The following is a 53,554-nucleotide window of genomic DNA, read 5'->3' as shown; positions in this document are numbered from 1 at the left end:
GTGTCCCAGATCGGGGCGAAGTGCACGAAGTGCAGACGCTGGCGCGGGTCTGCACTTTGCCTGAGGCGGGGTTGGAATGGGGATGTCGGACTGGGGTTGGCGCAGTTGGCGGTCATGGTGTGCGCTATGGCATGATCGGTCGGATGTAGGACAGGGGTGCTGGACATACGCCTGCATCCACCCCGGCGGAGGCCGGGGCCCAATTGGGAGACGTTGCTAACCGCGGACTGCGATCTGTTACCTGGACCTTTCCAACTGGGCCCCGGCCTCCGCCGGGGTGGTAGGAGGGGTTGGGGTGGCAACAAGGAGCGAGGTCGCGCTTACCCAACCGGCGCCTAGTGCCGCCGCGCGCCCGCCGGCTTTTGCGGTGGCGCCTCGCCCAGCCTTGTCGGCCGATCGAGCAATTCGCCGCCGCAGTTCGGGCAGCGCTCGTCGAGTGCGTCCGCGCATTCTGCGCAGAAGGTGCATTCGAACGAGCAGATGAACGCGCCAGGTGCATCGGCGGGCAAGTCGGTGGTGCAGCGTTCGCAGGCGGGGCGCATCTCGAGCATCAGGCGGCCGCCTTCCGGACGGCGTCGCAGATGCGGTCGACGACGCGCTCGACCTGGGCCGGGTCGTCGCCTTCCGCCATCACGCGGATCACCGGTTCGGTGCCCGATGGACGGATGACCAGACGTCCGTTGCCGGCCAGTTCTGCCTCGGCCTGCGCGATCACCGCCTTTACGGCATCGTCATCGAGCGGCTTGCCACCGGCGAAACGGACGTTCTTGAGTAATTGCGGCAAGGGTTCGAAGCGGTGCAGCACTTCGCTCGCCAGTGCGCCCGAACGCTTGACCTCCGCCAGGATCTGCAGCGCCGCGACCAATCCGTCGCCGGTGGTCGCATAGTCGGACAGGATGATGTGGCCCGACTGCTCGCCGCCGACATTGTAGCCGCTCGAGCGCATCTTCTCGAGCACGTGGCGGTCGCCGACCTTGGTCCGGACGAGGCCGAGGCCCTGCGCCGCAAGGTGGCGCTCCAGGCCCAGGTTCGACATCACCGTCGCGACGAGGCCACCGCCCGCAAGCCGCCCCTGCCGCGCCCAGCTTGCCGCGATCGTCGCCATCAACTGGTCGCCGTCGACGATCGTGCCGGTCTCGTCGACGACGATCAGCCGGTCCGCGTCGCCGTCGAGCGCGATGCCGATGTCCGCGCCGCTGGCAACCACCGTCTCGGCGAGCGTCTGCGGCGCGGTCGAGCCGACGCCGTCGTTGATATTGGTACCGTTGGGGGTGACGCCGATCGCGACGACGTCCGCGCCGAGTTCCCACAGCGCCGACGGTGCGACCTTGTAGGCGGCGCCGTTCGCGCAATCGATCACGACCCGCATGCCGTCGAGGCGAAGATTCTCGGGGAAGGTCGACTTGGCGAAGTGGATGTAGCGACCCTGCGCATCGTCGATGCGGCGCGCGCGACCGATCTGGCTGGACGGCACGAGCGGGATGTCGCCGTCGATCAGCGCCTCGATCGCTTCCTCCGCTTCGTCCGACAGCTTGTAGCCGTCGGGGCCGAACAGCTTGATGCCGTTGTCCGCATAGGCGTTATGGCTAGCAGAGATCATGACACCGATATCGGCGCGCATCGAATGGGTGAGCATCGCGACCGCGGGTGTCGGCATTGGCCCGACCATGACGACGTCCATGCCGACACTGGTGAACCCTGCAACCAGTGCGGATTCGAGCATATAGCCAGACAGCCGCGTGTCCTTGCCGATCACGACGCGGTGGCGGTGATCGCCGCGCAGGAAGTAGGCGCCGGCGGCCATGCCGACCTTCATCGCCATCTCCGCCGTCATCGGCGAGACATTGGTGGCGCCACGAATGCCATCGGTGCCGAAGTATTTTCTTGCCATCGCGTCCGCTTTCCGTCCCGTATCGGTGTCCGAAGCCGTTGATAGCGCGGTCGAACACGAAGGGCGAGCATGTCGCAGACTACACGGATTCTGGCTGCCCTGATCGGTGGCATCGCGATGGGCATCGCTGCGGCGGCCTGGTCGCCGGCGAACGCGATCGCTGCGACGGCGGTGACGCAACCGATCGGCTCGGCGTGGCTGCACGGGTTGCAGATGGTGATCGTGCCGCTGGTCGTCGGGCTGCTCGTGACCGGTATCGGCGCGACGACCGAGGCCGCGCGCGCCGGGCGAATCACCGTGCGCGCGATGGTGATGATCGTCGTCATCCTGTGGAGCACGACGATCATGTCCGCGCTGGTCATGCCGTTGATCCTCGATGCCTTCCCATTGCCGCACGCGCTCGGCTCCGCACTACGCGCTGCGCTGACGGGCGCCGCGCCGGTCGGGCCGGTGCCGGGGATCGGTGCGTTCTTCGACACGATCGTGCCGACCAACATCGTCGCGGCCGCCTCCAGCGACTCGTTCCTGCCGCTGACCGTCTTCGCGCTGACCTTCGCGTTTGCGGTGACGAAGCTGCCCGACGATCGTAGTCGCATACTGACCGGTTTCTTCCAGGCGGTCGTCGACGCGCTGCTGATCATCATCAAGTGGGTGCTGAAGCTGGCACCGATCGGCATCTTCGCGCTCGCCTACGGGGTCGGCGCGCGCACCGGTACGGCGGCGTTCGGCGCGCTGCTGCACTATATCGTCTGCGTCTCGACAATCGGCTTCATCGTCCTGCTCGCCGCCTATCCGATCGGGATGATCGGCGGGCGGGTCGGCTTCGGCCGGTTCGCGCGCGCGGTCGCGCCGGCGCAGGCGGTGGCGATCAGCACGCAATCGTCGCTCGCCTCGCTGCCGGCAATGCTGAAGGCCTCGACCGATCTCGGCGCGTCGCCCGCCACCGCAGGGATCGTCCTGCCGCTGTCGGTCGCGGTGTTCCGCGCGACCAGCCCGGCGATGAACCTCGCAGTTGCGCTCTACGTCGCGCACTGGCTGGGGCTGCCGATCGGACCTGGGCAGATGGCGGCGGGCGTGGCGACCGCGGCGATCACCACGATGGGGTCGATCTCGCTGCCCGGCACGATCAGCTTCGTCGCCTCGGTCGCGCCGGTGGCGCTGGCGATGGGCATCCCGCTCGAGGTGCTGGGTCTGCTCATCGCAGTCGAGACCATACCCGACCTGTTTAGGACCGTCGGGAACGTGACGATGGACACCGCCGTTACCATCTCGGTCGCGGCGCGGTCCGATCACGGGAACGGCGCTCAGGAGATTCCGCATGAAGTATCGCACGCTCGGCCCTGATTTCGAGGTTTCCGCGCTGGGTCTCGGCTGCATGCCGATGGCCGGCATCGGCAAGGGCATGTACGGCGAGGCGAACGCCGACGAGAGTATCGCCACCATCCACCGCGCGATCGAGCTGGGCGTGACGCTGTTCGACACCGCCGAGATCTATGGCCCGCTGGTCAATGAGGAACTGGTCGGCAAGGCGATCCGGGGCAAGCGCGACGGCGTCGTGATCGCGACGAAGTTCGGGTTTCGGTATGACGAGAACGGGATGACGGGGGTGGACTCGACGCCGGCCAATGTGCGGCGGGCGTGCGAGGGATCGCTGAAGCGGCTTGGGGTCGAGACGATCGATCTGCTCTACCAGCACCGCGTTGATCCGGGCGTGCCGATCGAGGATACGGTCGGCGCGATGGGCGACCTCGTACGCGAGGGCAAGGTGCGGCATCTCGGGCTGTCGGAGGCTGGGCTCGATACGATCCGGCGGGCGGCGGCGACGCATCCGATCGCGGCTTTGCAGAGTGAGTATTCGCTTTGGGAGCGCGATGTGGAGGACGAGATCCTGCCGCTGTGTCGCGAGCTGGGGATCGGGTTCGTGCCGTATTCGCCGCTGGGACGCGGGTTTTTGACGGGGCAGATTACCGCTCGGTCGGATCTGCCGGAGGGTGACTATCGTCGCAACGATCCGCGGTACTCGGAGGAAAACTTTGCCAAGAACATGGAAATGGTCGCGGTGGTGAAGTCTATCGCCGACGCACATGACGCTTCGCCTGCGCAGGTGGCGCTCGCGTGGCTGTTGGCGCAGGGCGACGACATCGTGCCGATCCCGGGGTCGAAGCGCCGGGTTACGCTGGAGGACAGCATGAAGGCGGCGGATATTGCGCTGAGCGCGGACGATCTGGCGAAGCTGGATGCGGCGGCGCCGAGGGGTGGGACTGCCGGGCCGCGTTACGGCGAGAAGGCGATGTCGATGACGCGGATCTGACACCTAACTCCCCTCCCGCTTGCGGGAGGGGTCGGGGGAGGGGCCAACCGGTAGACCGGACGCCAGTACGTACGTCGCGCCCTCCCCTAACCCCTCCCGCAAGCGGGAGGGGGATTTCCTGTTACTGAACGCCGTGCATCCACTTCTTGATCAACGGCGAGATCAGCAGCAGCACGACGCCGATCCCTGCCGAGACCAGGCCGATGGTCCAGAACACGCCGGCGTAGGTGTCCAGGCTGACCTTCAGGTTCGTCACCTGCCCGCCGACCGTCTCGACGCTCGCCACCTGCGCGACGACGCCGGCGACATACTGCGCGACCGAGATCGACAGGAACCAGACGCCCATCATCAGCCCGACGACGCGCGCGATCGACAGCTTGGTGATCATGCTGAGACCGACCGGCGAGATGCAGAGCTCGGCGAACGAGTGGATGAAATACAGCCCGGCCAGCCACCAGATCGCGACCTTGAACGAAGGTCCGACCATGCTTGCGCCCCAGACGAGGAACAGGAAACCGACGCCGACGCCGATCAGCGCGATGCCGAACTTGACCGGGATCGACGGCTCCAGGCCCTTGGCGGCGAGCTTGGTCCACAGGATCGACATCACCGGTGCCAGCGCGACGATGAAGAACGCGTTGAAGAACTGCGTCTGGCCGGCCGAGATGCTGAAAAGGCCGAACACGCTGAGATCGGTGTTGCGATCCGCGAACAGCGTCAGCGAGGAGCCGGCCTGCTCGAACAGCGTCCAGAACACGACGTTGAACACGATCAGCACCATCGCGGCGAGCATCATTTGGAACTCGCGACGCTCGCCGTTGATGAACGACCAGATCAGGATGCCCGGCACCGCGATCAGGAACGTGCCGAACAGCAATTTGCCCATCAGCGACAGCGAGGCGATGTAGCCGACGATCCCGGAGCCCGGCACCGGCGGCACCGCGTTCATGAGGTTGACGAACAGCAGGTAGAAGATCGGGATACCGAGCAGCGCGAGCGCGTAGATGCCGAGCGCACGATCGGGACCGGTGCGAACCGGGGGCTCGCCATAGCCGTTTAGCTTGCCGCCATCGAACTGGATCAGCGTCCACGAAGCGAGCATGCCGATCGCGGCGAGCCCGAAGCCGGCCCACCAGCCGACCGCGACCGCGAGGAACGGGCAGAGCAGCTGCGAGAACAGCGAGCCCAAGTTGATCCCCATGTAGAAGATCGTGAACCCGGCATCGCGGCGCTTGTCGCCTTGTGCGTAGAGCTCGCCGACCATCGTCGAGATGTTGGGCTTGAAGAAGCCGTTGCCGACCGAGATCATGCAGAGCGCGAGCAGCATGATCGTGACGTAGAAGCTGCTGCGTTCGGCGCCCGATTCGAAGCCCCCCTTCTCCACCGTACGTGCGGTCGAGCCGTCGGGGGCGAGCAGCGAGACGGTGCCGTCGTCGTTGCCCTTGATCTTCAGCTTGTTCGCGCCGTCCACCAGATAGCGGACTTCGCTGTCCGCCTGATCGACGACTTCGATCGCGTAACGCTGGTTGGCGATCGTCGCGTACGGCTTGGCGGTCTCGCCGCCGAAGCAGAGCAGCAGATAGCCGAGCGCCATGATGATCGCGCCGAACTTAACCGCGCGCTTGGAGCCGAGATACTGGTCCGCGAGGTAGCCGCCGACCAGCGGGGTCAGATACACCAGCGCGGTATAGCCGCCGTAGAGCCCGGTCGCCTCGCGGTCGCCGAACACGAAATGCTTGGTGAGGTACAGCGTGAGCAGCGCGCGCATGCCGTAATAGCCGAACCGCTCCCACGCTTCGGTGGTGAACAGCCGCGCGAGCTGGCGGGGATGCCCGAACCAGGTTTCGCCGGACGCCGGGTTGATATGGGTGATATCCGGCTCTCGCGGGGTATCCGCGGTCGGGGTGTCCACCATTCTTACGCTCCCTGATACTCGTCTTGGCCGCCGTCGAACGCGGGGCCGTTATGGCGCGCAACCTAGCGGCAAAGCTCGGCCTGTAAATATCGCACATCATGGCTTATCTGCCGGGGCATGCTCAACGATCGCTCCACGCCGCTCTCGCTGCTCGCCACCCGCCGCTCGGGAAAGCCGCGCGACCTGGTCGCACCCGGCCCCGATTCCTACCAGCTGGCGACGATCCTCGAGATCGCGGCACGGACGCCCGATCACGGCAAGCTCGCGCCGTGGCGGTTCGTCGTCGTGGGTGACGACCACCGCGCGGCGCTGTCGTCGCTGATTACGGATGCGTATCTCGCGGAACGGCCCTCGGCTTCGCGGACAGAACTCGAGTCGCTCGACCAGTTCGCGCATCAGGCGCCGACGCTGGTGGTCGTGCTGTCGTCGCCGAAGGAGAGCAAGATTCCGCTTTGGGAACAGGAGCTTTCGGCGGGGGCGGCGTGCATGAACCTGCTCCATGCGGTGCATGCGGAGGGGTTTGCCGGCGGCTGGCTGACGGGGTGGCCGGCCTATTCTGATTTGGTGCGCGACGCGTTCGGGACGGCGGCGGAGCGGATCGCCGGGTTCATGTTCATCGGCACGCCGTCGCGCGCGCTCGACGAACGGCCTCGCCCGGATATGGCACGGCTCGTAAGCCATTGGGAATCCTGAGCCTCGACTTTCCGCCAGATTGCTGTATTAGAACAGCATGACAGCGCTCAGCAGCGACGACAGCCCCGTATATATCCGCCTTCGCAGCACGATCGCTGCGGGGATTTTGCGCGGCGACTATCGTGCGGGTGATCAGCTGCCGTCGGTGCGCGCGTTTGCCGCCGAGCAGGGTGCCAATCCGCTGACGGTCGCCAAGGCGTATCAGAGCTTTCAAGACGACGGCTATGTCGAGGTGCGGCGCGGGGTCGGGATGTTCGTGATGCCGGGTGCGGCGGAGGCTTTGCGGGTGGCGGAGCGCGAGAACTTCGTGACGACGCAGTGGCCGCGGATCCTGGGGCATATCGATCTGCTGGGCTTGGATGCGCATGATCTTCTGGAGCGGGAGCGGGCTTAGGCCCTCACCTGCCGTTCGTCGTACTTTCCCAGCTCGTCCTACGTCCTGCCCCCTTCCGTTCGTCCTGAGTAGTCGTCGAGTAGTGGCGAAGCCGCGTATCGAGAGGACGTATCGAAGGACAGGTTGGCGCGTGGAACCCATGCTTCGATACGCACCGTCGATACGCTCCTGACGGAGCTACTCGGTCGCTACTCAGCACGAACGGAACTGGGGTTGAACTTCAGAACAATCCCAGCGCGGCGACGTCCTCGACGCTCAGGTCGATCCCGAACAACAGGCTCATGCGGATGCGGTACACGCGCGGGTCTGTGATCTCGCCGACCGTCGTGTCCGTCCCCGAGCGCCGGCGGTAGTTGCGCCCGATCAGCGATGCGAAGCCGTTCGGGAGGACGATGCTGGCGATCGGGGTGTGGGTGAAACGGCTCGACGTGGCGGTCGAGGTCCAGTGGTTCGACATTGCCAGGTCCGCATCGAACACTTGCGCAAGCGTGAAGCTGTATTGCGGCTGGAATCCTCCCGTCTCGCCGCGACCGTCAGTGGTCATCGGATCACCGTCGCGGAGCAGCATCCAGCCTTGCTCGGTCGCTTCGAGGCGGAAACGGGCGCCGTCGGGGGCGGTTGCCTCGGCGCCGTCGGCGAGCGGGAGGACGGGCGTGTAGCTGCCGCCGAAGCCGGTGTCGGCGATCCAGTCCTGACCGTCGATCGTCACCAGCGCGAAGGTGTGCGTGAGCGGCGGTACGTCGGTCGTGGCGATCCACACGCGGGCTAGCAACGGGCGTGCGGTGAAGCCGAGTTCCGCGAGCGCGTCGAGGAAGAGGCGGTTGTGTTCGAAGCAATAGCCGCCGCGGCGTGCGGTGACGAGCTTGGCGAAGACTGAATCGGTGTCGATTGCGATGCCGCGGCCGAGGACGACGTCGAGGTCTTCGAACGGGATCGAGAGGCGGTGCGCGTGCTGGAGGCGGCCGAGGCCGATCGAGTCGAGCGTGGGCCGCGCGGGCATGGCAACACGGAGGAGATAGGCTTCGAGGTCGAACATCGGTCGGGCTTTCAGAGATTTTGTGTTTCCCCATACCGTCCGTTGGGCGGGGGCGTCGAGTGCTGGGCACCGGATGTTGCCTGTGACGCAGTGCCCCTCCCCCGTTCGTGCTGAGTGCAGTCGAAGCACCTTCGCGTGGGCGCATGCCCTTCGACTACGCTCACGGCGAACGGAATGAGGGACGCCATCCCTGCTTGCTCCGTCGCTCCGGGCTTGTTCCAAGGACCACCGTTCCACGTTCTCATTTCCCCCGGATCTGCGGAACGATGCCGGAACGAGCCCGGCATGACGGTGTTGTTTGGCGCTGTCGCGAACAGAGGCGCGCCTCGCGATCCCCCCCGCAAGGGGGAGGTGGCTGGCGCTTGCCAGACGGAGGGGGCGGAAGGGCCACTTTCGTTGCGTGTTCCTCCCCCTCCGTCACCTTCGGTGCCACCTCCCCCTTGCGGGGGAGGATCGCGGCGGCCGTCGTGTCGACACAGACGGGAAGGAGAACGTCGCCATCGTCATCCCGTCATCCTGGGCTCGACCCAGGATCCAGAGCAAAGAGCGTTGCGGTGCTTGGCTCTGGATCCTGACTTTCGTCAGGATGACGGGGGGTGCTCAGGCCGCGAACAGGTCCGCTTCGATCGAGTAGAGCACCGCCGCGCTCGCATTGGCGGCCGCGTTGAGGCCCATCGCTTCGGGGACGATCTGGTCGAGGTAGAAGCGCACCGCTGCGGTCTTCATCCGGCCGAAATCGTCGCTGCCGGCGACCCCGCCCTGGCGCTCCATCAGCCAGCCGCAGGTCGCGACCGACAGCATCGTGAGGAAGGGGTAGCTCGCGGCGAGCTTGTCGTCTGCGTCCGCGGTTGCGAGTTTACGCCCGATCGCTTCGCAGGCGTCGACTAGGGCTAGCAACCGCTCGTCCTTCGCTTCAGCGCGGATGTCGGCGATCAGCGTGGCGAACGCGCCGCCGTTGTCGAGACCAAGTTTGCGCCCGACCAGATCCGCCGCCTGGATGCCGTTGGTGCCCTCGTAGATCGGCGTGATGCGGGCATCGCGGAAATACTGCGCGGCGCCGGTTTCCTCGACATAGCCCATGCCGCCGTGGACCTGGATGCCGAGCGACGCGACCTCGTTGCCGAGATCGGTGCCGTGCGCCTTCGCCAGCGGCGTGACGAGTTCGAGGCGGTTGCGCGCGGCGTGGTCGCCGAGGTTGGCGCGGTCGACCTGCCCTGCCGCGTAATAGACGAGCGCGCGTGCCGCCTGGGTTTGCGCCTTCATCCGCATCAGCATGCGGCGGACGTCGGGATGCTCGACGATCTTGACCGAGTCCTTGTTGGGCGAACCGGCGCGGGCGGATTGCACGCGGTCGAGCGCATAGGCGACCGCGCCCTGCGTCGCGCCTTCGGCGACCTGGACGCCCTGGAGGCCGACGTTCAACCGTGCGTTGTTCATCATCGTGAACATCGCGCGGATGCCGCCGAGCTCGGCGCCGATCAGCTCACCGATGCAGTCGTCGTTGTCCCCGAAGCTCAGCACGCAGGTGGGCGAGGCGTGGAGGCCTATCTTGTGCTCGATCGAGACGACGCGGACGTCGTTGAACTCGCCCGGCGTGCCGTCTTCCTGGAGGCGGAACTTGGGGACGAGGAACAGCGAGATGCCCTTGGTGCCGGCCGGTGCGCCCGGCGTCCGCGCGAGGACGAGGTGGACGATGTTCGGCGCCATGTCGTGATCGCCGAACGAGATGTAGATCTTGGTGCCCTTGATCGACCACTTGCCGTCGCCGAGCGGCGTGGCGGTCGCGCGCAATGCGCCGACATCGGAGCCCGCCTGCGGCTCGGTAAGGTTCATCGTGCCGGTCCACTCGCCGGTCGCGAGATGGGGGAGGTACAATGCCTGCTGCTCGGGAGAGCCGTGATGCTGGAGCGCCTCGATCGCGCCGACGGTCAACGTCGGGCAGAGCGCGAAGCCCATGTTGGCCGAGCCGAGCGTGTCGAGCACCGCGGTCTGGATCGCGAACGGCAGGCCCTGCCCGCCCCATTCCTCCTCGACGCCGATCGTGCCCCAGCCGCCCTCGACATAATCCTTGTACGCCTGCGCGAAGCCTTCGGGCATGACCACGCCACGGTCAGTCCATTTCGCGCCGACGGTGTCGCCGGTGCGATTGAGCGGGGCCCATTCGCCCGACGCTAGCTGGCCCACGCCTTCGAGGACCGCGTCGACGACGTCGTCGCTGGCGGCGGCATAGCGTTCAGTCGCGGCGATCTCGCCGATCCGCACGACATGGTCGAGCACGAAACGCTGTTCGGTGGTTGCTGGAGTGAAGGCCATCGCATCCTCTTATCGCTACGGTTTGGACCCGCTATACGCTTGTGGAATGACCCGTCCACACCCTCGGATTTTACCCTACGGCACGGCCGCGATCGCCGAAGCCGCCGCGCTGATTCGCGACGGGGGGATCGTCGCGGTGCCGACCGAGACGGTGTACGGGCTCGCTGCGGACGCGACGAATGCGGAGGCGGTGGCGCGGATTTACGCGGCGAAGGGGCGGCCGAGTTTCAATCCGTTGATCGTGCATGTGGCGGATCTGGCGGCGGCGGAGCGGATCGCGGTGTTCGATGCGGATGCGTTGGCGCTGGCGGCGGCATTCTGGCCGGGGCCGCTGACGTTGGTGCTGCCGGTGCGGGGGGATTCGGGGATCGCTTCGCTGGTGACGGCGGGGTTGGATACGATCGCGGTTCGAGTGCCTCGGCATCGGGCGATGCAGGAGTTGATCGCGGCATCGGGGCGGCCATTGGCGGCGCCTTCGGCCAATGCGAGTGGGGGGATTTCTCCGACGACGGCTGCGCATGTGGCGGGGAGTCTGGGAGGGAACGTGCCGTTGATTATCAACGACGGGGCTACCGAGGCTGGGCTTGAGTCGACGATCGTGGCGGGGCGGACTGTGCTGCGGCCGGGGCCGGTTACGGCGGAGGCTATCCAGCAGTACTTAGAGCCCCCCCCCGGCGGAGGCCGGGGCCAAGTTGGAACGTCGGAAGTAGCTACGCGCAACGCCGATCATGACAGTTTCCCAACTGGGCCCCGGCCTTCGCCGGGGGGGCGTGAGGGTGCGGTGACAGCGCCGGGGCAGCTTGAGAGTCACTATGCGCCGAACAAGGCGCTTCGGTTGAATGCAATGGAAGCGGCTCCGGACGAATGGCTTATCGGGTTCGGCGAAGTCGCGGGCGACGTAACCCTCTCCGCATCCGGAGACCTCCTCGAGGCCGCCGCGAAGCTGTTCGACCTGCTTCACGCAGCAGACGCGAACGACCGTCCCAAGATCGCTATCGCGCCGATTCCTCGCGACGGTATCGGCGAAGCGATCAACGACCGCTTGCGCCGCGCCGCTTACCGATAATCCGTTCCCCCTCGGAGGCGGGGGTCCAGGAGCCAAGTTGAAATTCGGTATTTAGCTGGGCCCCCGCCTCCGCGGGGGAACAACTGATCTAGCGTTCCCGGACCTGCCGTTACGCGTTTACCGCCGCCTTCGACCGTGCGGCAAAGCTCTTGCGGAGCTTCTGCAGCTTGGGTGGAATCACCGCCATGCAATACGGGTTCGAGCGGCCCGACGTTTCCCAGTAATCCTGGTGATAGCCTTCGGCCTCGTACCAAGTATCCATCGGCTCGATCGTGGTGACGATAGGCTTCGGCGAATCCGCCTGCGCCCGCTCGAGCGCCGCCTCCATCTCCGCCTTCTGCGCGTCGTCCGCGGGGAACATCGCCGAGCGATACTGCGTGCCGACGTCGTTGCCCTGCCGGTTCAGCGTCGTCGCGTCGTGCGTCGCGAAGAAGATGTCGAGCAGGTCGCTAAGCTTCAGCTGCTCCGGGTCGAAGCCGATGCGGATCGCCTCGGCATGGCCGGTGTCGCCGCCGCACACCTGTTTGTACGTCGGATCAGGGACATGCCCGCCGATATACCCGCTCTCGGCCGACTCCACGCCGATCACGTCCTTGAACACAGCCTCGGTGCACCAGAAGCAGCCGCCGGCCAGCGTTACATAATCCGTCATAACGATCTCCTTTCCGCCAATGTAGGAAGTCGCTACCCCGCAACAAAGAGGAGACGCGCGTGATTGACGGTAAGGTTATGGTGACTGGCGGGGCCGGCTATATCGGCAGCCACGCGGTGCTGGCGTTGCTCGACGCGGGGTATGACGTCGTCGTGCTCGACAATCTCGTCACGGGATTCGACTGGGCGGTCGATCCCCGCGCCGCACTCGTCGAGGCGAACGTCGCCGATGACGCGAAGGTCCGCGCGGCGATCCGCGAGCATGACGTCAAGGCGATCATGCATTTCGCGGGCTCGGTCGTGGTCCCTGAGTCGGTCAGCGATCCGCTCAAATATTACCGCAACAACACTGCCGCCAGCCGTGCGCTGATCGAGAGCGCAGTCGTCGAGGGCGTGCCGCACTTCATCTTCTCGTCGACCGCCGCGACCTATGGCACGCCCGAGAAGGTGCCCGTCGCGGAGGGCGATCCGACCGTGCCGATCAACCCCTACGGCATGTCGAAGCTGATGACCGAGGCGATGCTGCGCGACGTCGCCGCGGCGCATCCGATGAACTATGCGGCGTTGCGCTACTTCAACGTCGCCGGCGCGGATCCGCAGGGGCGCAGCGGCCAGTCGACGATCGGCGCCACCCATCTGATCAAGATCGCGGTCGAGGCGGCGACCGGCAAGCGCGACGCGGTAGGCGTCTACGGCACCGACTTCGACACCCCCGACGGTACCGGCGTGCGCGATTACATCCACGTCACCGACCTTGCCGCCGCGCATGTCGCCGCGCTGGAAGTCCTGGTCGCCGAACCCGGCAAGAGCCACACGCTCAACGCGGGCTATGGCAAGGGATTCTCGGTGCTCGAGGTGCTCGACGCGGTCGACAAGGTCACCAACCGGACGATCGAGCGTCGCCTGGAAGGGCGTCGCGCAGGCGATCCGGCGATGCTGATCTCCGACAATCGTGCGATCCTCGAGACGCTCGACTGGACGCCGCGCCACGCCGATCTCGACGGCATCGTTCGCGATGCGCTGGCGTGGGAGCGCGCGCTCGCCGAGAAGGGCCGCTAGGACGCGGCCGGATCGGTGAGCGGCGTGCCGAAAGCATGCCGCTCGCCGCCGATCGCCCGGCGCGCGCGCGCGGTCGCCAGCCACCAGGCGAGCGCCCACAGCGTGCCGAAGCTCCACCCGGCCAGCACGTCGCTCGGCCAGTGCACGCCGAGATACACGCGGCTGCAGCCGATCGCGCCGACCAGCAGGATCGCGACGACGAGCATATACGCCCGCGTCGCGCGATCCTGAGTCACCTGCGAGGCGAGGCCGGCGAGCGTCAGATAGACGATCGCGCTGTTCGCCGAATGCCCGCTGGGGAAGCTCATATGCGTGACGGTGACGAGGTGCGCGACGATGTCGGGACGCGGGCGGGCGACGTGCAGCTTGACCAGTTCGACGACGATATTGCCGCTGACACTCGACGCGACGATCGCGAGTGCGGTCAGCCAGAGCCGCTGGACGATCAACAGGCCGGCGACGATCACCACGACGATCGTCAGGACGATTCCGCCGCCCAGCGCGGTGACGTCGGCGGCGACCTTGGGCAGCCAGGACGGACCACCCCAGGCGCGCAGCCCTAGGATGATCGACCGGTCGAACGCGAACGGCCAATGATCGACCGCGAGACCGACGAGCAGGATGAGGACGATACCGACCGCAGCGACCGATGCGCCGGCGAGAACCGCGGGCAGGCGTCGTCGCGCGCTCTCGGGCGGCGTGCCGTCGATGGTGGGTCCGCCGCCTACCACGTTGAGCTTAGTTTGTGGCTTAAAACTGCCGTTTCCAGCGCGCCCGATTTCCACAGTGTCCCCGCCCATGCCCCCACATTAAAAGCGGAGATATTTTTAGGCGGTAGCAACGACGGTTTCATAACGAGCATCTACCACGGTGATACGTCACCGGAAACATACGGATCGGATCGGCCGCTCATAGATGACGGCTTCTACCCAGGCGACTTGGCGGATAGCCCGCTACGGAAAGACTTGCCGCATTATCATCGACGCCCTCTATTCCAACTTCAGGAGCAACGCGCGGGGCTGAGAACAGCACACCTCGTCTCGACGATGACGCACTCGACCCGCATGTGCCTGTGCACGTCCGCGGCGAGAAGCGGCTGGGCATTCAGCGATCGGACTAGATGCCCAGTTAGCTCGTCCCGTGGTCGCCGCGGAACGATAACTAGAACGCCGAGAGCCCGTGGTCGCATTGGGTTCAGCTCGCCCGAGCGATCATCGCGGCCGACGAAAAGGCGCACGCCGCGGCAAAGGGTATCGATACTATCGAGACCCCTTCGTGAGCGGCCGGAAGCGCTGGACCCACCTCGACCAGATGGTTGGGACTGGATGTGAAGAGTTGCTTGAACCGCTCGAGAGCCGCATACCGCCAGGACAATGGGAGAGCATCATGATCACGACATTTACTCGCACGAGCAATGGTGGCCCTATTGGTATCAACGCGGCTCACGTTAAGTCGGTAAGCCAAGATGGAAAAACGGTTCTTATTCGTTTTTCGGAAGCACATTCCGTCGGGGTCGAGGGCGAGCTTCAAGAAGTAATCAATCAAATAAACTCGGCGCAGCGCTGACCGAGTTCGTGCCGACTGCTGCTGTCACTCAGCCCTCCTCACTCCGGACGGCTTCTGTAATGCCAGCATCTGCAGATTTATTCCGACCGCGTTCGTCAAAGCTGACGGCCATTTTTTGAAAAAGGTTAATGACACAGATGAAGATGAACCGCGCTTCCGCATCAGTGTAAACTCCCTCGACGTGCATAACTTCATTGCGCCACGGATTTTTAACCGCGTCCAGAGTGGCGAACAGGCCTTCCAGATAAGCCCCTTCGCTACCCGGCATACGTGCAGCAGACGGATATTGCTCTTCTATCGCAGCTCTTATTAGCTTCAAAAATATTGCCCAGTTACGCTGAGATGGTTTGACCGGGTTCGGTATGCTTAGCTTAGCGGCGAACGCACGTATTGCGATCTCTAGCATTCGCATCGAATGAAAAACGGACGCAGTAGGGCGAAGAACGACCAGGCATTTTGCCGCCTCTTCGCAATCGAACCACACGGAGGTGAACTTACTAGCTACGTCCTCACCGAGCAATTCAGTCGGGGAGCCTAGCAGGGGTAGCTGTTCGCCAGTCAGCACATAGAGACGAATGAAACTTAGGTGATCCGCGAAACGGCTTTCGACATCGTTCATCGCCGCACGCAACTGAGCAAAATTGATGACGAAGTTTGGGTCGGCCAGCCGCTTCGCTAGGCGGTCGCTAGCTACCCATGCCGACTGAGCGCCTACCGCGAGAAGGTGCTGACAAAGACTTTCCAATGTCGCAGAAACAGCCTGCCTAACCGGACCGGCAAACGATTCATTCGCGCCAGGCATGTCTTGTTCGAGTACAGTGCAAAGGCGACGAACCTCAGCGACAGTGCCCACAAAATGAAGCGCGTTTAATTCTTGCATGGGCTGCAACGTACAGGCTGGACTGCCGGACGCTAGACCAATCTCCTAAGCCCCGAACTCCGGCCCTTCCTCATCAGGATAAGACCGGTGGTCCGATTGCCATCGGTCGGATAAATTAATCTGGATCAATACGCACCTTTCCCTTAGCGATACTCGTTGCTGTCTCGATTGGAGAGGTCGGATGGCTTACGAACCGCACGTCGAGGGAGTGACGAGTGAAGCGTCTGAGGGATGCGTCGTCATTGAGGGGCAGGGGATCGCGGCGACCCTCGAGCCAAACCTGGCCCTCGATCTCGCTGACCAGCTAACAGCCGCTGCGGTGGACGCCATGGGGCACCGAAGAATGGCAGAGATCAACGCGCATTCGCGGGACACGCTTACTCAAGCACCAAACTCAGGCTCTTCTTCGTCCGGATAGAACGCGTGGGGATCGTACACCGGTCGCTGCGCCGGCCGCACCTAGCGGGGAGGGGCGGGCTTCGGAACATCAGGGACCGGGTCGGGAAGGGTAGGTAACCCGCCTCCGAACCGGATCCGGATATAGGCCCGGTTCCCGTGCATCGCCTGAAAGACCGCGGTAACCTCGTCCTGGCCCATCCGCTTGCCAATCAGGGCCGCGCGCTCGGCGCTAACATAGCCCAGTTGCGTGCCCCGGTCGCTGAAGATCGCAACGGCGTTCGCGTCGAACGGGTTGGTCGGCTCGAGGCGTAGCTCGACCAGATTGCCCGGCGCGTAGAGCATACACTCCATACGCCTGTTGCTCTTCGACTTATCCTCGCTCGGAAAGTCTATGCCAACAATGGAGGTGGTTAGCCCGTCCATTCTTTTCTTGTAACCGAGCGAAGGTCGTTGACGCCAGTATAGACGAGCGCAGGTTCAGCGTCGTACGTGGGTGCATGACCGAACAATTTCCAATTTTTGGCGGCCCTTTCGACGGCCGCAGCTATCAGAATACCGCAATCATCTATTGTGCTCGTGGCATGATGGCCTCGCCAATTAACGAAGGCGTGCGCACACCCCGCGCTGATGAGTCAGACTACCAGTACCACATGATCGATCTTGCAGATGGGGGGAGAGCTTTCATCCCATCGGCCAATGACGACCTGGTCAGAGCATACCGCGAAACGACCGATGAGCCAGGCGACCAAGCCGCAGACGTCTTGCTCGGTGAGATCAAGCGCCGCAATCTTGCAATATGACGGTGCAGAAGATGGCAATCGGTCGACGCGATCACTACCCCCAAACCTCAATAATCAGCTGCTAGTTTTTGAATAAGCACTCGATCGCCGCAGCTGACGAACGATCCCGTTGAACGAGGCCGTAACGCTCCGACAATCCGACTAACGCCCAAGGGCCGCCGCGTGTTGACGGATATTCGCGTACGATGCCAACATCGCGGGTTGCGTCTCGTACGTCGGCGCCACCGTGGCAGACGCGGCAACCTGAAGTCCGGCAAGGGCACCGCGAGCGTCCGAAGCGGTCCGTGTGAGAGGGAGGCCTTCCACGGCATCCAGGCTTTTCCGAAACTCGGTCGCGGCTTTGAACAGCGGCATGAGACGATCGCGGTGCGCGTTCACCTTCTCCGCGGTCCTCTTCGTGCGCGCGCGATCGTCGGCGATCTCGGTCAACTGACGGCGGATATCTGCCCACTCGGCGGCAATGCGCTTCTCGTCTTCGGCGACCTTGGCTTCGTGGGCTGCCCTCGCCTTGTCGGCCGCTTCGCGCGCTACGTCGAGTCCCTTCTCTTTGGCGGCCATGCGCGCGAGATAGATCACGACGGGCTCGTGCTTCCGTCCGCTACCCTTGATCCCTCTAACCAGACCGAAATGCGCCATCGCGGCAGCATAGTCGTCCTGCACCTGGTCATACATTCCCGGGCCGGAGATTGTGCGTCCCACGAGACCCCAACGCGGTGTCCGATCGCTGCGCCGACCGTCGACGGTCACGGTTAGGGGCAAAATTACGAGGTGAATGTGTGGAGTTTTTTCATCCAGGTGCAGGACCATCGATACGACGCGGTTCGCGCCGTATCGCTTTATGGCCCATGCCACCTGGTCCTTGATCCATAGTTCAAGCCGTGCCGCTCTCTCTTCCTCGGTCCCCCTCTCGAAGAACGCTGCGCTGGCGGACAGGATCGCCTCGTACGCAAGCACACCGTTCTTCCGCGGCTTCCGAAAGTCGATCTCTACATCCGCCAGCGCGCGCGTGATGTCCTTGAGGAGATTGTTGGTCCCGACGAGGAAGCGCGGCTCGGGAGCGCCGACGATCGCGTGCTTCAGCGGCTTGGTGCGTGCGTTGTGGACGTTGGTCGCCCGCACTGCAGACGCGGTCTTGATCGGGCCGCTCTTGCGGAAGGTCACAATTGCAAACTCGGATTCCATGGCCTCATCCTCCAAGGAGTTGATGCCATAGTGTCCCAAGCCGACCACGACTTTACCAGACCCCCCTCCGCGAATTTTCGAAAAACAAAGTTCTTGAAGTCGCCGATCGGGTGTGAAGCACTCAGAAATTGAGTAGCCTAGTAGCGAATTACTTCCCCCCATCGTGCGACATCGACACCATCTCTACGGCAATCCGCAGTGACTATCAGGAGCTCACGTAAGACGACCCGCATCAATTTCGGGCCCCGCCCCGGAGGTTGCTCCGTTCACGTTTAGCCTATTCCTCAGGGCTCAAGCGCAGCGATACGGTCTTCGAGCTGCTTGATTGCGCTGGCGTCGTAGGTGATCCCGCCGCTCGATACCGCACCCGCCGAGCCGGCGGTCCCCGCGGTGCCAGCGGTCAAGGCGCTGCCGGCGACTTCAGGAATCATCTCGGCCTGGTCGATCGCCTGCGTCGCGCCGGGATCGATCTCGTCATTGATCGACCACGCATACATGTCCTCGTTCTCTTCCCGTAGGCCGATCGGCACGCCATAGTCCTGCGAGATCGCCCAATTCGAAACGGTAAAGGCCATGTTCGCGAGACTGGCGTAGCGCGAGGTCCCCAGCATCACCGTATCCATGGGTGCGATGCCAAGCCCGTTGATGTTCAAAGGCACCGACAGGCTACGCTCCGCCGCGCCCTGCAACAGCCGGATTTTCTGGATCCGCTGGCCTCGCGTCCTGCTTTTCACAAACGGCAAATCGAGCGAACCTTGCGCGACATCGTCGGACGGGATCGAGCGAGCCGGAAGCTCATCGGCGACGTACAGCTTATCCGGATCGTTCCAGCTGGCGCTAATCTCGGTGACCCGCTGGTCGCCCGGCAGGAGCAGGTCGTACGCAACGGCATCGGTGAGATCGTCTTCGCTGATCGTATGCGACACCGGCACCCAATAGCCCGAGCGGGCAAGCATTAGACCGCCAGAGTAGGTAAAGCGGCCCGCCATGTTGTCGACGAGGATGCCTCGGATCGAACTGGGGTCAACACCGGTCTGCATGTAGCCGTCGAGAGTATAGCGAGGCTCTGTGCCTCCATTTTTCAACGCAACCGGCTCATCGCAAATTCCAGCTTCCGTCGCTACCCAATCCCAATCGATCTCGTCAGAATGACAGCCGAAGCCACCTTCCTCGCGAGGGAGCGCCATCCACCAGTAGAAGGTGAGAATGGCGTTGTTCGAGTAGCCAGTCGTGTCGGTGCGCGGGTCGTAGATCTCGTCGGCGCCCTCGACCTCGCAGGTGATAACCGGCCGCCCTGCCTGCACGACGTCGTCGGTCATTTTGAATTTGGCGTAGACCTTCGCGACCTCGCGGCCGCGGTGATTGGCCGTCCACTTGCCACCGCACTCGGCTACGAACGTCGCATTCGCCACTGCATCGTGATCGCCGCGCTCGAACCAAAGCCATGCGTTCCCGGCATACTTGCCCGACGTCACCATGCCGGTGCCGTTCACCGACACGACCTCGTCATTGAGATACCACTTCGTCAGGCCCTTCACCCGATGACCGGCGACAACCCAGACGAAATAGCGGTGCGTTTTGCCGACGGGATGGAAGAACGCCATCTTGAGCGACATCGCGCGGCATTTGCCGATGATGATCTGGCTATCGGCCAAACTTTGCGCGTAGTTTTCCGGATCACGCTTTGTGCCAGGCGGCGGGATGAGCGCGTTAAGGGCGAGCGTGGCGACTGTGGCGAACACGGCCGCACCGATCGCACCAACGGCAAGCGCTACGCCTGCACTTACGTGAAGAGCCGTCAACGCACCTGCGATCGACAGACCACCAGTCGGCGCGGCGAGCGCGATTGCCGCAGCAGCGATGGCCACGCCCGCGACGATCTTGACGATCTTACCCATGAGAAACGCTCCAGATCTGGTCGACGTGGATCATCGGCGACATCTCGCCACCGAAAAACTCGGCGAGCGGGCCGCGGCAGATGCCGAGCGCCCAGCCTTGCCGAACGATGTCCCCGCGCATCGCCCGCCGGCGCGGGATGGCGGGCCCCATTGCGGCCGTAACAACGCCGCCCAGGTCGCGTACGCCGAGGCGATGCATCATGGCGGCAAACTCCCGTGGTCGGCGCGGCATGGCGCCGACAATGTCGCTGACGTCGCGCCCGGTTTGGTCGAGGACGTGACCGCGCCAGAGGTCCCCGCAGTGGTGTTGCCAGTCTGGATCGCTCACGAGTCGACTCCTGACATCCGTGCGCCGATAAAGCAGGCGCTGAAGCAGCACTGGAGCAAGCAATGGATTACTCGAACCGCACCATTCACCGGCTCTACATTACCAACATGTTCGCTGGGCGAACCGCAGACGGCGATCACTGTGTGAACGCCACGGTCAACGTTGATCTCAGTGCCAGGGACTTCCCACGCGGGGTCGGTCCCGAAACCTCGGTTAAAGTCGTAGTCCCAATTTCCGTCGATGAGAGTCTCGAAGCTTGTCAGGCAGCTGTTCTAGAAGCAGCACACGGCGCTCTAACGCGGCTAGCCGGTCTTCCGCTGTCAGAGTTTCAAGCGGCTCGCGCGGCGTCGTTTGCTCAAGCAGATCCTGATCAACCATAACATTCTCTCCACGGTTAGCAGTTAAGGTCAAAGAACCGCGTCCTGTTTGGCTTTCGCCCAGAGGATCGGGATACTCGGCAGCTGGGGCATGTATTCGAAGAACCGGTCGCCCGGATATTTCTTCTGTTGCGCGGCGTCGGTATAACGCTTGATCGAAGGGCGGCGCTGGTCGAGCATCCGGCTCTCGCCGGTGACGATCACGCTCAAGTCCATGCCGTCGACGATCTGGTAGCTGTCGAGCTTCGCTTTGGTGAGCAGTTTGTAAGCCTGGACGATCTGCCGCGTCTCATTCAGCGCCCCGATATAGACCCGGAACTCCGAGCCGCGCACAGCCTGTTGCTCCAGGTGCTCACGGTGTTCCGAGGGGATGCCCACTAACGTAACCCTCACGCCAGTCGCGGAACCGTCCGTGCCCTCGCCGATAGTCTCGAGAGCGCCGATCGCGACCGAATTGCCGGCGCTGTCAACGCCTCCGATCCCGATCCAGTCCTCGTCGGCGAACTTGATGCCACCGGTACCGGTCCAGATGAACACTGGATCCGGAAGCGCTATGCTGACCGCAAAGAACGGTTTCACGACATCCTTGGCGATCTCGGCGGCGAGCGCAGGATCAAGGGGGCGAACACGGACCATCAGCTTGCCACCTCGATGAAGTCGAGCGCATACTCGGTAAGCTCGCCGACGGTCGTCTCGTTCGCGCCGGCATCGTCCGACACCAACTGGAACCTACCCGGCGCCTGCACTGTGACCGCAGTGCCGGCGGGGACGTCGAAGTCGAGGGGCGGGGTGAACCGTACGACCGCACGGCCGTTTCCGTCGGCAACCGCGCCGGGCCGCAAGACGATGTGCGGGCGACCATCGCCCCCAATCATATCACCGGGTAGGAACACCGGCTCGTTCGCCTTGAAGCCGACGAAGGCCATTTCCGTAGCACCGCGAAGTGCGGCCTCGTTGGTTGGCTCGGATTCGGCCGGGATAATGAACCGCTCGCCCAAGCTGAACTCCTCACCGTTGGCGAACGGATACCGCGCGCCAGCGAACTGCCGATAGTAGCGGCGCAGGCCCGGCGGGTACGGGCGGCGGAAGTCCCAAAGCTCGGTAGTCTTTGCGCCGCCTTCCAGTTCGGCGACCCACGCATCCATGACGCCGCCCCAGGCATCGGCGCCTTCGTATCCGTCATACCCGGTGCGAAACGTGAGCCGCGCGACCCAAAGCGGCTTGGAGAGACTGAGCGTCTTGGTGGCTCGGGTCCATGGGCTCTGCGATCGGCTGTTGTACGGCTGAAGGTAGAACATGACACGATAGGGTCGCGCTTCAGCCGGAAACGGCACGTCGGGTAGGATGTACTCAGGCATCAACGACCTCCCGGCCGACGACGGCCCGCCTCGGTAAGTGCTGTCCGCACTTCGTTGGCATGCATTCGAGCATATGTTTGCGCCTCGGTTTTAGTCGCAAGATCAACGGCTCCGGTGACGTAGAGAGGTGCGTGAATCGTCGTGCTGCCAACCGGGCCGCTGTCGTTGCCCTTGGTGACGTTGACGTGTTCCCCGACCGAACCGCGGAACATCACGAGGTTGCTATCGATCCCGGACTGCCCGCCGATCTTGAACGAACCGCCGGTTTTGAACCCAGGAAGCTTCAGCCCGGTATCAACAGCGCTCATTGTGCCGCCGCCCCAGCCAGACATATCGACCGGGCCGATCGTGCCTGCGCCGCCGCTCTTGCCGAGCACACTACCGAGGATAGACCCGATCGTGCCGAGAATGCCGCCGCCGCTTGCGCCGCTACCGGCCTTTGAGAACAGACTCGCGATCAGGTCAGACAGAGAGTTTAGAGCTTCCTCCAATCCCTTCGCCACGCGGTCCTTCCACCAGCTTTTGACGAAACCCTTTAGGTCGCCGTCGAGCGCGGCCCGCACACCTCCCTTGAAGGTGTCGCGGAAGTTGCCGGTCATCCGCGCCTTATCTTCTTCGGTCCATTCCGCCTCCGCCTTTTTGCGGGCAGTCTCAGGGTCCATGGTCCGCTCGAGCTCACGCGCGCGATCTCGGATTTCGACCTCGCGTTGCAGCTGGCGAATACGCTCTTCGCTATCGCCGCGCGTTTGGGCGAGCTTCAGTTGCCGATCCTGCTCGTCGTCCTTCAGTAGCCTCTCCCGGACGGCGGCGCGCTCGCGATCAATGTCGGCTTGCTGCTTTTGCGCGCGGATCGTCGCCTCAGCCAGCGTCAGATTGTCGCGCTGGAACCCGAGGATACGATCTTGGATTTCTTGCTGACGCTCCAAGCTCTCTTCGAGCGTACGGTTGCCGGCGATGTTCGCGAGCTGGATCTGATGCGCCAGGTCGTCGCGCTGCAAATCCTTCGCGAGACCATCCCGCCGCGCCGCGTCCAGCGTTGCCATGTCCCGCGTTGCCGCGGCGGTGGCGGCTGCGAGCGACAGCCCCGTCCGCTGATAGGCCTCGATCTGCTTCGACAGGTCCATCTTGCGACGAAGCGCTTCCTCCGCGGCGAGATCGCCACGAAGCCGGGCGGCATCGATCTGAACCTGAAACTCAAGCTGATCGCGGTTCTCTTGATCGTGCGCCGTGTCGCGGCCTTTGGGGCCCTTCTTCGTCTTCTTTTTCTTCTCATCGTCACCGAAGTCGACCGAGCGCTTCGGCTTAGGAGGCGGTGCGGTTTCCTTTGGCTTTTCGGGCAGCGGCGGAGCTTTGTCTTCACCGGCAGCGCCGAACCCGAGCCGCTCTTTCATGGCGGCGTACTTGTCGCCGATCCACTTCGCCGCGTTGCCGATCCACGTCATCAGCCCGCCGAACTTGTCGACGAGCCACGCCTTCACGCCCTCATAGACGCTCTTCGCAGAAGCGACGACGTTCGGGAACGCGTTGGCGACGTAGTTGACGCCGCTCTGCACGGCCTCGCCGAACCACCCCATGACGGAGGTAAAACCGTCCGACAGCCACGCCTTCGCGGCCTCGTAGCAGAGGCGCAGCGGTGCCTCCATGTCGGGCACGAGTGCGACGATCATATCGACCATCGTGCCGAACACCGCCTCGAGGACGCGCCCGGCGGCCTCCCACGCTCCGGCGAAGTCGCCACTGAGCAGAGCCGAGACGCCGTCGACAAACGCGGCGAGGACATCGACGAAGCCCTCGATCGCTTGCACGCCGACGTTCATGACGCGGACAAGTACCTCGCCGAACATGGCGAGGACGCCGCCCAGGACGGTTCCGATCACGTCGGCAAGGCCGCGGATCACGTCAACGAGGAAGCCGAACGCCGAACCGATCGGCCCGCCGGAAAGTGCGCTGAAGATCCCCGACAGTTTCGCCATGATCGCTTCGAGCGGCGGGCCCAGGGTGGCGACCATCTTGTCCCACACCTGCCCGAGCACGGTGATAATCGTGTCTTTGAAAAGCAGGAACGCGGCGATCGCCCAACCGACTGGCCCCAGGAACGCGGCGAAGCGCCCGGCGATCATCGTCAGCACCCGCGTCAGCCCGTATTCGCCGAGCAATCCGATGATCGTCGACACGGGCGAGATCAGGAGGGCGAGCACCCGACCGATCAGTCCAAACTTCGAGGCCGCGAAGTTCGCCAGCACGATCGCGCCCAGGTGCCCCACCACGACCAGCAACGGGCCGATCGCAGCGGCCATTGCGGAAAGGGCCGCTCCGACTTTCAGCATCCAAGGCGGCGCGTTCGAGATCGTCTCGAGCAACGATGCGTAGCCGTTCTTAAGCGCCGTCAACGGCGTCAGCAGGCCGCCCTCGATGCCGAACGCGATCTTCAAGCTTTCCCACGCGACCGCGATGCGATTGCTCGCAGCTTCCGAGCCCTCAAGGCGCTTGGCGATCTTGGCTTCGACATCGCCGCCGGCGATCTCCGACTGCAACTTCTCGAAGCCCTCGCGGCCCTGCTCCATGAGCCCGATCGCGGTTCGCGCAGCGTCGGCGCCAAAGACCTTCTCAAGCCCTTGGCTCTTCGCCTTATCCGTCAGGTTACCGTACGCTTTTCGCAGAATATCGGCCTGCTCGGACAGCGGCTTCAACTGGCCGTTGGCATCGAAGAACGACAGCCCCAGCTTCGCGATCGCGGCCTCCGCCTCCTTGCTCTTGCCGGTGAGGGTCTGAATGTACGTTTTGAACGACGTGCCCGCGTCCGCGCCGCTCGTGAACTGAGTGCTGGTCGCCGAGATCGCCGTCGCAAAATCCAAGAACCCAACGCCCGAGGCCGCGGCGATCGCGCCGCCCTGCCCGACCGCTAGGCGAAAGTCATCGAACCCAAACTTCGAGGTGTCGAGCGCGCCGACGACCTTCTGCACCACGCCGGGCAGTTCGCCAGCGGTGACCTTGAACTGTCCCATGATGTCGGTGACCAGTGCCGACGACGCGCTCGCGTCGACCATGCCCGCCGCCGATAGATCGAGCGCCGCCTTCAACGCGCCGCCGAGAATGTCAGCGGTCGAGACGCCAGCGAGGCCCAGCGCCTCAATAGCGCCGGCCGCCTCTGTCGCGCCCTTGCCGACCTGCGGCCCGAGGGTTCGAGCCTGATCGGACAGAGCCTTCAGCTGGTCGCCCGAGATATTGCCTAGCGCGGCCTCGACCTTCTTCATCTGGCCTTCGAACGCGCCCGCGCCCTTGTCGACGGTTTTCACCATCGCGGCAAACGGGACGGTTATGCCGACGGTGATGCCGAGGCCGATATTCTTGATGCGCTGCTCGACCGCCTGGAATTTCTCGACGAGGCGACCGAGCACGCCTTCGATGCCCTTAGCGCCGGCGTCAAAATCCGAGGTATCCGCACCGAACACAACGCGTGCTGCGCCGACCACTGCCATATTCATGAGGCGGTTCCTTCGGTGCGGATCTCGCCGACAGCTGCCGTCCATCCGGCCGCCGCGGCGTACATCTGTTGCCAGCTGGTCTTCTTTGCCTTCGGCTTGACCTCGGGGGTCGAGAGAAGGTCTTTCAACGGTGTCATTTTCTTGGCGCGTCCAAGCGCCGCCGCCGTCCATGCAGCCTGCATATGCAGGTCATGTCGGCTGCGAGCCGCCCGCGCTTCGCCTTCGAAGACGCGGGCGATCTCTCTTGGTGTCAGGCGCCAGTATTGTTCGGCGCAGCGCCCGGTTTCGCACCAACTGGCGTGGAGCGCCGACCAGTCCCACGGGCGGTCTTCACCTTCCGTGGAGCTGCCGGCACCCGAGGGCCCGCCCCGCCCTTTGCGGCCGCCTCCGGAAACGCCTGCTCGACCGCCCGCATGATAAGCTCAAGCGAGGCTTCGAGCCCGCCGACGGCGTCCATGATCTCCCCGGCCTCAACGTCCGTCATCGTGGGATGAAGGTCGGTGAGGCCGATGCGGAAGAGCGTGCGGATCGTCCGAAGCGACGGCTTGTCGTTCAGCACCTTTTCGAGACCCGTGATGTCTTCGAGCTCGAACTCGTCCTCGATCGCGCAGAGGGCGTTGGTGCTGAAGGCGAAAGTCCAATTCACACCCTCCACTTCGAAGCCCAGGTGCCCGCGCTGCGGGTTTGCCGCGGCCATGATTATGCGGCCACCGTCAGGATCGGCTTGCCGGAGACCTTGAAGGTCGACGAGCCGGTCATCTTGTCATCGATCGGCGTTGCGCGAGCATGCCGGGTCGAGAAGCCCTTGAACTCGAGCTTCGCGCCGTTCGGGAAAACGACACGCCACGTTTCGACCACGCGGCTTGCCATGTGCGCGGCGATCACGGCGTCGTCCATCAGACCCGGAACGAGGTTGTACGTCAGCGCGGCTTCGCCGGCATCGCTCCAACCGGGCTTGAACTCGCGGTGAAGGTCCGGGCTGCCGAAGTGCGTGAAGTCGATGCTATCGCGCGACGTCTCCGGCAAAGTCAGCTCGGTCATTTCTGCGAACGCGGTATAGGTCGACCCGGTCACTTTGCCGAAGGTCGTCAGGGCGCCAATGTCGGTCGCCGCTACAGTCTCTGCCATGCTTTCCTCCTAGTTGGCGCAGCGCGCCAAGTGGTCACTGTTGAAATTCGGCCTGCGTCGAGGTCGCTTCGGGGGGCAGGATCGTCTTCGCCTGGTCGACGGGGTCGGCAGGCGTCTGCACCGGCGCTGCCCGCGCCGATCTCGTCCGCGCCTTCGGGGCCTTGCGCGCGACCGCGGGCTTTACAGGCGTATCGATTTCGACTGCGAGGCGGAGGAAGACGAGCTCGGCGCCGCGTTCTGCGGTCACCGTCATCTTCGTACCGGCCGCGACGTCGGCGTTCTCGGGGTCCGGCGCCTGCTTGTCGATAAAGGGCGACGTGATCTCAATGCGCATGCTGGTCACTCCGTTGGTAAAGGTGTGTGCCAGACCGAAATATCGAGGCTGGTACGGTGAACAGGGCCCTCGTCGTCCTTGTCGTCGTCGCTGCGACGATCGAGGGGGAGGGTTCGAAGGCGGACGCCGGGGAGGTCGCCGCGGAACCCGACGAGCAGGCCGCCCGATCGACCGCGGGGAACGAGTATGTCGGCAAGATCCCGAGCCGCTTTGAAGGTGCGGCCCCAGCAATCGATCTGCACCCGGTCGCGGCTCCACCCGCTCGAACCGGCAAGGTTCATGCGAATGCCGCCGCCTGCCGAGTGCAAGGTGATCGCGGGCAACGTGGAACCCTGCGAGCGGACGCCCCAGTCGATCCGGGTGCCGACGCGATCGGAAAGCGCCGCTGTCCCCAGCAGCAAAGCACGAAGGCCCTCTTCCATGGGTTAGCCCTTCCTGCCGGCCTCAAGCACGGCGTCGATGCCATCTTCGGCGATGCCCCGCATGGCCGTGTCGACGTTGCTGTCGAAGGCCGGGCGGATGAACGGGTTTGGAGACTGGCGAAAATTGCCGAACTCTTCGGCGATGACCTGGGGCAGCGGCCCCGGACCGACGTTGACCTCGATCTCGGCAATCGGGACGTGCGACGCTTCCTGCGCGGGGGACAATTCTTGGCTAACCGTCACGCTGTCCGCCATCTGCCCCGATCGCCGCGCCGCATGCGCCCGCATGTCTTCGGCCATCGGTTCAAGGTGATCGACCATGATCGGAACGAGGGTGGCGCTGCGCAGCGCGGCGCTCATCTTTCGAATGTTCCGGGCAATCTCGTCGGTCCCCTCGATCCGAACCTTCATCTTCATGGGCGCATGTCCGGCTGCGACGTCGTCGTGATCTCGATCGCGTCGTTCCGCCGGCTGCCGACTTCCTTCGTTCCAACGACCTCATAGGCCGCGTCCCCCCAGGTGATCTTATCCTTGCCGGTGATGGTGCGCGTCAGGGCGTCGCTAAGCACGACGAAGCGGGTGTCGAGGCTTTGCCCTTGCTGCCCTGCCCGCATGCGCTCGCCGTCGCTGACGTCGACCTTTTTCGCCCAGCGCTTGCCGATCGATACGGGGACGCCGGGCACGGTTGCCAAGCCATCATTGACCGGCTGGGAACGCCAGAACTCGATGCGGCGATTCAGGTCGCCTTTATTCACAGGTGCCACTTCCGATAATCGCGGCACAACCGGCGGGCGGTTGCCTCGGCAGTCTGAAGGATCTCGCCGCCCTCGCGATCGGCGTCATACGCACCAATGAGGACGAGCATAGCCCGGCGGAAGTTGCCGGGGACCTCATCGCCGGCCTCATAGCCTGCGCGGACCGTGACGATCATGTTCGTGTCCTGGGGCAGCGCCGAAGCGCTGAAGCCGGACGCGGGAAATGGGATGATTTTCGCCGGGCGTGTCGCTGCGCATAGGCGCATGCCGGTCACCGGCTGCGCATTGCCCGCGCTGTCCCGATAGGTGACGGCCGCGACGGTGCCGGGCTTGATAGGCCAAGCGCGGAGCGGTGCCAGGCCGAAGCCGGAAAACTCTTGAATGACGTCGCGTGCGACCAGAATATGACCGGTGTAGCGCTCGACCCATGCGGCAGCGTCCGCGATGAAACCTTGGATCTCGACGTCCTGTTCGGAGTCGTCGACCTTCAGCTGCCGCTTGGCCGCGTCGAGGGTAACGGGAATTGCCATGCTTCACCTCGCGCGCTGAAGGTGCGGCACCGACCGAAGCCGATGCCGCAGGTGTCAGCTCTTCGCTTCCAGGTTCTTTTTCACCGCATCTTCGTTGCCGAGGTGCGGATCGTTGAAGTCGATCTGGTTGGCGATTGCCGGCTGCCCCTTGCGGGGGTTGTTGTCGACGGCAGGATGATCGACGTCGATACGCTCGACGATCTCCGGCTCGATGAAGGCACCGCTCGCAGCGACGTGCGTTGCAGGCGTCAGGGTGTCTTCGGTGATGCCGGCAGTGTCGGACACACCCGGGACGCCCGAGGGCTTGATGTCGGTCGTGTTGACCGTCGCTTTCGTACCGCTCATTTTTCAGTTCCCATAGCTTGGGGCCGATCCGGAGGCCGACCCCTTCAGGTTTAAGCCGCGGCGCCGATGCGCAGGGCGCGCATGGCGGTCGGATCCTTGACGCCGCCGCCGACGCGCTTCGTCGTGTAGAACAGCACGAACGGCTTCGCGGTGTACGGGTCGCGCAGGACCCGGACCCCGGTGCGGTCGATGACCTGATAGGTCTCCGCCATGTCACCGTAGAGGGCGGCGATGTTGCCGGCGCCGACGTTCGGCATGCCGGGCATGTCGACGACCGGCTCGCCCGCCAGCGAAGGCGGGACACCGAGCGCGAGGCTCGGCTGCCAGAGGTACGCGCCGTCGGCAGTCTTGAGCTTGCGGAAGGCCGCCTGCGAAGCGCGGTTCATGTAGAACTTGGCGTTCGCAAGGAACTCCGCTGGCAAGTCCGCCTGAAGGTCGAACAGCGCGTCGCTGGTGACCTTCGTCGCATCGCCCGACGTCAGCGCGAGAATCGCGCCGTAGGGATGCTTCGCGGCGTTCGAACCGCCGGTGACATAGGTGAGAACGCCATCCGGCTTGTTCGATCCGTCGCCGGAAAGGAAAGCGATGCCTTCCTGCTTGTCGAATTCGCCCGTGACTTCGTCGGCAAGCCATGCCTCGATGTCGATCTCGGCGTCGTCGATAAGGCCCTGCGATGCCGCCGGGTTGGCGTAGATCTCGCCCATCGTGAAGCCGAGCGACGTCAGACCGGGCGTGGTCGTCTGCGGACGAGCGGCCGTTTCGCCGACCCAGCCGCTGCCGACAACGCCGTCGGAGTAGACCTTCTTGAAGCCGGCGCCGCTGATCGTGATGACCGAGCTATTCTGACGCATCGGCGACACGATCTTCTGTCGCTTGCTGATCGAGCGATCCCACTCGATCGGCGCGAGGTAACCGCCCTCGCCGTCCGTCTTGGTCGCGGCCGCGCGGATTTCCTCGAGCTTCGCGGTCGCCGCACCGCCCTTGAAGTATGCCTGAAACTGGCTCGTGTATTCGGGATCGCGAACCTGATCCTTGTCGTCGTTGCCGAGCGCGGCCCTCAGGTTGACGCTCTCGACGGCCGCCTGAAGCTTGTCGAGATCGGCTTCGATCTTCCCGAGCTTCTCGGTGGTGACGACGTCGGTCTTGCCCGCCTTGATCTCGGTGAGCTGCTCGGTGTGGGTCGTCTTGAATGCCTCGAACGCTACGGCGAGCGCCTCGATGCTGTCGATCTTCTTGGGCTGAGCCTCGGCGCGCACGGCGATGAGGCCCCGACCCAGTGCGGCCGCGCCGCACAGGATGGTCATCTTGGTCATGTCTGTTCCTTCAGACGAGGGCTGCAAGGAGGCGCGAGAAATCGGCCTCCGGTTCATCGCCAGCGCGAGGCGTGGCGGGTTCGGTAGCGTTGTGCGTACCCATCGCGCGGTACAGGTCGCGACGCGCAGAGCGCGGCACGGCATGCTTCGCGAGAAACTTGTCGAGCGTTGGCTTGTCGCTCGGAAACTCATCGGCGGACGCGTAGACGGGCATCTGCGCTTCACGCTCCATAAGGGCATCAGCAAGGCCCGCATCGATCGCCTCTTGCCCGCGCAGGAACACGTCGCGCCCGGCGATCATGACCTCGAACTCGGCAATCGGTCGCCCCGATCGCGCGGCATAGGTCTCGCACATGGCGGTATCGATATGCGCCAACGTCTCGCAGGCATCGCGCATTTCCGTCTTCGTGCCGAAGAACAGACCGCGCGCTTCGTGAATCATGATCTCGGCGTTCGGCGCGATCATGATCTCGTCGCCTGCCATCGCGATGACCGATGCAGCCGACGCCGCGATGCCGACGATCTCGACCCGGACTTCGGCGTCGTGCCGGCGGAGCAGATTGTACGCCGCGACGCCCTCGAAATAGTTGCCGCCAGGCGAGTTGATCTCGACCGTGATCGGCTTGCCTGCGACCGAGCGCAGCACGCCGGCAATGCGCGCGGTGGTGATGCCGCCGCCCTCGCCGTCGTCGCCGATATAGCCGAAGATCGAGATCGTCGGGCGATCGGACGCGAGCGCGGTCACCTCGACCTTTTCAAAGCCGGCCGCGAGCGCTCGCGTTTCGAATTTCCAGTCGGAACCGTTGCCGACGCTGGCAATCTCGGGCGGGCGCTGCGCAGCGAGCACGGCGCGAAGGCTATTTTTTCGCATCACTGATCCTCAACAATGTCGGCTGCGGTCGTACCTGGGCGCGGGGCAACGGCGCTAAGGCCGCCGCCGTCCGGGTGCGGGTTCATGTCAAGGGCTTCGCGAGCCTCGTTCGCTTCCATGAACGGCTTGCCACCGCCGCGACCGAGCGCGCTGGCGAGGAAGTCGGACTGGTTCTTCATCGATCCGCGCAGCAAGGCGCGCTCGTTGAACTTGGCGTAAAGGATCGTCCCGTCGCGAGCCTGCTTTTCCTTCCGGCTGAGCAAGCGCCAGATGGCTTCCTCCCAGATGACGAACCAAGGCAGGAGGCAGTAGACGACGAAATATAGACCGAGCTGCTCGATACCGCTGCCCCAGGCCGTTTCGTCGAACATGAGAAGAGGACGGGGAACGCCGGTGAAGCGCGAGCCTTGCTCGGCTTCGAACTTGCGCAGCTCCACCAGCTGATTGTCACGCGCGCTGCCGGAGAACGGCTTCGCCGACATACCGCCTTCGAGCAGCATCCAATCGCCCGAGGCGTCGGCGCCCGCGTAGTCATCTCGCAAGCTGGCCTTGAGACGGGCATAGGCTTCGTCGCCGAGCTCTTCGGAGATCTCAAGCGCGCCGCCAGCCATCACGCCCTTAGTGAGCAGCCGCCCCATCGCCTTTTCAGCGATATGCGCGAGGCCGATCGTATCGGCCGCGACGTCGAGAAGACCGAGCCCGTTCAGACCGTCCAGCGACACCGGGCCGCGGAAGTGAAAGACGTCTTCAGGCCCGAGGATCTCCGGCCGTCCGATCTTCGGCTGGTGGCGGAAGCGGAGCTTGCCGCCGTTCCATTCCTTCTTGACGGTCTTACGATCGAACGGGACCAGCGCCTGAATTTCGCCGTTCAGGCGGACAACGCGGGCGTATGCGTTGCCGTCGAACAGTGCCGCCAGCTGCATGAAGCTCTTGAACTCGCTCGGGGACATCGCGCCATTGCCGAGCGGGTCCGTCTTCAGGACCGAATAGAGCGGGTGGTCGATCGCCTTCTCGGTCTTGCCGTCGGGGAACCGACGAAGTAGCGACACGGGAAGCATCCCCATCGATCCGGCAATGAGCGACGTGCCGCGATAATAGATCGAATTGCGCATCGCCATGCGGTCGCTGACGGCGATGCCAGTGAGCGATTCCCGACCGCCGCGCAAGAACGCGCCCAGGACAGGATCCTCGGCGTCGTTGGCGAGGTCGTGAACCGAGTACGCATAGACGCGGCGTTCCTCGACTTGCTGACGCGACGGGGAAACCGAACGCTTTCCGCCAGCTGCGCGAATATAATCGGTCGGCGATAGCGCCATATATCGCCCTCCTTAAACTCGACGGATGCCGCGGCTCGCGTAGACCGACTTCTTCTTCGGCTTTTCGTGCGCGGTCGCACCGCCGATCGCCATCGCGGTAGTGACCATTCCATCGATACGACCGCGTGAGCGGGTCTTGTCGAAAGCTCGGTTTCCCTGCCCGTCGGCGTCGATCGCTGCGTTCGCGGCGCAACTGTAGGTGACCGGCGAGGCGTCGATGATGACCCGCTCTTCGAGAATGCGATCCTCGGTGCGGGTGATCGAGTGCGGCATGCAAAGCTGCCGATCTTCGAACATGACCTTCTTGCCCTGGGCATGCGCGACGATCTTGAGGCCGCGCCCTTCGGGCTTCCCCGGCCCCTCGTAACGCCAAACCGAAAGCCCAACGGACTCGCAGGCGGCAATGAAGTCGGCGATGAACGCCACGTCGACGAGCAGCTCTTCGACCATCTGCTCGGCGACGAGGTTAGCGACCTGCATCGCGACGAACGTATAGTCGATCGTCGCGCCAGGTGTGGCGACCAGATAGCCGTCTTCGACCCATTCAACGTAAGGCGCTTTGTCCGCCTCGGCACGATCGCGAAGGCCGTCCTGCGTCGTCCAATACCACGACTTCACGGCGAGAAGTTCGTCGACGGTCGCTTCCCAAGCAGCGCTTAGCGCGGTGAGATCGTTCTTTTTGGAAAGGTCCAGCGCGAGCCAACAGCGCCGCTTGCGCATCTTGGTCGCGTCGACCGCACCCTGAACCGCCGACCACTTCTCTTCGCTGATCCAAAAATCCGCCGACGCGGTATCGATGCCGAAGTAGAGGCGCTTCACGCTCGACTTGGTCGACGGTCGCAGCAACGCGGAAGCGACCGTCTCTCGAATGTTCTCGATCGGGAAGGTCTCGCCCAGCGCCGGCAACGATTTCTGCCAGCACTTCTCGTCCTCAAGGACGTTCTCGCGATCGGCCTTGTCGACGCGCGCAATGAACGAGAACGCGCTATCGTCGCGCGCCTCGCCCTTCGCGATGAGCTGATACATGCTCGAGTAGGACGTGCCGACGTGCTGGTTCGTCGCTGGCGTGTTCGTCCCCAGCAACATGAGGGCGTTGCCTGCGACCTTATCGATCGCGCGCTTCCATGTCTCGATAGAATAATCGTTGCTGAACTCGTGGATCTCGTCGCCGGCGACATAGGAAGGGCGCGGCCCCGACTGGGCATCGCCGCTCGCGATCGGCTGGAAGAAGCCGCCGCTGTCCGGGTGCTCGATCTTCCAGGCGTTTTGCAGTTCGCCACGGATGACGACCTCGCCGCGAGTCTCGAGGCTGTCGCCCTCGTCATGATCCGGGATGGTCGCGCGGCACATGGCAACAGCATCCCGGAAGAGGACGTTCGCCGTCGCCTTGTCCTCGCCGATCGCGTAGCACTGCGGTCGAGCGATGTCGCACCATCCCATGATGTAGACGCCGATCGCGCCCATCAGCGGCGACTTGGCTTGCCCCTTGCCGGTCTCCAACCAGCCCGAGCGAAAGCGCCAACGGTTCTGAGCATTGCGCCAGCCGAACAGGCTGCCGCCGACGAAGGTATGCCACTCGAGCGGGTAGAACGGTTGACCGGCCGCGGGGCCGTCCGTCACCTGAAAGACCGAGGGGAGGAAGTTCAGAAAGTGCGCGGCCTCTTCCGGCCGCCAGTAGATGCCGCGGCGCTCGCCGTCGCGAATGTCGCGAAGGTGGCGCTCGGCAGCGTGGCGGACGAGCTCGCCTGAGGTGAAGAGCTTCCCTTCGACCGCGGCTTTCGCCCAGGCCGTTGTAGGATCGGGATCGCTTAGGAACCGATTAGCCACGCGGTTTTAGGTACGCATCAGCGCCCGTCCTGCGACGAACCTTCTTCTCGATCTTGCCACCCGCGGCGCGCTCGCGCGGCGAGATGCAAAGCTCTTTCTCAAGAGCCTGCGCTTGGCTCGCAGCGTTAGACATCGTCGTCCACCATGGGTTGAACGTCGGGACGCCGGTGCGCTTCGCCTTGATGACCGGCCCCAGCTTCAGCACCTCTTTTGCGGAGAGGTCGAAGGTGACGTAGGCGACGACGAGGCGGACGATCGAGTGCGAGTTTGCGACGGCCAATTTCTCGGCGCTGCGAACCTCGCTGACGATGCTCTTCCAGTAGCCCGAGGCGGCCTCGCGATCGGCTGCTCGACCGAAGATTGTCCGCCAGTTCGGCTCGGGCGGAACGCCCTCGCCGCCCGGCAATTCGATGACTTCGGCCACTTGGCCTCCTTGGGAAGCGGAGCCGAAACCCTCCCCCCTCAAAATTTGCTCTCGCTGCGCACGGAGGATCGCCTCCGGTCAGGGACGCGAGGCCCTCAGAACTTACGACAGGGGGTAGGCAGCGACGACCGGCTACGTCATGCTCCCCAGGAGGGAGATGCGCTTTGGTTCAGCACGAAGATATTGAGAGTATGGCCGCTCAAATGGCTGACATCATGATCAACCCGCTTGCGGACATGATGACCCGCCTGCTCGCCACTCTGGCGGAGAAGCAATTGTTGACGAAGGAGGAGGCAATCAACTGTATCGCCCAATCAGCGAAGTTGTTTGCCGATCTCCCTTACTCGTCCGGCGCGATAGAGAACGGAAGCGAAATGCTGATGCGCATGATTAAGGCGATCGACACGGGAGTTGAGCCAAGCCGGCCGATCACCTAAGCGCCCTGTTCCACGGATGCGAGGGATCGGTCGGGCGACCGCCTGCGTCGACACCACGCGCGACGCCCGATCGTTCCTCGCGCTGGATCTCGCCGTCATGGTGCGGCTTGCATGCCGCCTCCCAGTTCTTGCGGTCCCAGAACAACACCTCGTTCCCGCGGTGCGGTGTGCGGTGGTTGACGACGGTCGCGGTGACGACTCGGCCTTCCTTCTCGCAGCGTTCACACACTGGGTTCAGCGCAAGGAAGGCAACGCGCTCGCGTTGCCACCTTCCACCGTACCCGCGCTCGGCAGTCTTGCGCCTATCGCTGCGCCAACTGTGCTCCTTCATGTCGCTTTATTGCGCTCGGTAAGCCGAATTAACGCGCGCTCAGCCTGATCGAGCTTGGCCTTCGCCGTGACCGTGTCCCCTCGCTGCATCGCGGCGACAGCATCGATCAAGGATGCGATGGCAGGCGATAGAGGATAACGGTTAGACATCAGCTCTCCGATCGCGACCAGCGGTGAGCCGCAATTGCGGTGCGGCCAGATACAACAAAGCCCGCCGGGATGGGCGGGCCATAGAGCGTCTTGGCGGACGCAATTACTGACGATGACGTCATTGCCACATGCGCTGCCCCCGCGCAAGATGCCAAGGATGGCGAAAACGAATTGGCAGGGTGACCTCGATAAGGTCCGGTTTATTATGGAAGCGGCACTGATACGTCGGAAAGCTTTGCTATCCGGTGATCGGACCCGGCTTCAGGAAGATCTGTTCCAAGACATCGACGACGCCGTCTTAGGCATGGTGCCTATCGGCCGGGAAGCAATGGTCAAGCTTGAGCAGTTATCAGTGTCCGCCATCGCTTATGCTGGGCTCAGCGGTCGGGTAGCAATCACGACAGCGAGACAGTCGCTCGGCCCTTTGCTCGTCCGTCTAGTCATTCGCGAGCGTCAGGCAATCTCACAGAAGCTATTGCAACACGCCTATCAGCTTACGGATGTTGACATACGTGCGGTGTTAAAAACTCGCACACATCTGCTGCCCTGCCATATCGTGGATAGCAAAGAGCCGCAGGTAATCACGATCGGACCTGTGACGTTTCTGAATAGGTCAGCAGCTCGATCGCTGGTTCGCGATACCGTTCGTCGCCACGTGAGCGACGTGCCGGGTTGGGAAAGCCGGGATCGGCGCATGCTCGCTCAGGCGATCAGTTACTATCGGAAATATCAGTGGGTGGCTCAGGTAACCGTCGAGGAATGCGACCCGAAACTGGCCGGCGAATACGCTCAGTCAATCACAACCTCAGCGTTGAGTGGCCTTCAGCTCTTCCTCGGGGCACATGCTTCTCAATCGATGGCGATCGGCGGCGATGCTTGGGGCTGGGCCCGCAGTGCAGAACTGAAACTGGATCCCAGCGGGGCGCCGGACGTAACGGTGACCACGTCTTACCGGGGCGGCGAGAGCTTCGCTGTAGGCTGGTCGTCCGAGCTCGATGATCCAGGAATGAAGCTAGGCATAGGGCTGCTCGGAACGGCGATCGAGGCGGGCTTGCCGGGAGTGTATAGACCACTCAGCAGTCGGTATCTTGGGTCGCTGCAGTGGTACGGTGAGGCGGTTCGCGAGCGAAGTCCTGCGACGCGGCTGATCAAATTCATCACGGCAATCGAACACCTGCTTCTGACGGGTGAGCGAGAAGGCATTACCAGCGTTTTGGCTCATCGAGTTGCCGCCCTAACTTACGAAATTGGATCGACTGAATCGCGGATAACAATCGAAGCCGAGTTCAGGCGGCTCTACGACCTTCGCTCCAAATTTGTTCATGGTGCCGCCGCGCCATGGGATGAGCGGGCAAGGCTCCAATTACGCGCCGCGTCCGACATGGCGGAGAAGGTCCTCCACTCAGCGCTGAATAGCTGGCGAGACGAAGCGCTGCTTTCCGAAAATGCAAAACCGAAGCGCCTACGGCTATGGTTCAACGAGATCGTCCGGATGATGATTCACGCGACGGAGCCCGTCGATCACGTCGCTAGCTGGACCGAGTGGCGTAAATCCCGAGAGGAGTAATTCGCTATTGCGGTAGCCTATTAGCGAATTGCAACGCAGCGATCGCGTGACGAGGCATGACTCTCGCATCTGCAGCGCAGTTTTAACGCATTATTTCTCCGCCTTGTACGCCTTGCTCCACACCTTCGGTGGCTTTCCAGGCTTACCCTTCGCCCGGTCATCGGGATGGACCCAATCAGCTGGCGGATCATATTCCTTTGGGCGATTGATCAATCCGGTTTTGCCCATCACGGGCGCGTTCATCACGCAGCGCTCCAGCAGAGGCAAGCCCAGCGTAAACGACTTCCAGACGTAGGGCTTCACCTTGTCCGATACCGGGCGCTCGGGGGGAGAGACGGCAAGGAGCTTCTTACCCTTCAGCTTTTCGGCGAACATCTTAGCTGTTGCGGCTTGATCGGAATCTGCGCTCACCAGGATCGCAACGTCATAAACGTCTTCAAGCCCATCAACGATCAGGGACAATGCGACGTTGATGTCCGTCTGTTTTTCGTTCCACCGCTCACCATCATACAGATGATGTCCTAGGATCACGGTTACCCCATTCGCGCGTTGAGCAGCGTTAAAGGTGACGTGTCGACCATGCTTGTCTGGGTAGTGCTTCGGCAAGGCAGTGCAGAAAACCGCTTTTACCAGCGTTGCGTTGTGCGGCTCGCAAATGAGCTCGCCAAGCTTCCACAGGTTCGTCCATTTGAGCTGATGCATACCAGACTCATGAATGGGGTAGTACAGATTGAACCCGTCGATATAGATTGCAGCTCGCAATGGAGCCGGCGCGCGCGGAGCATCTGGCGGGGGTTGACTTGCTGATTCCGGCACCTTAGATCGCTCCGTACAACGTCAGGCTGTTCTCAGCATGACAGCCCCGGCGCCCTAGGCGACCGGGGTTTTTCTTTGAGAGCGAAGTCGCTCCGATATGCTCTCGTCCTTGCTTAAGTCACGTCGTCACCATGGCTTTCCTGCTGTGGGGCGGCGAGCAATTCATCAAATTCCGCGACGCCATCAGGCAGCCAAGGCGCTGGAAGTTGCTCACCTTTCAGCCACCAAAAATGCATATTATTCCGGCGTAAGGAATAGAACCTGTCGTCCTTCGATAGCGCCGATCGGAAGTTCGCTAAGGGGTCAGTACCACCAATAGCGGCTCCGAGTTCGATTGCGGACGCGAGAAGCAACCCTATTGGTATTGGCTCGCGTTTCTGACGCAGCGCCATCTCCGCCGCGTCAGCTTGGCTCGGCTTCTTGGTGTCAGACAATCGCCGCGCCGCGGCCTCCACTGCGCGCTGCGTCGTAGCTTTCCAGGTAGCAGCAACATCGATTTCGCCGAGCGCGGTTGTGCCCCCCATATCGACGACGAGATCATCGAATTTCTTGAAGGCGATGAATGCGGCAGTAACCTGAACAGCCTCCCACGCTTCCGCTCGCAATTGCCTTGCTCGATCAAGCCATTCCGCGTCCATGACGAACTCCTTGCTTACCCACATAGCCAAGTTGTGATCACAACGCAAACCCAACCTCAGTCACACAACCCTGTGGATAACTGCTGGCCGGGTCGGTTCGATGTACCTGGGCGCCGACGGCATGAGACGCCTAGATAGGCTTGACAGGCAGACCCGATACCGCAACTCTCAGGGCGGAACGTGGCCCCGAACCTGTCGCCAAGTTAAACGCCACATTGCGATTCGTCAGGCCGAACCTTCATCATGTCGGCTGCTGATTAAATGGCGTCCAGCGGTCGAACCGATGAGGTTACGCCATGACTCTGTCTATTTCCCAAGACACGCTCCCCATTGTGAAAGCCGGTTTACGCAATGCGCATTCGCAGGCAAAATCCTGCCAGCGAACTGAAGCACTAGCCGCAGGACTGGGTTACCGAACATATGCAGGGCTACTGAAAAGCCTTGCCGCGGGACCGGTCTCCGCAAGCGTCGACAATCTGGTCTACTGCGCTCGGCTTGGTGTGCCGTCGGTCGATGACCGGGGTGAACCCAGTCGCCACCTGTCACGGGCGATCGTGCGCGGCATGATGCATCCCGTCCTCGACGCACAGCCGGAACTGACGCTTCGAGGATTCGACTCAATCTGGCAAGGCGATGCCCGGGAACTCGCTTTGCCGGTAGCCGAACGGCGGGCTGCGTTTCAGGAACGTCGCGATGAGGCGTACCATGACGGATGGTCGGCCGACCAATTTGAACTCGCCACGCTGTTTCTGTCGCAGCAGACGATGAACAAGACGCTCAATCGCGAAAGCAGCAGCTACCGCATAAAGCACCGCGCCGAAGGGTTGTCGCGGCACTTTGGTATGTTCAAGGAACTCGGCAACTATGTGTCGAACGGCATGATGATCGCCGCCGCTTATGCGGCGGGCTATACAGTCAAGCCGATCCGCCACAGTTCGTACAACGCCTGGCTCAACATTTCCAAACGAACGCTTAGGGCGTCGGAGGGCTACGACGTGAGGACCAGGCGGGCGGATCGCCCTGAGATCGTGAGGGGTATGTACGCCAGCTTGGATAGCGACCGGAACGATCGTCGGGCTGCTTAATGCCAGCGGGAGCGCAAACGCTCCCGCGGATACGTTTAGGCGGCGAGTTCCTCAGCGTCCAACTGCACAAGGCGCGAGCGGCGGCCATCGGGATCGTCGTTCGCCGCATCAAGCGCCGCACGAGCAGCCTCTGCCGTCAAAAATGCCATCTCCGCCCCATGGGTCCGTTGAATACGGTCACGAACGTCAGCGACCGTATCTGAGCTCCCCCACAGGCGATAGCGGCACTGCGGCGCCGCGTGGCCGACCATGATCCGCGCGGTTCCGTCCTCCGGCTCGATCCACAGCTCGAGTACGCTCAGCATGTTGGTCGCCCGGGCAAGCCGAAGCTGCAACCGCCGCATGCCGCCGAGGAACTCCTGCCGAACGATCTCACGATGGCGGCCGGACCGCGGGACGATCTTAGTCCGGCTCTGCCCGTCGACGATCCAGTCCTGGTCACGGCCGCCGAACCGCTCAATGGCGATATCGCTGAAGCTGCGGTCCTCAAGGACGACGGCGCGCATGGTGTAGAGATATGGACCGAGCACGCTCTCACAGATGGCGATACGGCGCTTGGCGTCGATCATAGACGCCGAGACGTTGGCGATGTCGCTGAACGCGGAACGGCCGCCGACGCCAAAGTTCAGGCAGCTCTTCGTCGCGCTGCGCTCCGCCCGATCAAACGACGTGCGGTAATACCGAAGCGCTTCGAGCTCGTTCGGTGCGATCGTGCCGCCCTTGTCCGCCATCGTCTCGAACAGCGGCCGACGACGGTAGGCTACACCGATCGTCTGGCCCATTTCCGAGCGGATCGAGCGACGCTCGAACTCTACCCGGCGCCCCTGCTCCGGCGTGGGACGCTCGATCGTGTCGGCCGCCGCCTTGACCGGCTTCAGCTTTGTACCGCCGCGGGCCTTCGTCTTGTTTGGCTTCTTCCTGCTCATGCCGTCCACTCCGCGTTAAATCTCAATGTCTCAGGGCTGTAGATGTGGACCGTGTGCTTTCGAGTGACTCGCGCGTTGTCGATCAGCCAACCTAGGAGATCACTATGACCGACAAGAACGCCCCCGAGCCCATCGACAATGTCAGTCTGAAATCGAGCGACGCTGATCGAACCAAGGATGGATTTGGCAAGGGTGAAGGCTACTCGGGCGACGAGTACGACAGTGCTGATCATGCAGCTGAGCGCCACCTGCAAAACCGCGACGGTGCTCACAACGCTGGTGCCGACGAACCTGCCGACGGTCGCGACATCCCGCCGGAAGCCGGTAAGCGTGCCTATATCGACAACAAAACCGGAGAGGTACACGGCAGCGGATCGAGCAACGGTGGTGGCAATCCCGGCGAGGATATCGACCTCGACACGTCGCGGAGCGGCCCCGAAGAATAACAAAGGCATGGGGCACGCGGCGATCACGCGTGCTCCTCCAACTGGCGCAGATCGGCCGGCGGGCCGGGTATAGCCATCCGCCGGTAGCGTTCTGCGGTTGACCGACTAGCTTCCCGAGCCTCGTCCTGGCCTGCGACCTTATTGCGCAACCGGGCTTCGATCCACGACACCGGTTCCGCTCGACCGGCAGCGCTGAGCAACGCTGCGTTCGTTGCCTCTTCGCCGTGAGCGTTGAACCACTTGGCGATCAGGGCACGAGCTGACTTAATCGACAGCCCAGCTTCGCCCAGCAGCGCGACGCCAGCGTCGAACAAAGCTTTTTTCGGATCGTTCGACGACGCGACAGCGTCAGTAGATTTATCTACTGAACTATCTCCTCCCTCCTTCCTCTGGCGAAACTTTTCCCCACTGGTGGGTAACTGGTTCCCCACCGCTTCCCCAGTAGCCCTACCTTTACCGACCGCTGGTTCCCCACTGCCCTTGGTTGAAGGGGGGGCGAGTTCCCCACCGTCGCGGGTTGAACGCGCCTCGATGTTCACCCAGTTCCGAACCGCTTCCGTCTGCGGATGGGTCGAGTTCGGCTTCTTTGGGCGCTGGTACTGGCAGAAATTGCGGACGGCGCCGTAGCGCTTGCCACCGGCCTCGTACGACAAGATGCAGTTTGCTTCGGCCAGCTCGTCCAGCAGCGCGACAGCATCGACGCTGTCGGCCGGCAGTAGCCGCATCTTGAGCTTGATCGGCGACCACTCGAACGAGCCCATGTCGTCGCATTCGTTCCAGATGCCGAGGAACATGAGCCGCGAGAATGGCGACAGCGAGACGTATGTCTCGTCAGTCCACAGGCCGGGATGGATCGATCGAATACGCGCCATTATGCACCTTCCCTGGAACTGTAGAAATCGCTTCCGCGGACAGCGGAGTTCGCGCCGAAGAACCAGCCGAGAGCCTTGCCCGAGGGGCCACTGCGGCGTTTGGGAACAAGGAACTCGACCTTGTTGCGCACGGCTTCCATGTCGGTCCGCCACGCCTCGTATTTGGCGCCGAACTGGTCGTCCGGTTCCTGTTTCGTCAGATATTCCTCTTCGCGGTACACAAAGAGGATTACGTCGGCGTCCTGCTCGATCTGACCGCTGTCGCGCAGGTCGGAGGGCATGGGCCGCTTGTCCGGGCGCTTCTCAACGTCTCGGCTGAGCTGCGCCACTGCCATCACGACGAGGCCCTCGGACTTGGCGAACTGCTTGAGCCCGACGCTAACCTCGCTCGCGTGCTCGTACGGCGACATGCCCTTGCGGCTGTGTGCCATCAGTTGGAGGTAATCGACGACGATCAGCTCGAGTTTCTCGCCCTTGGCGGCGAGGCGGCGCTTGTGGCTTCGCGCCTGCCGGATCAGCTTGGCTAGCGTTAGGCCTGATGTCTCGTTGATCTCGATCGGTAGTTCGTCGAACCGCTCCTTGGCAGCGATCACGGCACCCATCTCATGTGGTCGAACCGTGCCGTCGCGAACATGTTCGTACGGTACGCCGCCGCGTGGCGAGAATGTCATGTCGGCGAGCATGCGCCGAGTAAGTTCGTCGGCGCTCATCTCGAGCGAGAAAATCAGGACCCCGTGGCCCAGGCCGGCCGCGCCAATCGAGTAAGACGTGACCAGCGAGGTCTTGCCCATGCCGGGACGACCGCCGACGACGACTAGGTTCGACGGGCGCAACACGCCGATCGCGTTGTCGAGCGAGTTGATGGTCCCGCAACGGACGCCAATGATCGGTTTGCCAAAGCTGTTGATGACCGCGTCGGCATACCGACCAACGGATCCCTGCGAGGTAACGACCTGCTCCGCCAACTCGGCAACTGCTTCATCAGCGTTCGCAACCAGTTCCTCGCGCGTCACCGCAAGGTCGCGTGCTGAGGCGACGACGTCTTTCAGGCCTGCGACCATCCGTCGGCGGCTCGATAGCATGGTGATCTGGTCGAAGTACGCCTTCGTCCGCGCCTTCGGGCCCGCATTGAGATTGGCGGCAGCAAGCACCGAATACGCGCGCGGCCATTCCCCATCCTCGGCGAAGTGCGGAGCCAGCGTCACCACGTCGACCGCGCCTGCCGTCGACTGCTCGATCATCTTGCCGTAGATGCGGCCGTACAATGGAACCGAGAAGTCGGCCGGGCGGCAGTGATCGGCCACCTCGTCTATCAGCCGGTTGTTGGCCAACAGGTCACCGAGAAAGCCGATTTCCGCTTCCACGTTGTACAGCGGGCTGGCGGTCTCGGCCGTCGCGAACTGCTCTTCGAACGCGCCGCTCATGCCCGGATGCCCCGCAGCTGGTCGTTCCAGTCCTTGAAGCCCTCGGCCGGCCACATGATCCGCGTCGAGTAGCCGTACTCGATGAGCTCCTCCTCGACCTTCTCCACAGCGGCGCGACCGGCTGCATCGTTCTGGCCGGCGATCACGATCGATACGATGCGACGCGGATATTCGACGTACGGCATCATCGCCGTCCCAAGCGTTACCCAGACCTCGGCGCCGAGTTCCTGCGCGAGGCTCAGGCCATCCTCAGGTCCTTCTGTCACGATCAGTTCGTCGCCAACACTATAGGCATCCGAGTTGATCCGAAGTGCGCCGCCTTTGATCCGCCCCAGACTGCGCTTGGGCTTCTCCATCCGGGCCTTCTGCTTCCCGCCGTCGGCAAGGAAAATGCGCTGCAGGCCGATGAGCTGATCGTCGCCGTCGACCACCGCCCCGACGAGGGCGGGCAGGTCAGGACCGCACTGGCCCGTTTCATCGTCATACCAAGCCGGCGTCTTCGCGAAGCGAACCGTATGAGGCGGCGGCATGATGATGCCGCGGCTCCGCAAATACACTTCAGCGGGCGTACCCGAGGCAGGAACCGCCTTATCCCAGACTGACTGCGCGCGATCGATAGCACGTTGCCGGTCGCCTTCGTCCTCGGCCGCCGCTTTTGCGCGCTGGGCCGGATCGACCCCCGGCAAGCTCGCGGCTCCCAACCACTTCATCGCGTCAAGGAAGCCGATGTTCTCGGTCTTCATGACGTATTTGACGATGTCCCCCGACGCGTTGCAGCCGAAGCAGTGATACGTACCCTTGGCATCGTTCAGCTGCATCGACGGCGTGCGTTCGTTATGGAAGGCGCAAAGGGCGCGCTTCTCGTTCTTGCCAGCGCGAACGACCTTGCGGGTGCGGGCCACAACGTCACTGATGTTGTAGCGCTGCTTGGCTTCGTCCACCGCCTGGCGGAATGCAGCATCGCGCTCAGCGCGATCAATGGAACGGCTCACTGCTGTTTGCCCTTCTCTGCTGCGATCATTTCGAGCCACCGGCCGGTGATGGAATGTGCCCGGCGGATCAGCGCCTCGTGCGGAGCAACCTCATTGACAGTGGTCACGCCGTCGAGCTCGGCGCGAATGATACATGGTAGGAGTGACGCCAGCGTTAGGGACGCTGGATCATCGCCTGCACAGACCGAGCCTGCGTCAGCCCAGCGGCCACCAACCAGCGCTAGCAGCGGATCGGCGAACCGGCCGCCCCATTCGTGGCAACCGGCCAGGAACGTCGGCAGGTCGATCGGCGAGGCGGTGTTGGCGTAGGCCGCTGCCCGGTCCTCCGACTTGCCCAGGACGCGTCCCATATCGCCCCAGGTTGCGCCGTCGTCGGTCTTGATCGAAGTGATGACCGCGTTCTGCGTGTCGACCGCGGTTGACGCGGAAAACGTCCGCCGGTGCCCGTGGATGTGGGGGACGGTCATGCTGCACATACCTCGGCATGGCTAAGGACAGAAAAGCACGAGCCGAGAATCACGTCACCGTGATGGCTCTGGCGAACATGCTGGCATCGATCGTCGATGCGATGAGAGACGTCGGCGTGTCGAACGACATTATCCACGACTTCCTGGATCGACTGGACCGGCTGAACGCGATCAGCCTGTCGGGCATGGCGGGCGCAATCATGCACGACTTTGTTGCCGTCGTGCGGGGCACGGTCGCCAGCAATGACTGACGCCCGAGGCGACAGTTCACGGCTGAGGGTCGTAACGCTCAAGACGAGCACCGCTGCCTGCAGTCGTGAACAGGCCTGCTCAGCGTCGAATGCCCCGCGATCCATCAGTCTACGCACCCGTCATCAGGTCGGAGTGCTGGAGCTCGGCAAGCGTTGCGTCGCCCAGCGCGTGCGCCAGCTTGAGAGCATGACTGACGGGCATCGACTTATTGGGACGCACCCCCTGCAATTCGCGCCACGCATCCTGCTGCTGACGCGAGAGCGGGCGCAGGACCGGCACCTGGTCGATCGCCGCCGACGTATTGACCGAGCCGTCAGTCCCTGCGGCAACGTACGCTTCGAAGGAGCGCGCATTCGCGAGGACGGTAGCTTCATCACCGCCGATGTCCGAGGCCATGCGGAGGCATTCGAGGCGCGTGTTCTGGTCAACGGTCACTGTGCTTGCTCCGTGTGGATCGGTGGGGTGAGCGCCTCGTCGGCGTCACTCAGAACGCCGCTGCCTTCGGAGGGCAGAGGCTGATGATGGTTGGATTCGCGACGCGTGGGCGCGGGGTCGGGAATCTCCGGGACGTTATCGAGATAGCGCTCGTTAGCGATCACGCGGCAACGACGTGCGGCATCCCCTTCGCCCAGGACCGCGACAATCATTTGAACGATGCGGTCATCGATCTCGCTGGACTGGTCGGCGGTGAACGTCCGGGTCATGCTACCTTCCGCTCAGGTCGGCCGGTATCCTGCAGTTCGATCAGAAGGTCGCGGGATGTGACCTCGCCTTCCGTGAACTTCTCGATCGCCACTGCCTTTGGCAGGGACGGCTGACGTTGGCCGTACACCCACTTACGCACGAGACTATCAGACTCGCCGATAGCGATTGCGAGGTCGGGGACGCTAATCCCACGATGGCGGATCCAGTCTCTGAGCTTCATCGGTCAATAGTGCACCACCTGTGCACCTTTGCCAAGCGGTATCGTGTCGCCGCGTTGTTGAAACTGTGCACTCTGTGTGGTCAGGATGGTTTATGAAACTTCAAATCGCTGAATTGCGCCGGAAACGAGGGATCACCCAAGGGGAGCTCGCGAAAAAGGTCGGGGCTACGCAGAGCATGATCGGCAAGCTGGAACGAGGTGAGCGTGAGATGACGTTCAGCTGGCTCCAGCGGATAGCTGCAGTCCTAGACGTAGCAACAGGGGAGCTATTTGATGCCTCGGATGACGTCGTTCAAATTGGCCACCTCGACGACAAAAGCGCGATCATCCCGCTGGATTACAATGCGTGGAAGGAACAATGGGAACTGCCTGCGGGGGCAACTGCGTTCGAAGTCACCTCGTTTTCGAAGAAGGCTCCTAACTCGGTACAGACCCTCACGGACATGACGGTCCGCATACCCGCCCAAGCTGAGATCGTCTTTGATTCCAAGGGCAAACCGCCGAAGCGTGAAATGCTCGACAGGTTGGCCGTCGTCTGGATTACAGAGGCAGACCTATCGGTCACCCAAGCCTACGTGCCTTACGTCGGATATCTTATGCCGGGCACCAAACCGCAGCATTACCACATCATTCGTCTGATCGGGCCCGCGTTAGAGGATGCGCGAGTCCATTTCGTATCGCTCGTTCGGGAAATTCGCCTGCCCTAAATGCACTGCTAGTGCATAATTCTCCTTGACGATGTTCACCTCAGGTGCACATTAGCGCCGTCGGTTTGATGCGCCTTGAGTGCATCAACTCCGATGACGGGCTTGCTGCATACTGTTGCTAGCCCGCCGTTCGCTACGCAGGGGGCGCTAACCGAGCGTCTTTTGCGGTCAACGTGGGAGATGCATCATGGCAACGCAGCCGCTCTATCAGTCGCACAGCGAGCCCGTACCGCTCGTTTCCAAGTCGTTCAGCGACCGTGCCTTGCTGGCGCCTGGCCTCGCGGCCGTCGCGGTCGAGCGTACCGCCGCGGTACTGCCCGTACCGGTGCGCGAGACGTCGCTCGATGAGATCACGATCACCGAGATGGCAACGTCGCTGATCAGCTTGGCACGGAGCCTGCTGTCCGCGGAGATGTATAGCAAGTTCCTCGCTTGGGGCATCGCCGCGGCTCTGTTTGCGAGCGAATACGATGCCGAAGGCGATGCCCTTTGCGCCCGCACGGTAGACGCGCTCACCGCGATATCATCGGTTCCGGCATGGAGGCTTCATGACTTCATGCTGAAGGCCTGGTTGTTCGGCCTCGAGGTATGCGACAGCCCGCAATTCGGCCCGTTGAGTGTCAGGTCGCAGGACTCTCAACTGCTGGTGATGAGGATTGCTGAGGGTGTAGCGACGGATTTGTCCCGTTCATCCCCAATCGTCGCAGCCCTTCAGCGGCTTGCGAGCTTTGCCGGCGATCAGTCCAATAACGCCAGGGGATTCTCGTTCACGAAGCCCGTCGGTGACCTGATCGCGGCGGCATTCTCAGCCGCACAACAGGTGAGCGAGGAACGCACGGCCAAACCTGATTGGGACACGGCGCGCGCTAGCATGGAGTCCATTCAAGCCTCAGTTGACGGGCACCCTGGCACGCCGGAGCCGGAATTTAACCGACTGTGTAGCAGGCTCGCCGATGCACAGATCGCGTTGCTGACCACACCCGCGCCGACCGCGGCGGAGCTCGCATTCAAACAGAAGCTCTATTTTGAGATCGACGCACACGATTTCGAGGAGGCGTCGATCGGTGCTAGCATCACCGCGGATGTAGACCGGCTTATGTGCAGTGCTCGGCAGCCCGCCGGCGCCGGAGAGCCTGATGCCAGTACGGGCCATCTTGGCGCCGATCCGCATACGGCATGGCTGGCCAATCGCAACCGTGCACAGGCTACCATCAATTCCGCTGACGAGACGCTGACCGACGAAGCTGCAGATGCGCTGAGCACCTACACGGTGGAACGTGACGATGAGATCGCCAACACCTCTGCGACTACCCGAGATGGCGTGTTGGCGAAGCTCGCATTGATCGCGCAGATCAGCCTTGAGGGCTGGGAGCCGAACATGGACTGGTGCGCGTCGGCGCTGGTCGACGCTCAGCGCGTGGCGGGGATCGGATCGCTCGCCGGCGCAGTAGAAGAACGCCATCGGGAGATGGCGGCATGACCTGCGAGCGTAGCTGCGCCACCTGCACCTGGTGGTCGAATGTCGAGCCGTCCTACGCGACCGCCACGCGGCGCCCGGCTGGAGCGGATCCCGAGATCGGTATCTGCCAGTTCTCGCCTCCGGTCGTCATCGGCCTCGCCGGTCTGACCATGACGCGCTTCCCCGAGACCCACGCGACCCGCGCCTGCGGGCAGTGGACCGACGAGAACGGTGGTGGTCCCGACGACGGCGAGCGTGTCGGTTCGGGCGGCGAGATCGACAACACGGTGATTCCGTTTCGGCGCGCCGCGTGATGGCGAGCAAGAGCACGAACAACGAGTTCGCCGTGAACATCGCGATGTACGCCGCCAACTGGGCTGCCGGTCGGGTCGCGGACGTGATCATCGACCGCACGACGAAGCGCGTCGTCCGCGCAGCCAAGGTGAAGACGGTGGACCGCCTCCCCCGCCGCGGTCGGCGCCCGGCCGCAGCGGCGGCGACCCCGACGGTTCTGCCTTCCCGGAACTCTGCATGGCTGAAGCAGCCGGTCTTTGGTACCGGGCTGACGCGCGCTGGTGCCGTCACGACGTTCGCCATCGGACCAGTCTTCTGGTTCGTCGCCGACCTCGTATGGACGGCGTTTCCATCATGAATCAGGACGTGCCAAAGATTAACGTGCCGCTGGGCGAAGATCGAAAGCTGCCGACCTGCGTGGCTTGCAGGCACGTATCGATGATGAACGCCCCGCCGTGCTTCCCCGAATTGGGCACCGAGCCGCACATGTTTTGCGTTCGTATGCCGCCGGTGCTGGTAGGTTCGAGCGACGCACGGGGCTTCTCGCGCTGGTCGGCATACACGCCGGTCGAGGAAGACAGCCGTTGCGGCGAATGGCTGCAAAAGTCGGACGCATAGCCGTGACGCTCTTCAACCGAACCGGAGAGGCTAACAAGACTCGCAGCCGCGACCTTCGCGTTTGGACCCCGACGGGCCAGCTGCGCGACGACGTGACGCGTGTGATCGGGCAACGGTTGTTGGCTGGCGACGATCGGGACGCGATCATCCGCGACATCAACATCTCGAAAAGTGTCGGGCGTCGGAAGTGTGCCGAGATCGCAAGGGCGCTCGGCATCCCGAGCCGCGCCGAACTGCACGAACAATTCTGCGTCCGAGTATGCGAGCTCGCCGATACCGGCATGACCGATCGTGAGATCGCGGACAGCCTTCACCGGTCAATTGAGGCGGTCGCTAACGCGCGGCGACGGCGTCAGGGTGCAAAGTACACCGTCATTCGCCTGACGCCCGAAGAACACGCGAAGATCGACCGCATGATCCTGGAGGGGTTTAACCAATACGAGATCGCGGAGGCTGTGGGATGCGATCAGGGGCTGGTCTCCACGCGCGCTCAGCGTCTCGACCATTCCAAAATTAAGCACGTTCGCCCGCCATGCGAGTGCGGCAAGCGTGCGGGACATGGCGGGCGCTGCTACATGGTTGTGGTTCCGGGGCTGATCCGGCAGCGGCTCCTAGATGGTCGTACGACGACGGACATCGCGCGCGAGCTTGGTCGCACGGCGTCGGGCTTCAAGAGGCGGTACGCCCAGCCCGTCATCGACGAGCTGACGGCCGAAGGCCATCGCTGCGGATGCGGACAGCAATTCGGCCACCAGTTCGTCTGCTCTGTGACGATGGCCGTCCAGCGCAGAACGTTCACCGAGGCACAGCGGCAAACTGGTGAACATCTGGTTCGCCAGGGTGCGTCCGTCGAGACGGTCAGGCGAGCCATGTTCCTGAGCGTTGGCAGCGCACAGGCACTAGTCCGAGATTTGCGCTCGACGTTGGCCGCGAAGGGCGCCCTGTGTCCGTGCGGGGAGCCGCTAGACCACAGCCTGACCTGCGCGACCCGAAACGGAATCACGAATGGCAGGACCGGCTTCCGGTTCACCAGCGCCACCGCTGCCAAGATGACCCCGCTACGGCGCCGGCTGATAGCGAAGTACGCTCGCGCCGGCCACGGCTGCAAAGCGATCTGCGATAAGACCGGGGAGAGCGAGTGGCGCGTGGACATCCTCGTCGCCGAACTGCTCGCGGCCGGTGCAACGCCGGCGGAGTGCGTGTCGTGCGACCGACCATACAACCACAAGGGTCCGTGTCCGCTGCCGGTGAACTGCAGCTGCGGGCGAAAGCGAAAACACCGCGGTGCATGCCGCCAGGCCGGTCCGAAACTGACGGTCAGCAACGGGGGGAAGCCGCCTGCTGTCGCTCCGGACCTCTATAAGGCCGCGTCCGTGCGGTACCGCGATGGCGCGAGCATCCAAGAGATCAGCGACCGCGTCGGCATTCCGCGGGGCCAAGCTCAGCGCCTAGTCGCCTACTGGCGCAAGCGTTCGATCTACACGCCGAAGCCTTGCATCTGCGGACGGCCCGCGCGCCACACAGGCGGCTGCGAGAAGAACACGCCGGGCGCGGCCGGCAAACTTGCTCGCGCGCGCATCGATAGAGATATCCGCGATGGTCAAATGCCACATCGGATCGCTCAGCGCCTCGGTCTTCACGTCCAGACTGTCCTTAAGCATTCGATGATGCTGCGAGATCGGTTGCACGCTGAGGGGACCAGTTGCGCATGTGGTCGTCCGATCGGCCATCCCTACTGGTGCTCTGCGAAATGGGATGGCTACGAAATGCCCCGAGGGGCTCGGCCACTGCCTGATGATATCGCACGTATTGTTGCTGCCCGTCTGGTCGTCGGTGACGTCGTCTCCGAGATCGCCGCCGCTGTGAAGATCGGCACGGACCGAGTCTGGGCGGCCCGTCTCGAACTGCCTGAGGAAGATCGCCAGCGCAGGACCTTTGCCGTTCGAGCCCGCATCTCTCGTGGGAAGGCGCTCCAGCGCCAGGACATCATGGGTATGATCGAGGCAGCGGTACCGCAGCGGATCGACGCCATGCTCCGCGACGACGTGGTCGGCGAAATCTTCCTCGCTGTCATAGAAGGCCGCATCGAGGTTGAGCAGATCAAGGCGGCGGTGCGCAGCTTCGTCGCCAAGGGGATAGCGCAGTGGCAGTCCGCTTACGGCCCTCGGTCGCTCGATCAGAAGCTGTTCGCCGATGGCAGCCGCACCTTGGGCGACATGCTCGAAGACGAAACCACAACCGCACAGATCGATCAGCTCGAACTTGGAGACCGTACGTGAACGCCACCCTTCCCGGCGCCGCCGCGCATTCCGTTCACGGCGCCCCCGTTACGACGATAGCTGAACTCGACACCCTGGACAGTGACGAGATGCTTGAAGGCTATCGCGACGGTCGCGCTGGCGAACTCGAACCGGGCGGCAATCGATCGCGCTCGTACTGGCATGGGTGGCGCAACGGCACCGTGGATGGCGGTCATCAATCGAAGGACGACGCGCAGGCGGCACTGGCCGCCGCCGTCCATCACAATTCCTCGAAGAAGGACAACGCGGAATGACTGACCGAAGCAAGGATCGCCCGGTCCATACCGCAGCTGCGATTGACCGCCTTTTACGGCTTCGGGATGTTTCGAGGGTCGTCGGTTTCAGCCGATCGAAAATCTACAAAATGATCCGCAATGGCCAATTTCCGGCTCCTTACAAGCCGGGTGGCGCTTCGTCTCGTTGGAGCGAAATGGAAATAGCCGAATGGATAGATGGCGTAAAAGCCGCCGGTGATAAGGAAACAGGAGCATGACCGATCGCAGCCACGACAGCTTCGTACGCCTGCCAGAGGTTCGCCGTCGCACCGGGCTGTCGACGGCGACGATCTATCGGAAGATGGAGCGCGGCGAGTTTCCGATGAAGAGGCAACTCAGCGTCAACGCCGTTGCATGGTACGAGAGCGATCTGAACCGATGGGTTGCGGATCCTGTCGCGTGGCTACCAGAGGAAAGAGCGGCTTGAATGTCTAGGTATGATCGCGGCGCTTCAATCAGATCGTAGGCCGTGACGATCGTACGCTCCGCGACCGTATCGCCGGTATAGCGTAAGCGGGCCGGGTACTGGCAGGGAGCATAACCGGCTCACTGAGTGCAGAGCCTTGTCAAGAACTAATATCCTGCTATATGAGAACATGTTGGGAACGGCGTGATGCCGTTCCCTCTTGATTCGAGGGCGTGTTATGGCGAGCTTTCCCCCGCTGCCGCCTACTTCGACTGTTGCGTCGGTGGCGAATGAATTTTTGAGCCTTGCGGCACAAGAACCGCAGTTTCCTGTCGTAGATCAGATGAAGCTCCAGAAGCTTCTCTTCTACGCTCATGCGTGGAATCTAGCCTATGATAGAGGCCCGCTTTTCGAAAACGATTTCGAAGCGTGGCCATGGGGCCCGGTTGTGCGAGACGTTTATGTTCAGACAAAGGACTACGGGCGCTCGCGTGTAAGTTCGCCAATCACCGAGTTTTCATGGGGGCCGGGCGGGCCATCCGTAAGCGCCCCAACTGGTGTAAGGCCCGAGTTGAAGGACTTTATCCGTTCTGTATGGGATACGCTTAAGGTATATAATGGCGTTCAGCTATCTAACTCGACGCATGCACCTGGCGAGCCATGGACTATAATCAAGGATACGATCGGCACCGACACAAAGCCTGTAATACCTAACGATTTAATACGTCAGGTCTTTCAGACAAAGTTGGTGAATTAATATGGCGATACCGCCACCACGTAATACGTCGATGACCCCCGATTCGGATACGAGGAAAGGGATGAACGACTTTACTGGCGGCGAAGCCCAGAACCGGGTTTTGCATATCAACCTGGGAATATTTAAGTATGGGACCAGCGATCGTACACATGCTGCTGCTTTGGTTTTAGCTCTCTTACTTTTCGGGACGATTGTAGGCGTCCTTATGTTTGGTCATGGAGGCGATTGGGCCAAAGAGGCTTTTCGTTGGCTGGGCAGTTCATTTCTGTTCGTTTCGGGTGTTGCTCTTGGAAAGGGTGGCAACGAATCAAACCTTGGGAAAGATGATTGATTGGGCTGCGAAACGGAACAGTGCCAAGCCGCACTGCTTACTGATTTAACGCAAGTCTTAATATCTTCTATGTTTCCCTGCCTCACTAAGCGTGCGTTATTAGGTAACCTGTAATTCGCGCAGCTTGATCCGCTGGCATTGTTGAAACACCCTCGAGCAATCGAATGCCAAGGCGGCGTTGGGTGCCAAGCGGTGCGGTAGCAAGCCCTGTTG

65 protein-coding genes (1 of these 65 running past the window's edge) are annotated in these 53,554 nt (G+C 63.0%); 24 read left to right on the top strand and 41 right to left on the bottom strand.

Annotated elements, in window-relative coordinates; all coding sequences use genetic code 11:
- Positions 1-335: 335 nt before the first annotated feature.
- On the bottom strand, positions 336-551 hold the full coding sequence (locus J4O76_RS17730) for a DUF1272 domain-containing protein (protein WP_056064261.1): 216 nt from the start codon (positions 549-551) through the stop codon (positions 336-338).
- A complete protein-coding gene (gene glmM, locus J4O76_RS17725; protein ID WP_056487731.1) occupies positions 551-1,891 on the bottom strand; it encodes a phosphoglucosamine mutase in 1,341 nt (446 codons plus the stop codon). The genes J4O76_RS17730 and glmM overlap by 1 nt, the downstream gene beginning before the upstream one ends.
- A 69-nt stretch (positions 1,892-1,960) precedes the next feature.
- On the opposite strand from glmM, the gene J4O76_RS17720 reads away from it, so the two are divergent.
- Both J4O76_RS17720 and J4O76_RS17715 read left to right on the top strand, forming a co-directional pair.
- Positions 1,961-3,235, top strand: coding sequence for a dicarboxylate/amino acid:cation symporter (locus J4O76_RS17720; RefSeq protein WP_426283225.1), 1,275 nt, complete (start codon positions 1,961-1,963; stop codon positions 3,233-3,235).
- Entirely contained in the window at positions 3,210-4,202 is a 993-nt protein-coding gene (locus tag J4O76_RS17715) for an aldo/keto reductase (protein ID WP_426283223.1), read from the top strand. Before J4O76_RS17720 ends, J4O76_RS17715 begins: the two co-directional genes overlap by 26 nt.
- 121 nt (positions 4,203-4,323) lie before the next feature.
- On the opposite strand, the gene J4O76_RS17710 is transcribed toward J4O76_RS17715, so the two are convergent.
- On the bottom strand, positions 4,324-6,117 hold the full coding sequence (locus J4O76_RS17710) for a peptide MFS transporter (protein ID WP_056487721.1): 1,794 nt from the start codon (positions 6,115-6,117) through the stop codon (positions 4,324-4,326).
- 117 nt (positions 6,118-6,234) lie between these two features.
- Between J4O76_RS17710 and J4O76_RS17705 the strand changes: the two genes are divergently transcribed.
- Together J4O76_RS17705 and J4O76_RS17700 are read left to right on the top strand one after the other, a co-directional pair.
- The gene (locus tag J4O76_RS17705) at positions 6,235-6,810 is read left to right on the top strand and encodes a nitroreductase family protein (protein WP_426283221.1); all 576 of its coding nucleotides are present in this window, start codon (positions 6,235-6,237) and stop codon (positions 6,808-6,810) included.
- A gap of 37 nt (positions 6,811-6,847) precedes the next feature.
- The gene (locus J4O76_RS17700; protein WP_056053547.1) at positions 6,848-7,204 is read left to right on the top strand and encodes a GntR family transcriptional regulator; all 357 of its coding nucleotides are present in this window, start codon (positions 6,848-6,850) and stop codon (positions 7,202-7,204) included.
- Between the two features lie 220 nt (positions 7,205-7,424).
- Here the strand turns inward: J4O76_RS17700 and J4O76_RS17695 are convergent, their stop codons facing one another.
- Complete coding sequence (locus J4O76_RS17695; protein ID WP_426283219.1) at positions 7,425-8,240, bottom strand: arylamine N-acetyltransferase family protein; 816 nt, start codon at positions 8,238-8,240, stop codon at positions 7,425-7,427.
- Positions 8,241-8,840: 600 nt separating this feature from the next.
- Positions 8,841-10,553: an acyl-CoA dehydrogenase gene (locus J4O76_RS17690; protein WP_426283217.1), complete on the bottom strand. Its 1,713-nt coding sequence runs from the start codon at positions 10,551-10,553 to the stop codon at positions 8,841-8,843.
- 46 nt (positions 10,554-10,599) lie between these two features.
- Between J4O76_RS17690 and J4O76_RS17685 the strand changes: the two genes are divergently transcribed.
- A complete protein-coding gene (locus J4O76_RS17685) occupies positions 10,600-11,619 on the top strand; it encodes an L-threonylcarbamoyladenylate synthase (RefSeq protein WP_426283215.1) in 1,020 nt (339 codons plus the stop codon).
- A gap of 109 nt (positions 11,620-11,728) precedes the next feature.
- On the opposite strand, the gene msrA is transcribed toward J4O76_RS17685, so the two are convergent.
- A complete protein-coding gene (gene msrA, locus J4O76_RS17680) occupies positions 11,729-12,271 on the bottom strand; it encodes a peptide-methionine (S)-S-oxide reductase MsrA (protein WP_426283213.1) in 543 nt (180 codons plus the stop codon).
- A gap of 59 nt (positions 12,272-12,330) precedes the next feature.
- On the opposite strand from msrA, the gene galE reads away from it, so the two are divergent.
- Positions 12,331-13,329 (top strand): UDP-glucose 4-epimerase GalE, encoded by a 999-nt coding sequence (gene galE, locus J4O76_RS17675; RefSeq protein ID WP_426283211.1) that lies wholly within the window; start codon positions 12,331-12,333, stop codon positions 13,327-13,329.
- Here galE and J4O76_RS17670 read toward each other — a convergent pair.
- Positions 13,326-14,129 carry a phosphatase PAP2 family protein gene (locus J4O76_RS17670; protein WP_426283209.1) on the bottom strand — a complete coding sequence of 268 codons (804 nt, stop codon included), beginning with the start codon at positions 14,127-14,129 and terminating at the stop codon, positions 13,326-13,328. The two genes, galE and J4O76_RS17670, sit on opposite strands and share 4 nt — an antisense overlap.
- A gap of 586 nt (positions 14,130-14,715) precedes the next feature.
- Between J4O76_RS17670 and J4O76_RS17665 the strand changes: the two genes are divergently transcribed.
- Entirely contained in the window at positions 14,716-14,895 is a 180-nt protein-coding gene (locus tag J4O76_RS17665) for a hypothetical protein (RefSeq protein WP_426283207.1), read from the top strand.
- Between the two features lie 28 nt (positions 14,896-14,923).
- Here the strand turns inward: J4O76_RS17665 and J4O76_RS17660 are convergent, their stop codons facing one another.
- Positions 14,924-15,775, bottom strand: coding sequence for a hypothetical protein (locus J4O76_RS17660; RefSeq protein WP_426283205.1), 852 nt, complete (start codon positions 15,773-15,775; stop codon positions 14,924-14,926).
- A gap of 459 nt (positions 15,776-16,234) precedes the next feature.
- Positions 16,235-16,516 (bottom strand): HIRAN domain-containing protein, encoded by a 282-nt coding sequence (locus J4O76_RS17655; RefSeq protein ID WP_426283204.1) that lies wholly within the window; start codon positions 16,514-16,516, stop codon positions 16,235-16,237.
- A gap of 155 nt (positions 16,517-16,671) precedes the next feature.
- Here J4O76_RS17655 and J4O76_RS17650 point away from each other — a divergent pair, with 155 nt between their 5' ends.
- A complete protein-coding gene (locus tag J4O76_RS17650) occupies positions 16,672-16,974 on the top strand; it encodes a hypothetical protein (RefSeq protein ID WP_426283202.1) in 303 nt (100 codons plus the stop codon).
- A gap of 141 nt (positions 16,975-17,115) precedes the next feature.
- On the opposite strand, the gene mobV is transcribed toward J4O76_RS17650, so the two are convergent.
- From mobV to J4O76_RS17550, 20 genes are all read right to left on the bottom strand, one after another.
- Positions 17,116-18,156 (bottom strand): MobV family relaxase, encoded by a 1,041-nt coding sequence (gene mobV / locus J4O76_RS17645; protein WP_426283200.1) that lies wholly within the window; start codon positions 18,154-18,156, stop codon positions 17,116-17,118.
- Between the two features lie 284 nt (positions 18,157-18,440).
- Positions 18,441-20,054, bottom strand: a complete 1,614-nt coding sequence (locus J4O76_RS17640) for a hypothetical protein (protein ID WP_426283198.1) — start codon at positions 20,052-20,054, stop codon at positions 18,441-18,443.
- On the bottom strand, positions 20,047-20,382 hold the full coding sequence (locus J4O76_RS17635) for a DUF6950 family protein (protein WP_426283196.1): 336 nt from the start codon (positions 20,380-20,382) through the stop codon (positions 20,047-20,049). The genes J4O76_RS17640 and J4O76_RS17635 overlap by 8 nt, the downstream gene beginning before the upstream one ends.
- A 407-nt stretch (positions 20,383-20,789) precedes the next feature.
- Positions 20,790-21,395, bottom strand: a complete 606-nt coding sequence (locus J4O76_RS17630; protein WP_426283193.1) for a hypothetical protein — start codon at positions 21,393-21,395, stop codon at positions 20,790-20,792.
- A complete protein-coding gene (locus J4O76_RS17625) occupies positions 21,395-22,117 on the bottom strand; it encodes a hypothetical protein (protein WP_426283190.1) in 723 nt (240 codons plus the stop codon). The genes J4O76_RS17630 and J4O76_RS17625 overlap by 1 nt, the downstream gene beginning before the upstream one ends.
- Positions 22,117-25,602, bottom strand: coding sequence for a phage tail tape measure protein (locus J4O76_RS17620; RefSeq protein WP_426283188.1), 3,486 nt, complete (start codon positions 25,600-25,602; stop codon positions 22,117-22,119). Before J4O76_RS17620 ends, J4O76_RS17625 begins: the two co-directional genes overlap by 1 nt.
- Positions 25,599-25,784: a hypothetical protein gene (locus tag J4O76_RS17615; protein WP_426283186.1), complete on the bottom strand. Its 186-nt coding sequence runs from the start codon at positions 25,782-25,784 to the stop codon at positions 25,599-25,601. The genes J4O76_RS17620 and J4O76_RS17615 overlap by 4 nt, the downstream gene beginning before the upstream one ends.
- A 68-nt stretch (positions 25,785-25,852) precedes the next feature.
- A complete protein-coding gene (locus J4O76_RS17610; protein ID WP_426283184.1) occupies positions 25,853-26,248 on the bottom strand; it encodes a hypothetical protein in 396 nt (131 codons plus the stop codon).
- A 53-nt stretch (positions 26,249-26,301) separates the two neighbouring features.
- Positions 26,302-26,730 (bottom strand): phage tail tube protein, encoded by a 429-nt coding sequence (locus tag J4O76_RS17605; protein ID WP_426283182.1) that lies wholly within the window; start codon positions 26,728-26,730, stop codon positions 26,302-26,304.
- Between the two features lie 34 nt (positions 26,731-26,764).
- Positions 26,765-27,064, bottom strand: a complete 300-nt coding sequence (locus J4O76_RS17600) for a hypothetical protein (RefSeq protein WP_426283180.1) — start codon at positions 27,062-27,064, stop codon at positions 26,765-26,767.
- A 5-nt stretch (positions 27,065-27,069) separates the two neighbouring features.
- On the bottom strand, positions 27,070-27,486 hold the full coding sequence (gene gp17, locus J4O76_RS17595; protein WP_426283178.1) for a tail completion protein gp17: 417 nt from the start codon (positions 27,484-27,486) through the stop codon (positions 27,070-27,072).
- A gap of 3 nt (positions 27,487-27,489) precedes the next feature.
- Entirely contained in the window at positions 27,490-27,897 is a 408-nt protein-coding gene (locus J4O76_RS17590) for an HK97 gp10 family phage protein (protein WP_426283176.1), read from the bottom strand.
- 2 nt (positions 27,898-27,899) lie between these two features.
- Complete coding sequence (locus J4O76_RS17585; protein ID WP_426283174.1) at positions 27,900-28,241, bottom strand: head-tail adaptor protein; 342 nt, start codon at positions 28,239-28,241, stop codon at positions 27,900-27,902.
- Positions 28,238-28,771, bottom strand: a complete 534-nt coding sequence (locus J4O76_RS17580; protein WP_426283173.1) for a head-tail connector protein — start codon at positions 28,769-28,771, stop codon at positions 28,238-28,240. The genes J4O76_RS17585 and J4O76_RS17580 overlap by 4 nt, the downstream gene beginning before the upstream one ends.
- Positions 28,772-28,825: 54 nt before the next feature.
- Positions 28,826-29,116 (bottom strand): hypothetical protein, encoded by a 291-nt coding sequence (locus tag J4O76_RS17575; protein WP_426283171.1) that lies wholly within the window; start codon positions 29,114-29,116, stop codon positions 28,826-28,828.
- A gap of 50 nt (positions 29,117-29,166) precedes the next feature.
- On the bottom strand, positions 29,167-30,429 hold the full coding sequence (locus J4O76_RS17570) for a phage major capsid protein (RefSeq protein ID WP_426283170.1): 1,263 nt from the start codon (positions 30,427-30,429) through the stop codon (positions 29,167-29,169).
- A 10-nt stretch (positions 30,430-30,439) separates the two neighbouring features.
- Positions 30,440-31,300, bottom strand: coding sequence for a head maturation protease, ClpP-related (locus tag J4O76_RS17565; protein WP_426283169.1), 861 nt, complete (start codon positions 31,298-31,300; stop codon positions 30,440-30,442).
- Positions 31,300-32,616: a phage portal protein gene (locus tag J4O76_RS17560; RefSeq protein ID WP_426283167.1), complete on the bottom strand. Its 1,317-nt coding sequence runs from the start codon at positions 32,614-32,616 to the stop codon at positions 31,300-31,302. The genes J4O76_RS17565 and J4O76_RS17560 overlap by 1 nt, the downstream gene beginning before the upstream one ends.
- A 12-nt stretch (positions 32,617-32,628) precedes the next feature.
- A complete protein-coding gene (locus tag J4O76_RS17555) occupies positions 32,629-34,443 on the bottom strand; it encodes a terminase large subunit (protein WP_426283166.1) in 1,815 nt (604 codons plus the stop codon).
- Entirely contained in the window at positions 34,436-34,867 is a 432-nt protein-coding gene (locus tag J4O76_RS17550) for a P27 family phage terminase small subunit (RefSeq protein WP_426283164.1), read from the bottom strand. The genes J4O76_RS17555 and J4O76_RS17550 overlap by 8 nt, the downstream gene beginning before the upstream one ends.
- Positions 34,868-35,070: 203 nt before the next feature.
- Here J4O76_RS17550 and J4O76_RS17545 point away from each other — a divergent pair, with 203 nt between their 5' ends.
- Complete coding sequence (locus tag J4O76_RS17545; RefSeq protein WP_426283162.1) at positions 35,071-35,304, top strand: hypothetical protein; 234 nt, start codon at positions 35,071-35,073, stop codon at positions 35,302-35,304.
- Here J4O76_RS17545 and J4O76_RS17540 read toward each other — a convergent pair.
- Both J4O76_RS17540 and J4O76_RS17535 read right to left on the bottom strand, forming a co-directional pair.
- Complete coding sequence (locus tag J4O76_RS17540; RefSeq protein ID WP_426283161.1) at positions 35,297-35,635, bottom strand: HNH endonuclease signature motif containing protein; 339 nt, start codon at positions 35,633-35,635, stop codon at positions 35,297-35,299. The two genes, J4O76_RS17545 and J4O76_RS17540, sit on opposite strands and share 8 nt — an antisense overlap.
- Positions 35,632-35,784, bottom strand: coding sequence for a hypothetical protein (locus J4O76_RS17535; RefSeq protein WP_426283159.1), 153 nt, complete (start codon positions 35,782-35,784; stop codon positions 35,632-35,634). Before J4O76_RS17535 ends, J4O76_RS17540 begins: the two co-directional genes overlap by 4 nt.
- Before the next feature lie 157 nt (positions 35,785-35,941).
- Between J4O76_RS17535 and J4O76_RS17530 the strand changes: the two genes are divergently transcribed.
- Positions 35,942-37,351 (top strand): hypothetical protein, encoded by a 1,410-nt coding sequence (locus tag J4O76_RS17530; protein ID WP_426283157.1) that lies wholly within the window; start codon positions 35,942-35,944, stop codon positions 37,349-37,351.
- Between the two features lie 90 nt (positions 37,352-37,441).
- On the opposite strand, the gene J4O76_RS17525 is transcribed toward J4O76_RS17530, so the two are convergent.
- A complete protein-coding gene (locus J4O76_RS17525) occupies positions 37,442-38,167 on the bottom strand; it encodes an NYN domain-containing protein (protein ID WP_426283155.1) in 726 nt (241 codons plus the stop codon).
- A gap of 113 nt (positions 38,168-38,280) precedes the next feature.
- Positions 38,281-38,805: a hypothetical protein gene (locus J4O76_RS17520; RefSeq protein WP_426283153.1), complete on the bottom strand. Its 525-nt coding sequence runs from the start codon at positions 38,803-38,805 to the stop codon at positions 38,281-38,283.
- Between the two features lie 296 nt (positions 38,806-39,101).
- Between J4O76_RS17520 and J4O76_RS17515 the strand changes: the two genes are divergently transcribed.
- Positions 39,102-39,890 (top strand): hypothetical protein, encoded by a 789-nt coding sequence (locus tag J4O76_RS17515; RefSeq protein ID WP_426283152.1) that lies wholly within the window; start codon positions 39,102-39,104, stop codon positions 39,888-39,890.
- A 35-nt stretch (positions 39,891-39,925) separates the two neighbouring features.
- Here J4O76_RS17515 and J4O76_RS17510 read toward each other — a convergent pair whose 3' ends face one another.
- The gene (locus J4O76_RS17510) at positions 39,926-40,816 is read right to left on the bottom strand and encodes a hypothetical protein (RefSeq protein WP_426283150.1); all 891 of its coding nucleotides are present in this window, start codon (positions 40,814-40,816) and stop codon (positions 39,926-39,928) included.
- 104 nt (positions 40,817-40,920) lie between these two features.
- Here J4O76_RS17510 and J4O76_RS17505 point away from each other — a divergent pair, with 104 nt between their 5' ends.
- A complete protein-coding gene (locus J4O76_RS17505; protein WP_426283148.1) occupies positions 40,921-41,262 on the top strand; it encodes a hypothetical protein in 342 nt (113 codons plus the stop codon).
- 23 nt (positions 41,263-41,285) lie between these two features.
- Here the strand turns inward: J4O76_RS17505 and J4O76_RS17500 are convergent, their stop codons facing one another.
- Genes J4O76_RS17500 through J4O76_RS17485 form a run of 4 tightly spaced genes read right to left on the bottom strand, consistent with a single transcriptional unit; the run spans position 41,286 to position 45,017 of the window.
- Positions 41,286-42,134, bottom strand: coding sequence for a hypothetical protein (locus J4O76_RS17500; protein WP_426283145.1), 849 nt, complete (start codon positions 42,132-42,134; stop codon positions 41,286-41,288).
- The gene (locus tag J4O76_RS17495) at positions 42,134-43,558 is read right to left on the bottom strand and encodes a replicative DNA helicase (RefSeq protein WP_426283143.1); all 1,425 of its coding nucleotides are present in this window, start codon (positions 43,556-43,558) and stop codon (positions 42,134-42,136) included. Before J4O76_RS17495 ends, J4O76_RS17500 begins: the two co-directional genes overlap by 1 nt.
- Complete coding sequence (locus J4O76_RS17490) at positions 43,555-44,550, bottom strand: DUF7146 domain-containing protein (RefSeq protein WP_426283141.1); 996 nt, start codon at positions 44,548-44,550, stop codon at positions 43,555-43,557. The genes J4O76_RS17495 and J4O76_RS17490 overlap by 4 nt, the downstream gene beginning before the upstream one ends.
- The gene (locus J4O76_RS17485; protein ID WP_426283139.1) at positions 44,547-45,017 is read right to left on the bottom strand and encodes a hypothetical protein; all 471 of its coding nucleotides are present in this window, start codon (positions 45,015-45,017) and stop codon (positions 44,547-44,549) included. The genes J4O76_RS17490 and J4O76_RS17485 overlap by 4 nt, the downstream gene beginning before the upstream one ends.
- 17 nt (positions 45,018-45,034) lie before the next feature.
- Here J4O76_RS17485 and J4O76_RS17480 point away from each other — a divergent pair, with 17 nt between their 5' ends.
- A complete protein-coding gene (locus J4O76_RS17480) occupies positions 45,035-45,268 on the top strand; it encodes a hypothetical protein (protein ID WP_426283137.1) in 234 nt (77 codons plus the stop codon).
- Positions 45,269-45,377: 109 nt separating this feature from the next.
- On the opposite strand, the gene J4O76_RS17475 is transcribed toward J4O76_RS17480, so the two are convergent.
- Positions 45,378-45,704: a hypothetical protein gene (locus J4O76_RS17475; RefSeq protein WP_426283135.1), complete on the bottom strand. Its 327-nt coding sequence runs from the start codon at positions 45,702-45,704 to the stop codon at positions 45,378-45,380.
- Positions 45,701-45,973 (bottom strand): hypothetical protein, encoded by a 273-nt coding sequence (locus J4O76_RS17470; RefSeq protein ID WP_426283133.1) that lies wholly within the window; start codon positions 45,971-45,973, stop codon positions 45,701-45,703. The genes J4O76_RS17475 and J4O76_RS17470 overlap by 4 nt, the downstream gene beginning before the upstream one ends.
- A 313-nt stretch (positions 45,974-46,286) precedes the next feature.
- Here J4O76_RS17470 and J4O76_RS17465 point away from each other — a divergent pair, with 313 nt between their 5' ends.
- The 11 genes from J4O76_RS17465 to J4O76_RS17415 all read left to right on the top strand — a co-directional run bounded on the left by J4O76_RS17465 (position 46,287) and on the right by J4O76_RS17415 (position 53,341).
- Positions 46,287-46,901 (top strand): helix-turn-helix domain-containing protein, encoded by a 615-nt coding sequence (locus tag J4O76_RS17465; RefSeq protein ID WP_426283131.1) that lies wholly within the window; start codon positions 46,287-46,289, stop codon positions 46,899-46,901.
- 187 nt (positions 46,902-47,088) lie between these two features.
- On the top strand, positions 47,089-48,381 hold the full coding sequence (locus J4O76_RS17460) for a hypothetical protein (RefSeq protein WP_426283130.1): 1,293 nt from the start codon (positions 47,089-47,091) through the stop codon (positions 48,379-48,381).
- Positions 48,378-48,674: a hypothetical protein gene (locus J4O76_RS17455; protein ID WP_426283127.1), complete on the top strand. Its 297-nt coding sequence runs from the start codon at positions 48,378-48,380 to the stop codon at positions 48,672-48,674. The genes J4O76_RS17460 and J4O76_RS17455 overlap by 4 nt, the downstream gene beginning before the upstream one ends.
- Complete coding sequence (locus J4O76_RS17450) at positions 48,674-49,012, top strand: hypothetical protein (protein WP_426283125.1); 339 nt, start codon at positions 48,674-48,676, stop codon at positions 49,010-49,012. Before J4O76_RS17455 ends, J4O76_RS17450 begins: the two co-directional genes overlap by 1 nt.
- Positions 49,009-49,272, top strand: coding sequence for a hypothetical protein (locus tag J4O76_RS17445; protein ID WP_426283123.1), 264 nt, complete (start codon positions 49,009-49,011; stop codon positions 49,270-49,272). The genes J4O76_RS17450 and J4O76_RS17445 overlap by 4 nt, the downstream gene beginning before the upstream one ends.
- Before the next feature lie 2 nt (positions 49,273-49,274).
- A complete protein-coding gene (locus tag J4O76_RS17440) occupies positions 49,275-51,551 on the top strand; it encodes a hypothetical protein (protein WP_426283121.1) in 2,277 nt (758 codons plus the stop codon).
- Entirely contained in the window at positions 51,548-51,826 is a 279-nt protein-coding gene (locus J4O76_RS17435) for a hypothetical protein (RefSeq protein WP_426283119.1), read from the top strand. The genes J4O76_RS17440 and J4O76_RS17435 overlap by 4 nt, the downstream gene beginning before the upstream one ends.
- A complete protein-coding gene (locus J4O76_RS17430) occupies positions 51,823-52,065 on the top strand; it encodes a helix-turn-helix transcriptional regulator (protein ID WP_426283117.1) in 243 nt (80 codons plus the stop codon). Before J4O76_RS17435 ends, J4O76_RS17430 begins: the two co-directional genes overlap by 4 nt.
- A complete protein-coding gene (locus J4O76_RS17425) occupies positions 52,062-52,274 on the top strand; it encodes a helix-turn-helix transcriptional regulator (protein ID WP_426283114.1) in 213 nt (70 codons plus the stop codon). The genes J4O76_RS17430 and J4O76_RS17425 overlap by 4 nt, the downstream gene beginning before the upstream one ends.
- A 217-nt stretch (positions 52,275-52,491) precedes the next feature.
- Positions 52,492-53,010, top strand: a complete 519-nt coding sequence (locus J4O76_RS17420; RefSeq protein ID WP_426283113.1) for a Panacea domain-containing protein — start codon at positions 52,492-52,494, stop codon at positions 53,008-53,010.
- A gap of 61 nt (positions 53,011-53,071) precedes the next feature.
- Positions 53,072-53,341 carry a hypothetical protein gene (locus J4O76_RS17415; RefSeq protein ID WP_426283111.1) on the top strand — a complete coding sequence of 90 codons (270 nt, stop codon included), beginning with the start codon at positions 53,072-53,074 and terminating at the stop codon, positions 53,339-53,341.
- 85 nt (positions 53,342-53,426) lie between these two features.
- Here J4O76_RS17415 and J4O76_RS17410 read toward each other — a convergent pair whose 3' ends face one another.
- Positions 53,427-53,554 carry the 3' portion of a hypothetical protein gene (locus J4O76_RS17410; RefSeq protein ID WP_426283109.1) on the bottom strand. It continues 613 nt past the right edge of the window, so the window shows 128 of its 741 coding nt (coding positions 614-741); the start codon falls outside the window, past its right edge; the stop codon is at positions 53,427-53,429.

Source organism: Sphingomonas sp. NFX23, assembly GCF_049887795.1.
In the GTDB taxonomy this organism is placed as follows: domain Bacteria; phylum Pseudomonadota; class Alphaproteobacteria; order Sphingomonadales; family Sphingomonadaceae; genus Sphingomonas.
Note: the sequence above shows the minus strand (reverse complement) of the source record. Positions and strands in the feature narration are given on the sequence as shown.

Bases quoted from the DNA above. Each gene is read 5' to 3' on its own strand.
- J4O76_RS17730 (WP_056064261.1), bottom strand. From the start codon at position 551: ATGCTCGAGATGCGCCCCGCCTGCGAACGCTGCACCACCGACTTGCCC.
- glmM (WP_056487731.1), bottom strand. From the start codon at position 1,891: ATGGCAAGAAAATACTTCGGCACCGATGGCATTCGTGGCGCCACCAAT.
- J4O76_RS17720 (WP_426283225.1), top strand. From the start codon at position 1,961: ATGTCGCAGACTACACGGATTCTGGCTGCCCTGATCGGTGGCATCGCG.
- J4O76_RS17715 (WP_426283223.1), top strand. From the start codon at position 3,210: ATGAAGTATCGCACGCTCGGCCCTGATTTCGAGGTTTCCGCGCTGGGT.
- J4O76_RS17710 (WP_056487721.1), bottom strand. From the start codon at position 6,117: ATGGTGGACACCCCGACCGCGGATACCCCGCGAGAGCCGGATATCACC.
- J4O76_RS17705 (WP_426283221.1), top strand. From the start codon at position 6,235: ATGCTCAACGATCGCTCCACGCCGCTCTCGCTGCTCGCCACCCGCCGC.
- J4O76_RS17700 (WP_056053547.1), top strand. From the start codon at position 6,848: ATGACAGCGCTCAGCAGCGACGACAGCCCCGTATATATCCGCCTTCGC.
- J4O76_RS17695 (WP_426283219.1), bottom strand. From the start codon at position 8,240: ATGTTCGACCTCGAAGCCTATCTCCTCCGTGTTGCCATGCCCGCGCGG.
- J4O76_RS17690 (WP_426283217.1), bottom strand. From the start codon at position 10,553: ATGGCCTTCACTCCAGCAACCACCGAACAGCGTTTCGTGCTCGACCAT.
- J4O76_RS17685 (WP_426283215.1), top strand. From the start codon at position 10,600: ATGACCCGTCCACACCCTCGGATTTTACCCTACGGCACGGCCGCGATC.
- msrA (WP_426283213.1), bottom strand. From the start codon at position 12,271: ATGACGGATTATGTAACGCTGGCCGGCGGCTGCTTCTGGTGCACCGAG.
- J4O76_RS17670 (WP_426283209.1), bottom strand. From the start codon at position 14,129: ATGGGCGGGGACACTGTGGAAATCGGGCGCGCTGGAAACGGCAGTTTT.
- J4O76_RS17665 (WP_426283207.1), top strand. From the start codon at position 14,716: ATGATCACGACATTTACTCGCACGAGCAATGGTGGCCCTATTGGTATC.
- J4O76_RS17660 (WP_426283205.1), bottom strand. From the start codon at position 15,775: ATGCAAGAATTAAACGCGCTTCATTTTGTGGGCACTGTCGCTGAGGTT.
- J4O76_RS17655 (WP_426283204.1), bottom strand. From the start codon at position 16,516: ATGCTCTACGCGCCGGGCAATCTGGTCGAGCTACGCCTCGAGCCGACC.
- J4O76_RS17650 (WP_426283202.1), top strand. From the start codon at position 16,672: ATGACCGAACAATTTCCAATTTTTGGCGGCCCTTTCGACGGCCGCAGC.
- mobV (WP_426283200.1), bottom strand. From the start codon at position 18,156: ATGGAATCCGAGTTTGCAATTGTGACCTTCCGCAAGAGCGGCCCGATC.
- J4O76_RS17640 (WP_426283198.1), bottom strand. From the start codon at position 20,054: ATGGGTAAGATCGTCAAGATCGTCGCGGGCGTGGCCATCGCTGCTGCG.
- J4O76_RS17630 (WP_426283193.1), bottom strand. From the start codon at position 21,395: ATGGTCCGTGTTCGCCCCCTTGATCCTGCGCTCGCCGCCGAGATCGCC.
- J4O76_RS17625 (WP_426283190.1), bottom strand. From the start codon at position 22,117: ATGCCTGAGTACATCCTACCCGACGTGCCGTTTCCGGCTGAAGCGCGA.
- J4O76_RS17620 (WP_426283188.1), bottom strand. From the start codon at position 25,602: ATGAATATGGCAGTGGTCGGCGCAGCACGCGTTGTGTTCGGTGCGGAT.
- J4O76_RS17615 (WP_426283186.1), bottom strand. From the start codon at position 25,784: ATGCAGGCTGCATGGACGGCGGCGGCGCTTGGACGCGCCAAGAAAATG.
- J4O76_RS17605 (WP_426283182.1), bottom strand. From the start codon at position 26,730: ATGGCAGAGACTGTAGCGGCGACCGACATTGGCGCCCTGACGACCTTC.
- J4O76_RS17600 (WP_426283180.1), bottom strand. From the start codon at position 27,064: ATGCGCATTGAGATCACGTCGCCCTTTATCGACAAGCAGGCGCCGGAC.
- gp17 (WP_426283178.1), bottom strand. From the start codon at position 27,486: ATGGAAGAGGGCCTTCGTGCTTTGCTGCTGGGGACAGCGGCGCTTTCC.
- J4O76_RS17590 (WP_426283176.1), bottom strand. From the start codon at position 27,897: ATGAAGGTTCGGATCGAGGGGACCGACGAGATTGCCCGGAACATTCGA.
- J4O76_RS17580 (WP_426283173.1), bottom strand. From the start codon at position 28,771: ATGGCAATTCCCGTTACCCTCGACGCGGCCAAGCGGCAGCTGAAGGTC.
- J4O76_RS17575 (WP_426283171.1), bottom strand. From the start codon at position 29,116: ATGAGCGGTACGAAAGCGACGGTCAACACGACCGACATCAAGCCCTCG.
- J4O76_RS17570 (WP_426283170.1), bottom strand. From the start codon at position 30,429: ATGACCAAGATGACCATCCTGTGCGGCGCGGCCGCACTGGGTCGGGGC.
- J4O76_RS17565 (WP_426283169.1), bottom strand. From the start codon at position 31,300: ATGCGAAAAAATAGCCTTCGCGCCGTGCTCGCTGCGCAGCGCCCGCCC.
- J4O76_RS17560 (WP_426283167.1), bottom strand. From the start codon at position 32,616: ATGGCGCTATCGCCGACCGATTATATTCGCGCAGCTGGCGGAAAGCGT.
- J4O76_RS17545 (WP_426283162.1), top strand. From the start codon at position 35,071: ATGGCTGACATCATGATCAACCCGCTTGCGGACATGATGACCCGCCTG.
- J4O76_RS17540 (WP_426283161.1), bottom strand. From the start codon at position 35,635: ATGAAGGAGCACAGTTGGCGCAGCGATAGGCGCAAGACTGCCGAGCGC.
- J4O76_RS17535 (WP_426283159.1), bottom strand. From the start codon at position 35,784: ATGTCTAACCGTTATCCTCTATCGCCTGCCATCGCATCCTTGATCGAT.
- J4O76_RS17530 (WP_426283157.1), top strand. From the start codon at position 35,942: ATGGCGAAAACGAATTGGCAGGGTGACCTCGATAAGGTCCGGTTTATT.
- J4O76_RS17520 (WP_426283153.1), bottom strand. From the start codon at position 38,805: ATGGACGCGGAATGGCTTGATCGAGCAAGGCAATTGCGAGCGGAAGCG.
- J4O76_RS17515 (WP_426283152.1), top strand. From the start codon at position 39,102: ATGACTCTGTCTATTTCCCAAGACACGCTCCCCATTGTGAAAGCCGGT.
- J4O76_RS17510 (WP_426283150.1), bottom strand. From the start codon at position 40,816: ATGAGCAGGAAGAAGCCAAACAAGACGAAGGCCCGCGGCGGTACAAAG.
- J4O76_RS17505 (WP_426283148.1), top strand. From the start codon at position 40,921: ATGACCGACAAGAACGCCCCCGAGCCCATCGACAATGTCAGTCTGAAA.
- J4O76_RS17500 (WP_426283145.1), bottom strand. From the start codon at position 42,134: ATGGCGCGTATTCGATCGATCCATCCCGGCCTGTGGACTGACGAGACA.
- J4O76_RS17495 (WP_426283143.1), bottom strand. From the start codon at position 43,558: ATGAGCGGCGCGTTCGAAGAGCAGTTCGCGACGGCCGAGACCGCCAGC.
- J4O76_RS17485 (WP_426283139.1), bottom strand. From the start codon at position 45,017: ATGACCGTCCCCCACATCCACGGGCACCGGCGGACGTTTTCCGCGTCA.
- J4O76_RS17480 (WP_426283137.1), top strand. From the start codon at position 45,035: ATGGCTAAGGACAGAAAAGCACGAGCCGAGAATCACGTCACCGTGATG.
- J4O76_RS17470 (WP_426283133.1), bottom strand. From the start codon at position 45,973: ATGACCCGGACGTTCACCGCCGACCAGTCCAGCGAGATCGATGACCGC.
- J4O76_RS17465 (WP_426283131.1), top strand. From the start codon at position 46,287: ATGAAACTTCAAATCGCTGAATTGCGCCGGAAACGAGGGATCACCCAA.
- J4O76_RS17460 (WP_426283130.1), top strand. From the start codon at position 47,089: ATGGCAACGCAGCCGCTCTATCAGTCGCACAGCGAGCCCGTACCGCTC.
- J4O76_RS17455 (WP_426283127.1), top strand. From the start codon at position 48,378: ATGACCTGCGAGCGTAGCTGCGCCACCTGCACCTGGTGGTCGAATGTC.
- J4O76_RS17450 (WP_426283125.1), top strand. From the start codon at position 48,674: ATGGCGAGCAAGAGCACGAACAACGAGTTCGCCGTGAACATCGCGATG.
- J4O76_RS17445 (WP_426283123.1), top strand. From the start codon at position 49,009: ATGAATCAGGACGTGCCAAAGATTAACGTGCCGCTGGGCGAAGATCGA.
- J4O76_RS17430 (WP_426283117.1), top strand. From the start codon at position 51,823: ATGACTGACCGAAGCAAGGATCGCCCGGTCCATACCGCAGCTGCGATT.
- J4O76_RS17425 (WP_426283114.1), top strand. From the start codon at position 52,062: ATGACCGATCGCAGCCACGACAGCTTCGTACGCCTGCCAGAGGTTCGC.
- J4O76_RS17420 (WP_426283113.1), top strand. From the start codon at position 52,492: ATGGCGAGCTTTCCCCCGCTGCCGCCTACTTCGACTGTTGCGTCGGTG.
- J4O76_RS17415 (WP_426283111.1), top strand. From the start codon at position 53,072: ATGAACGACTTTACTGGCGGCGAAGCCCAGAACCGGGTTTTGCATATC.